Annotated in this window: 61 protein-coding genes and 1 pseudogene (1 of these 62 running past the window's edge); 37 read left to right on the top strand and 25 right to left on the bottom strand. The window is 63.7% G+C overall.

Going from position 1 to position 53,816, the window contains the following annotated elements; translation table 11 throughout:
- From ACSQ22_RS24600 to ACSQ22_RS24565, 8 genes are all read left to right on the top strand, one after another.
- Positions 1-44 carry the end of a four-helix bundle copper-binding protein gene (locus tag ACSQ22_RS24600; RefSeq protein WP_055401394.1) on the top strand. The gene continues 298 nt to the left of window position 1, outside the view, so only the last 44 of its 342 coding nucleotides appear in the window; the start codon falls outside the window, past its left edge; its stop codon occupies positions 42-44.
- A gap of 20 nt (positions 45-64) precedes the next feature.
- On the top strand, positions 65-481 hold the full coding sequence (locus ACSQ22_RS24595; RefSeq protein WP_238385734.1) for a DUF305 domain-containing protein: 417 nt from the start codon (positions 65-67) through the stop codon (positions 479-481).
- Between the two features lie 264 nt (positions 482-745).
- Positions 746-937: a DUF2933 domain-containing protein gene (locus ACSQ22_RS24590; RefSeq protein ID WP_055402945.1), complete on the top strand. Its 192-nt coding sequence runs from the start codon at positions 746-748 to the stop codon at positions 935-937.
- Positions 938-971: 34 nt separating this feature from the next.
- On the top strand, positions 972-3,341 hold the full coding sequence (locus ACSQ22_RS24585; RefSeq protein WP_436131802.1) for a heavy metal translocating P-type ATPase: 2,370 nt from the start codon (positions 972-974) through the stop codon (positions 3,339-3,341).
- A 69-nt stretch (positions 3,342-3,410) separates the two neighbouring features.
- A complete protein-coding gene (locus ACSQ22_RS24580; RefSeq protein WP_121508529.1) occupies positions 3,411-3,866 on the top strand; it encodes a hypothetical protein in 456 nt (151 codons plus the stop codon).
- A gap of 75 nt (positions 3,867-3,941) precedes the next feature.
- Positions 3,942-5,267 (top strand): TolC family protein, encoded by a 1,326-nt coding sequence (locus ACSQ22_RS24575; RefSeq protein WP_099730236.1) that lies wholly within the window; start codon positions 3,942-3,944, stop codon positions 5,265-5,267.
- 12 nt (positions 5,268-5,279) lie between these two features.
- Complete coding sequence (locus ACSQ22_RS24570) at positions 5,280-6,797, top strand: efflux RND transporter periplasmic adaptor subunit (RefSeq protein ID WP_291467618.1); 1,518 nt, start codon at positions 5,280-5,282, stop codon at positions 6,795-6,797.
- On the top strand, positions 6,794-9,943 hold the full coding sequence (locus tag ACSQ22_RS24565) for an efflux RND transporter permease subunit (RefSeq protein WP_291467619.1): 3,150 nt from the start codon (positions 6,794-6,796) through the stop codon (positions 9,941-9,943). The genes ACSQ22_RS24570 and ACSQ22_RS24565 overlap by 4 nt, the downstream gene beginning before the upstream one ends.
- A gap of 176 nt (positions 9,944-10,119) precedes the next feature.
- Here the strand turns inward: ACSQ22_RS24565 and merR are convergent, their stop codons facing one another.
- Entirely contained in the window at positions 10,120-10,554 is a 435-nt protein-coding gene (gene merR, locus ACSQ22_RS24560) for an Hg(II)-responsive transcriptional regulator (RefSeq protein WP_063459338.1), read from the bottom strand.
- Positions 10,555-10,625: 71 nt separating this feature from the next.
- On the opposite strand from merR, the gene merT reads away from it, so the two are divergent.
- From merT to ACSQ22_RS24530, 6 genes and pseudogenes are all read left to right on the top strand, one after another.
- The gene (gene merT, locus ACSQ22_RS24555) at positions 10,626-10,976 is read left to right on the top strand and encodes a mercuric ion transporter MerT (protein ID WP_063459339.1); all 351 of its coding nucleotides are present in this window, start codon (positions 10,626-10,628) and stop codon (positions 10,974-10,976) included.
- Positions 10,977-10,991: 15 nt separating this feature from the next.
- Positions 10,992-11,267 carry a mercury resistance system periplasmic binding protein MerP gene (merP, locus tag ACSQ22_RS24550; protein WP_063459340.1) on the top strand — a complete coding sequence of 92 codons (276 nt, stop codon included), beginning with the start codon at positions 10,992-10,994 and terminating at the stop codon, positions 11,265-11,267.
- Between the two features lie 71 nt (positions 11,268-11,338).
- Positions 11,339-13,024, top strand: a complete 1,686-nt coding sequence (gene merA, locus ACSQ22_RS24545; protein WP_063459341.1) for a mercury(II) reductase — start codon at positions 11,339-11,341, stop codon at positions 13,022-13,024.
- Positions 13,025-13,043: 19 nt separating this feature from the next.
- A pseudogene (gene merD / locus ACSQ22_RS24540) lies at positions 13,044-13,398 on the top strand (mercury resistance co-regulator MerD).
- On the top strand, positions 13,395-13,631 hold the full coding sequence (merE, locus tag ACSQ22_RS24535; RefSeq protein WP_063459342.1) for a broad-spectrum mercury transporter MerE: 237 nt from the start codon (positions 13,395-13,397) through the stop codon (positions 13,629-13,631). Before merD ends, merE begins: the two are co-directional and overlap by 4 nt.
- Positions 13,628-14,032, top strand: coding sequence for an EAL domain-containing protein (locus tag ACSQ22_RS24530; protein ID WP_116750473.1), 405 nt, complete (start codon positions 13,628-13,630; stop codon positions 14,030-14,032). The genes merE and ACSQ22_RS24530 overlap by 4 nt, the downstream gene beginning before the upstream one ends.
- Positions 14,033-14,270: 238 nt before the next feature.
- Here ACSQ22_RS24530 and ACSQ22_RS24525 read toward each other — a convergent pair whose 3' ends face one another.
- The 7 genes from ACSQ22_RS24525 to ACSQ22_RS24495 form a co-directional block, all read right to left on the bottom strand.
- Entirely contained in the window at positions 14,271-14,777 is a 507-nt protein-coding gene (locus tag ACSQ22_RS24525) for a hypothetical protein (protein ID WP_082836290.1), read from the bottom strand.
- Between the two features lie 18 nt (positions 14,778-14,795).
- Complete coding sequence (locus tag ACSQ22_RS24520; RefSeq protein WP_082836291.1) at positions 14,796-15,119, bottom strand: heavy-metal-associated domain-containing protein; 324 nt, start codon at positions 15,117-15,119, stop codon at positions 14,796-14,798.
- Positions 15,120-15,351: 232 nt separating this feature from the next.
- Entirely contained in the window at positions 15,352-15,804 is a 453-nt protein-coding gene (locus ACSQ22_RS24515) for a PaaI family thioesterase (protein ID WP_056419573.1), read from the bottom strand.
- A gap of 165 nt (positions 15,805-15,969) precedes the next feature.
- Positions 15,970-16,554, bottom strand: coding sequence for an HAD domain-containing protein (locus tag ACSQ22_RS24510; RefSeq protein WP_436131807.1), 585 nt, complete (start codon positions 16,552-16,554; stop codon positions 15,970-15,972).
- Positions 16,555-16,647: 93 nt separating this feature from the next.
- Positions 16,648-16,896 (bottom strand): MbcA/ParS/Xre antitoxin family protein, encoded by a 249-nt coding sequence (locus ACSQ22_RS24505; RefSeq protein WP_436131801.1) that lies wholly within the window; start codon positions 16,894-16,896, stop codon positions 16,648-16,650.
- A 19-nt stretch (positions 16,897-16,915) separates the two neighbouring features.
- Positions 16,916-17,077, bottom strand: a complete 162-nt coding sequence (locus ACSQ22_RS24500) for a hypothetical protein (protein WP_233193742.1) — start codon at positions 17,075-17,077, stop codon at positions 16,916-16,918.
- A gap of 188 nt (positions 17,078-17,265) precedes the next feature.
- Positions 17,266-17,703: a helix-turn-helix domain-containing protein gene (locus ACSQ22_RS24495; protein WP_436131800.1), complete on the bottom strand. Its 438-nt coding sequence runs from the start codon at positions 17,701-17,703 to the stop codon at positions 17,266-17,268.
- Positions 17,704-17,880: 177 nt separating this feature from the next.
- Between ACSQ22_RS24495 and ACSQ22_RS24490 the strand changes: the two genes are divergently transcribed.
- Entirely contained in the window at positions 17,881-18,321 is a 441-nt protein-coding gene (locus ACSQ22_RS24490) for a hypothetical protein (RefSeq protein ID WP_082836293.1), read from the top strand.
- On the opposite strand, the gene ACSQ22_RS24485 is transcribed toward ACSQ22_RS24490, so the two are convergent.
- Entirely contained in the window at positions 18,318-18,620 is a 303-nt protein-coding gene (locus tag ACSQ22_RS24485; RefSeq protein ID WP_082836294.1) for a helix-turn-helix domain-containing protein, read from the bottom strand. The two genes, ACSQ22_RS24490 and ACSQ22_RS24485, sit on opposite strands and share 4 nt — an antisense overlap.
- 113 nt (positions 18,621-18,733) lie before the next feature.
- Here ACSQ22_RS24485 and ACSQ22_RS24480 point away from each other — a divergent pair, with 113 nt between their 5' ends.
- Complete coding sequence (locus ACSQ22_RS24480) at positions 18,734-19,186, top strand: HAD domain-containing protein (RefSeq protein ID WP_436131799.1); 453 nt, start codon at positions 18,734-18,736, stop codon at positions 19,184-19,186.
- A gap of 119 nt (positions 19,187-19,305) precedes the next feature.
- On the top strand, positions 19,306-19,671 hold the full coding sequence (locus tag ACSQ22_RS24475) for a rhodanese-like domain-containing protein (protein ID WP_436131798.1): 366 nt from the start codon (positions 19,306-19,308) through the stop codon (positions 19,669-19,671).
- A gap of 201 nt (positions 19,672-19,872) precedes the next feature.
- On the opposite strand, the gene ACSQ22_RS24470 is transcribed toward ACSQ22_RS24475, so the two are convergent.
- From ACSQ22_RS24470 to ACSQ22_RS24445, 6 genes are all read right to left on the bottom strand, one after another.
- On the bottom strand, positions 19,873-20,502 hold the full coding sequence (locus ACSQ22_RS24470; RefSeq protein ID WP_436131797.1) for a hypothetical protein: 630 nt from the start codon (positions 20,500-20,502) through the stop codon (positions 19,873-19,875).
- Between the two features lie 196 nt (positions 20,503-20,698).
- A complete protein-coding gene (locus ACSQ22_RS24465; RefSeq protein ID WP_436131796.1) occupies positions 20,699-21,886 on the bottom strand; it encodes a hypothetical protein in 1,188 nt (395 codons plus the stop codon).
- Positions 21,887-21,998: 112 nt separating this feature from the next.
- Positions 21,999-22,604: an isochorismatase family protein gene (locus ACSQ22_RS24460; RefSeq protein ID WP_055396123.1), complete on the bottom strand. Its 606-nt coding sequence runs from the start codon at positions 22,602-22,604 to the stop codon at positions 21,999-22,001.
- Positions 22,605-22,692: 88 nt separating this feature from the next.
- Positions 22,693-23,607: a ribose-phosphate diphosphokinase gene (locus tag ACSQ22_RS24455; RefSeq protein WP_436131795.1), complete on the bottom strand. Its 915-nt coding sequence runs from the start codon at positions 23,605-23,607 to the stop codon at positions 22,693-22,695.
- A 2-nt stretch (positions 23,608-23,609) separates the two neighbouring features.
- Positions 23,610-25,226, bottom strand: coding sequence for a thymidine phosphorylase family protein (locus ACSQ22_RS24450; protein ID WP_436131794.1), 1,617 nt, complete (start codon positions 25,224-25,226; stop codon positions 23,610-23,612).
- A 145-nt stretch (positions 25,227-25,371) separates the two neighbouring features.
- Complete coding sequence (locus tag ACSQ22_RS24445) at positions 25,372-26,508, bottom strand: PQQ-dependent sugar dehydrogenase (protein WP_436131806.1); 1,137 nt, start codon at positions 26,506-26,508, stop codon at positions 25,372-25,374.
- A gap of 221 nt (positions 26,509-26,729) precedes the next feature.
- On the opposite strand from ACSQ22_RS24445, the gene ACSQ22_RS24440 reads away from it, so the two are divergent.
- The gene (locus tag ACSQ22_RS24440) at positions 26,730-27,305 is read left to right on the top strand and encodes a C40 family peptidase (RefSeq protein WP_436131793.1); all 576 of its coding nucleotides are present in this window, start codon (positions 26,730-26,732) and stop codon (positions 27,303-27,305) included.
- A gap of 20 nt (positions 27,306-27,325) precedes the next feature.
- Here the strand turns inward: ACSQ22_RS24440 and ACSQ22_RS24435 are convergent, their stop codons facing one another.
- Positions 27,326-27,712, bottom strand: a complete 387-nt coding sequence (locus ACSQ22_RS24435) for a hypothetical protein (protein WP_436131792.1) — start codon at positions 27,710-27,712, stop codon at positions 27,326-27,328.
- A gap of 282 nt (positions 27,713-27,994) precedes the next feature.
- Between ACSQ22_RS24435 and ACSQ22_RS24430 the strand changes: the two genes are divergently transcribed.
- Positions 27,995-28,246 (top strand): GlsB/YeaQ/YmgE family stress response membrane protein, encoded by a 252-nt coding sequence (locus ACSQ22_RS24430; RefSeq protein ID WP_055395928.1) that lies wholly within the window; start codon positions 27,995-27,997, stop codon positions 28,244-28,246.
- A 75-nt stretch (positions 28,247-28,321) separates the two neighbouring features.
- Positions 28,322-28,825 carry a hypothetical protein gene (locus tag ACSQ22_RS24425; RefSeq protein ID WP_055395927.1) on the top strand — a complete coding sequence of 168 codons (504 nt, stop codon included), beginning with the start codon at positions 28,322-28,324 and terminating at the stop codon, positions 28,823-28,825.
- A 59-nt stretch (positions 28,826-28,884) separates the two neighbouring features.
- On the opposite strand, the gene ACSQ22_RS24420 is transcribed toward ACSQ22_RS24425, so the two are convergent.
- Both ACSQ22_RS24420 and ACSQ22_RS24415 read right to left on the bottom strand, forming a co-directional pair.
- Complete coding sequence (locus tag ACSQ22_RS24420; RefSeq protein WP_121420136.1) at positions 28,885-29,925, bottom strand: Bug family tripartite tricarboxylate transporter substrate binding protein; 1,041 nt, start codon at positions 29,923-29,925, stop codon at positions 28,885-28,887.
- A gap of 81 nt (positions 29,926-30,006) precedes the next feature.
- Positions 30,007-30,483 (bottom strand): DUF3237 domain-containing protein, encoded by a 477-nt coding sequence (locus ACSQ22_RS24415; protein ID WP_121420135.1) that lies wholly within the window; start codon positions 30,481-30,483, stop codon positions 30,007-30,009.
- A 206-nt stretch (positions 30,484-30,689) separates the two neighbouring features.
- On the opposite strand from ACSQ22_RS24415, the gene ACSQ22_RS24410 reads away from it, so the two are divergent.
- The 10 genes from ACSQ22_RS24410 to alkB all read left to right on the top strand — a co-directional run bounded on the left by ACSQ22_RS24410 (position 30,690) and on the right by alkB (position 41,273).
- Complete coding sequence (locus tag ACSQ22_RS24410) at positions 30,690-31,583, top strand: helix-turn-helix transcriptional regulator (RefSeq protein WP_199731209.1); 894 nt, start codon at positions 30,690-30,692, stop codon at positions 31,581-31,583.
- 344 nt (positions 31,584-31,927) lie between these two features.
- Positions 31,928-32,185 carry a PepSY domain-containing protein gene (locus tag ACSQ22_RS24405; protein ID WP_055395919.1) on the top strand — a complete coding sequence of 86 codons (258 nt, stop codon included), beginning with the start codon at positions 31,928-31,930 and terminating at the stop codon, positions 32,183-32,185.
- Positions 32,186-32,235: 50 nt separating this feature from the next.
- Entirely contained in the window at positions 32,236-32,781 is a 546-nt protein-coding gene (locus ACSQ22_RS24400; protein WP_436131791.1) for a cytochrome b/b6 domain-containing protein, read from the top strand.
- A 14-nt stretch (positions 32,782-32,795) separates the two neighbouring features.
- Positions 32,796-33,485, top strand: a complete 690-nt coding sequence (locus ACSQ22_RS24395; RefSeq protein ID WP_436131790.1) for a response regulator — start codon at positions 32,796-32,798, stop codon at positions 33,483-33,485.
- Positions 33,486-33,489: 4 nt separating this feature from the next.
- Positions 33,490-34,818, top strand: a complete 1,329-nt coding sequence (locus ACSQ22_RS24390) for a sensor histidine kinase (protein WP_436131789.1) — start codon at positions 33,490-33,492, stop codon at positions 34,816-34,818.
- Between the two features lie 55 nt (positions 34,819-34,873).
- Positions 34,874-35,596: a hypothetical protein gene (locus ACSQ22_RS24385; protein ID WP_436131788.1), complete on the top strand. Its 723-nt coding sequence runs from the start codon at positions 34,874-34,876 to the stop codon at positions 35,594-35,596.
- A 42-nt stretch (positions 35,597-35,638) separates the two neighbouring features.
- Complete coding sequence (locus tag ACSQ22_RS24380; protein ID WP_436131787.1) at positions 35,639-38,464, top strand: DEAD/DEAH box helicase; 2,826 nt, start codon at positions 35,639-35,641, stop codon at positions 38,462-38,464.
- A 246-nt stretch (positions 38,465-38,710) separates the two neighbouring features.
- Positions 38,711-39,844 (top strand): bifunctional DNA-binding transcriptional regulator/O6-methylguanine-DNA methyltransferase Ada, encoded by a 1,134-nt coding sequence (gene ada, locus ACSQ22_RS24375; protein ID WP_436131805.1) that lies wholly within the window; start codon positions 38,711-38,713, stop codon positions 39,842-39,844.
- Entirely contained in the window at positions 39,841-40,596 is a 756-nt protein-coding gene (locus ACSQ22_RS24370) for a 2OG-Fe(II) oxygenase (protein ID WP_436131786.1), read from the top strand. The genes ada and ACSQ22_RS24370 overlap by 4 nt, the downstream gene beginning before the upstream one ends.
- Positions 40,597-40,619: 23 nt before the next feature.
- Positions 40,620-41,273 (top strand): DNA oxidative demethylase AlkB, encoded by a 654-nt coding sequence (alkB, locus tag ACSQ22_RS24365; protein WP_436131785.1) that lies wholly within the window; start codon positions 40,620-40,622, stop codon positions 41,271-41,273.
- A gap of 9 nt (positions 41,274-41,282) precedes the next feature.
- Here alkB and ACSQ22_RS24360 read toward each other — a convergent pair whose 3' ends face one another.
- On the bottom strand, positions 41,283-43,079 hold the full coding sequence (locus tag ACSQ22_RS24360) for a DUF3592 domain-containing protein (RefSeq protein WP_436131784.1): 1,797 nt from the start codon (positions 43,077-43,079) through the stop codon (positions 41,283-41,285).
- Positions 43,080-43,372: 293 nt separating this feature from the next.
- Here ACSQ22_RS24360 and ACSQ22_RS24355 point away from each other — a divergent pair, with 293 nt between their 5' ends.
- Positions 43,373-43,858: an EVE domain-containing protein gene (locus ACSQ22_RS24355; protein WP_436131783.1), complete on the top strand. Its 486-nt coding sequence runs from the start codon at positions 43,373-43,375 to the stop codon at positions 43,856-43,858.
- Positions 43,859-43,913: 55 nt separating this feature from the next.
- On the opposite strand, the gene ACSQ22_RS24350 is transcribed toward ACSQ22_RS24355, so the two are convergent.
- From ACSQ22_RS24350 to ACSQ22_RS24340, 3 genes are all read right to left on the bottom strand, one after another.
- On the bottom strand, positions 43,914-44,525 hold the full coding sequence (locus ACSQ22_RS24350; protein WP_436131782.1) for an exosortase H-associated membrane protein: 612 nt from the start codon (positions 44,523-44,525) through the stop codon (positions 43,914-43,916).
- Positions 44,515-45,036, bottom strand: coding sequence for an exosortase H (gene xrtH / locus ACSQ22_RS24345; protein ID WP_055394620.1), 522 nt, complete (start codon positions 45,034-45,036; stop codon positions 44,515-44,517). The genes ACSQ22_RS24350 and xrtH overlap by 11 nt, the downstream gene beginning before the upstream one ends.
- 172 nt (positions 45,037-45,208) lie before the next feature.
- Positions 45,209-46,162, bottom strand: a complete 954-nt coding sequence (locus tag ACSQ22_RS24340; protein WP_436131781.1) for a class I SAM-dependent methyltransferase — start codon at positions 46,160-46,162, stop codon at positions 45,209-45,211.
- Positions 46,163-46,461: 299 nt separating this feature from the next.
- Between ACSQ22_RS24340 and ACSQ22_RS24335 the strand changes: the two genes are divergently transcribed.
- A complete protein-coding gene (locus ACSQ22_RS24335; protein WP_055394624.1) occupies positions 46,462-46,713 on the top strand; it encodes a GlsB/YeaQ/YmgE family stress response membrane protein in 252 nt (83 codons plus the stop codon).
- 76 nt (positions 46,714-46,789) lie between these two features.
- Here the strand turns inward: ACSQ22_RS24335 and ACSQ22_RS24330 are convergent, their stop codons facing one another.
- Positions 46,790-47,386 carry an NUDIX domain-containing protein gene (locus ACSQ22_RS24330; protein WP_436131804.1) on the bottom strand — a complete coding sequence of 199 codons (597 nt, stop codon included), beginning with the start codon at positions 47,384-47,386 and terminating at the stop codon, positions 46,790-46,792.
- Between the two features lie 20 nt (positions 47,387-47,406).
- Positions 47,407-47,577: a hypothetical protein gene (locus ACSQ22_RS24325; protein WP_436131780.1), complete on the bottom strand. Its 171-nt coding sequence runs from the start codon at positions 47,575-47,577 to the stop codon at positions 47,407-47,409.
- A gap of 365 nt (positions 47,578-47,942) precedes the next feature.
- On the opposite strand from ACSQ22_RS24325, the gene ACSQ22_RS24320 reads away from it, so the two are divergent.
- Both ACSQ22_RS24320 and ACSQ22_RS24315 read left to right on the top strand, forming a co-directional pair.
- Positions 47,943-48,704: a DeoR/GlpR family DNA-binding transcription regulator gene (locus tag ACSQ22_RS24320; RefSeq protein WP_436131779.1), complete on the top strand. Its 762-nt coding sequence runs from the start codon at positions 47,943-47,945 to the stop codon at positions 48,702-48,704.
- A gap of 271 nt (positions 48,705-48,975) precedes the next feature.
- Positions 48,976-51,237 carry a hypothetical protein gene (locus ACSQ22_RS24315; RefSeq protein ID WP_436131778.1) on the top strand — a complete coding sequence of 754 codons (2,262 nt, stop codon included), beginning with the start codon at positions 48,976-48,978 and terminating at the stop codon, positions 51,235-51,237.
- A 137-nt stretch (positions 51,238-51,374) separates the two neighbouring features.
- On the opposite strand, the gene ACSQ22_RS24310 is transcribed toward ACSQ22_RS24315, so the two are convergent.
- On the bottom strand, positions 51,375-52,322 hold the full coding sequence (locus ACSQ22_RS24310) for a LysR substrate-binding domain-containing protein (RefSeq protein WP_436131777.1): 948 nt from the start codon (positions 52,320-52,322) through the stop codon (positions 51,375-51,377).
- Positions 52,323-52,466: 144 nt separating this feature from the next.
- On the opposite strand from ACSQ22_RS24310, the gene ACSQ22_RS24305 reads away from it, so the two are divergent.
- The 3 genes from ACSQ22_RS24305 to ACSQ22_RS24295 are packed head-to-tail and all read left to right on the top strand — an operon-like array spanning position 52,467 to position 53,720.
- The gene (locus tag ACSQ22_RS24305; RefSeq protein ID WP_436131776.1) at positions 52,467-52,886 is read left to right on the top strand and encodes a RidA family protein; all 420 of its coding nucleotides are present in this window, start codon (positions 52,467-52,469) and stop codon (positions 52,884-52,886) included.
- A 51-nt stretch (positions 52,887-52,937) separates the two neighbouring features.
- The gene (locus ACSQ22_RS24300; protein WP_436131775.1) at positions 52,938-53,096 is read left to right on the top strand and encodes a hypothetical protein; all 159 of its coding nucleotides are present in this window, start codon (positions 52,938-52,940) and stop codon (positions 53,094-53,096) included.
- A gap of 21 nt (positions 53,097-53,117) precedes the next feature.
- Positions 53,118-53,720: a DUF1731 domain-containing protein gene (locus ACSQ22_RS24295; RefSeq protein WP_436131774.1), complete on the top strand. Its 603-nt coding sequence runs from the start codon at positions 53,118-53,120 to the stop codon at positions 53,718-53,720.
- Positions 53,721-53,816 lie beyond the last annotated feature (96 nt).

Genomic DNA, 53,816 nt, shown 5'->3' with positions numbered 1-53,816 from the left:
ACAAATGCGCTCAAGAATGTGCCGCCATGGCCCACGCAGATTGACGCTGTTCAAGGAGCCCACCATGAGAGTTCTGCACCCACCCTCGAAAACCGTCTCGGCAACCGCCTTTCTTGCATGCGCGTTGGTGGTTCCCTTGTCGTTGCACGCCCAGGCTGCCCCACACGCTGGCATGAAAGGCGCTGCCATGGATCAGACGATGCCTGCAGGCAAGATGGACATGAAGTCCATGATGAAAGAGAACAACGACAAGATGGCGTCCGTGAAGATGTCAGGCAATCCCGATGTGGATTTCGCGCAAATGATGCGCATCCACCATCAAGGTGCCATCGACATGGCGCAGAGCCAATTGCGCGATGGAAAAGATCCCCAACTACTCAGCATGGCCCGGGACAATATTACCGCGCAAAAAAAGGAAATCGCTGTGCTGGATGCGTTTCTCGTTCGCAATGGCAATCAACGCACAGCACCCACGAAATAGTTCTCTGTACTCAGCGATCGCTGCCCTGACCCTTGGACCGCTGTCGGGGAATCAGGGCAGCGTTACTCAGACGCCGTTTGCAGTGCGCATGGGGGCTGAGCAGGCACATGATCCACGTCAAGAGGACTTGTCATCAGTTTGACATTGCCACCGTGTTAAGCCTTATTGTTTCCATACGGCTCGTCACTGTCTCGACGACCTCATATGGAGAAAACCATGAACCACGATCACAGTACAGGACAATCGGATAAGGCCAGCGCTTCAATGGGCAGAAAGAGACTGATTGGCGCAGTCGTCATGCTCGCTTTCATTGGCATGTTTTTTCTTCTCAAAGAGCACTGGTCGCATGTCGCGGGCTACTGGCCGTATCTGCTCTTGCTGGCTTGCCCCCTGATGCACCTTTTCCACGGACACGGGGGGCACGGCTCCCACAACGTCGATTCGAGCAAGAAGTAATCTTGCACGGCCAAAACACCCAGGGAGGCTATCCATGTCGAATGCGCAACCGCACGAACACGTCCATCATGACCACCAGCATCATGAAGGGCATCACACGCATGTGTCGTTGCCCACGACGGGACTAAAGGATCCTGTCTGCGGTATGGATGTGACGGAACAATCGCATCACTCGACAGAGCACGAAGGGCGTCCTTACTACTTTTGCAGCGCCAAATGCAAAGCACGCTTCATGGAAGCGTCGCAAAAGTTTCTCTCGACTCCCATCAGCGAGCGCGCGCCTCAGCCTGAGCCCGAAGCGGCGCAACCGGGCACAACCTATACCTGCCCCATGCACCCTGAGGTGCAACAGGACCATCCTGGAAATTGCCCCAAGTGCGGCATGACACTGGAGCCCATGCTGCCCACGCTGGATGAGGGAGAAAACGCCGAGCTCGTGGATTTCCGGCATCGCTTCTGGTGGACGCTGCCTCTCACTGTGGTGGTTACCGTCCTGGCCATGCTTGGGCACCGGTTGCAGTGGTTCGAGATGGTCACACAGAGCTGGATTGAACTGGTGCTGACGGTACCCATCGTCCTGTGGGCGGGCTGGCCCTTCTTCTTGCGCGGTGCGCAGTCGGTCGTGAACCGCAGTCCCAACATGTGGACGCTGATTGGTCTGGGAACGGGCGCAGCATTTGTCTATAGCGTGGTCGCGACCGTTGCGCCGGGGGTGTTTCCCGCCTCGTTCCAGGCCATGGGGCGCGTGGCGGTGTATTTCGAAGCTGCAGCGGTCATCATCTCGCTCACGCTGCTCGGCCAGATGCTGGAGCTCAAGGCACGCTCGCAGACCTCGGCCGCCATCAAATCGTTGCTGGGCCTGGCGCCCAAGACAGCGCGGCGCATCGACGCCACCGGCCAGGAGAGCGATGTCCCGTTGTCCCACGTCCATGTGGGTGATCTGCTGCGCGTGCGGCCCGGCGAGAAGGTCCCCGTGGACGGTGTGGTGGTCGAGGGCAGCAGTGCCGTGGACGAAGCCATGCTCACTGGGGAGCCGGTGCCCATCGTCAAAGGGCCTGGTGATGCCGTCATCGGTGCCACGCTCAATACCAACGGGGCACTGGTGATCCGGTCCGAGCGGGTGGGCTCCGCCACCATGCTGTCGCAGATCGTTCAAATGGTTGCGCAGGCACAGCGCTCACGGGCCCCCATGCAGCGCATGGCCGACCAGGTGGCGGGCTACTTCGTGATGGCTGTGGTGGGTATCGCGTTGCTCACACTCTTCGCGTGGGGCCTGTTCGGTCCGGAGCCACGCTGGGTCTACGGCCTGGTCAATGCAGTTGCGGTGCTGATCATCGCGTGCCCTTGTGCGTTGGGCCTGGCAACGCCCATGTCCATCATGGTGGCCACAGGCCGGGGGGCGACCAGCGGCGTGCTTTTCAGGGACGCGGCAGCCATCGAGAACCTGCGCAAGGTGGACACGCTGATCGTGGACAAAACAGGCACGCTCACCGAAGGCAAGCCCTCCTTCGAACGTGTAGTGGCCATGCCCGGTCTGTCCGAGGATGAGGTTCTGCGCCTGGCGGCCAGTCTGGACCAAGGCAGCGAGCATCCGCTGGCCGATGCCATTGTCCAGGCAGCTCGCGCCAAGGGGCTCGCCCTGGACAAGCCCGAGGACTTTGAGTCCGGCTCGGGCATCGGGGTGCGCGGACAGGTCGCTGGACGCCAGCTCGCCCTGGGCAACACGGTCCTCATGGAGCAGGTTGGGGTTTCAGCGAACCCGCTGCTTGCGCAGGCAGAGGCCTTGCGCGCCACAGGCGCCAGCGTGATGTACCTGGCGGCCGATGGCCAGCTTCAAGGCCTGCTGGCGGTCTCGGATGCCATCAAGGCCAGCACGCCGGAAGCGCTGGCGACCTTGCATGCGGCGGGACTGCGCATTGTCATGGCCACGGGCGACGGCATGACCACCGCCAAGGCGGTGGGGGCCAAACTGGGGATTGATGAGGTCCATGGCGAAGTCAAGCCTGCGGACAAGCTGGCCCTGGTGTCGCGGCTGCAGGCCGAAGGCCGTGTTGTCGCCATGGCGGGGGACGGGATCAACGACGCGCCCGCCCTTGCCAAGGCGGATGTGGGGATCGCGATGGGCACCGGCACCGACGTGGCGATGAACAGCGCACAGGTCACCCTGGTCAAGGGCGATCTGCGAGGGATTTCCACTGCGCGGGAATTGTCGGAGGCGACGGTGGGCAATATGAAGCAGAACCTGATGTTTGCCTTCCTCTACAACGCGCTGGGCATCCCGATCGCCGCAGGGCTGCTGTATCCCTTCACCGGATGGCTGCTATCGCCAATGATCGCGGCCTTGGCGATGAGCCTGAGTTCGGCGTCCGTGATCGCAAACGCCCTGCGGCTTCGCAAGGGCTGAATCGACTTGGCTCGCTCAGATTTGATCTAGGTTAAGTTCGCGGCCACCGCTGGGAATACCATTCGTACCATGATCTTCGCCAGAAGCACGATATCGCGCCAAGCCCGCTGGATAACCAGCGCTCTGGTGGCGGCGTTGCTTCTGATGCAGTTCGCGTTGGCGGCCTATGCCTGTCCCAAGCTGGACTCCGCAGCCCATGCGGCATCGATGCAAAAAGCGGGCATGGCCATGGAAGACTCAGTCGGCATGCCCTCCATGCCCGATTGCCACGCTATGGCGGGAACCATGGATGAGCAAGATCCTCAGCTGTGTCGAGCCCATTGTGATGGCGACAGCTTGTCCTCCCCCTCGCTACAAGGTCTCGATCTGCAGGCGCTCGCGGCTCACGCCATCTGGGTTGCTTATGTGCTGCCCGTGATCCTGGACTCAGAACGCCATATTGACCCTCGGGCTGTCTACGCAGAGCTGGACAGTCGAGCGGGCTCTCCCCCCATCTATCTGACCCATCAGGTCTTTCGGAATTGAACGTGCACGGCGTGTGCGCTGCCTTGCAGCGTGCGCGCAGGTCTGACTTCGTGCCCCTTCATTTCGAGGACCATCATGCCCAACATCTCCTTCGGCGCTCCCTGCGAGCGCCTGCCTGCGCAACTGCGCATTCATCCTCTCTCGCCGCGCATCCGTGTGCGCAACCTCAACCATCTGCGCCTTTGCGCTCTCGGATTCCTACTGGCCGGCATCGGCCTTGCAGGCAACCAGGCCCACGCCCTGGGGTTTGCCGAAGCCTTGGATCTGGCGGAGCAGCACAGCCCTCGTATCACGGCCCAGCGGCTGCAGATTGACGCAGCCAGCAGTACCCAGAAGTCGGCGGGAACTCTGCCGGATCCCAAGCTCTCGGTCGGGATCGAGAACTTTCCCGTCAGCGGCATGGACCGCTTCAGCCTCACGCGCGAATCCATGACCATGCAGCGCCTGGCGCTGATGCAGGAGGTGCCCAACCGCGCCAAACGAGATGCCCAGATTGCCGGCGCCGAGGCCAAGGTGGAACGCGAACGCGCCGCCCTGGGCGTCCAGCGCCTGCAGATCCGCCAGGAGCTGAGCCAAGCGTGGATCATGGCCCAGGCTATCGAGCAACGTGATCAGGTACTCACCGGTCTACTGAGTGAGAACCAGCGCCTGCAGGACAGCCTGACTGCCCGCATCGCGGGGGGGACGGCCCAAGCGGGCGATCTCCTGATGGCCAGGCAGGAGGCGCTTGCGCTGTCGGACCGCAGGGACGATCTGCAGCGGGACCGGTCCAAGGCCAGGGCGATGTTGCGGCGCTGGGTTGGCGCTCGCGCCGACGAGGCGCTTCAGGGAACTCCTGGGCCGCTGAGCCGCCCCCTGGACCAGTTGCGCGCAGAGGTACACCGCCATGCCGAACTGGCGCAGTACCCCGCCATGCAGGCCATGGCCTTGGCGGAAACGCGCGAAGCCCAGGCAGAAACCAAGGGTGATTGGTCCTGGGAAGTCGCCTACAGCCGCCGCGACCGACGCTGGGGCGACATGGTGTCCTTCCAGGTGACCTTTGATCTTCCCTGGCAACAGGAGCGGCGCCAGGGACCCCAGATCAAGGCCAAGCAGCTGGAGCTGCAGCGCCTGGAAGCCGAGCAGGAAGACGTGACCCGCAGGCACCTGCAGGAGCTGGAGGACAGCGCCTCAGAGCTGGCGGCACTGAACAGTCAGATCGAACGGCTGCAATCGGCTGGCATGGGCTTGGCACAGGGGCGTGCCGAACTCGCGCTGGCCAACTACCAGTCCGCCAAAGGCGACTTGAGCGCCGTGCTGGCGGCTCGGGCCCAAGTGCGGGAGACGCACTGGCGGCTCATTGATCTGCAGGCACAGCGGGACACCGTGATTGCCCGCTTGAACAGCCTGATCGCCGACTGAAGGGAGAACCACATGACCAATAACGTTTTCAAGAAGACCGCTGTGGCCGTAGCACTGGTGGCTGCAGGCATCGCCCTCGGCTGGACCGTCTCCCAATGGCGCACCGCGAACAACCACGCACTGGGAGCCAGTCCCGCATCGACAGAAGCAGCAAAAGCCGACCGCAAGGTGCTGTACTGGTACGACCCGATGTCGCCGACGCAGAAGTTCGATAAGCCAGGCAAGTCCCCCTACATGGACATGGCCTTGGTACCCAAGTATGCGGATGAGGACACTCCGGAAAGCTCCGGCCTGAGCGTCTCCGCCCAGGCCGTGCAAGCCCTCGGCCTGCGCACCGCCCTGGTAGAGCAGCGAGACATTGGGTCCGATGTGGACGTGCTGGGCACGGTCCAGCTCAATGACCGGGATGTGAGCATCGTCCAGGCCCGCTCGGGCGGCTTCGTGGAACGCGTCTATGCCCGGGCCCCGGGCGACGTGGTGGCCGCAGGCGCGCCATTGGCCGATCTACTGCTGCCAGAGTGGGTGGCTGCGCAGCGCGAGTTTCTCGCGGTCCGGGCGCTCAAGGACGAGTCGCTGACGACAGCAGCGCGCCAGCGGCTGTCGCTGCTGGGCATGCCTGCCTCGCTCGTGGCCCAGGTGGAGCGCACGGGCGAACCTCAGGGCCGCTACACGGTGACCTTCCCGCAGGCCGGCATGGTGGCTGAACTGATGGTGCGCCAGGGCATGACGGTCTCTTCGGGGGGCAGTCTGGTGCGCGTAAACGGCCTGGCCAGCGTCTGGATCGAAGCGGCCGTTCCTGAAGCGCAAAGCGGTCCCTTGCAACTGGGGCAGGACGCCCAGGTCCGATTGGCCGCGTTTCCGGGCGAAACCCTCAACGCCCGGGTCGTGAGCATCCTCCCAGAGGCCAACCGGGACACCCGCACGGTGCGCGTGCGCCTGGAGCTTCCCAACCCCACCCAGCGCCTGAAGGCGGGCATGTCCGGGCAGATCGTCCTGGCCGGACGCACACAACCAGCGCTGCTGGTGCCCAGCGAAGCGGTGATCCGCACCGGCAAGAGGGCGTTGGTCTACGTGGTGGACGGTCCTGGCAAGTACCACCCCGTCCAGGTGCAACTCGGCGGGGAAATCGATGACCGCCTCGTCATTCAAGGCGGCCTCACCGCAGGACAACAGGTGGTCGCCTCGGCACAGTTCCTGATCGACTCGGAAGCCAGCCTGCGAGGCATCATGCCCGCACTGCCTCCAGGCAGCAGCGCGCAACCCATCGCTGAACAGGGTTCCTCGGCCTCTGCGGCTCCGGCGTCCAAGAGCTTTACGGTGCGAGGGGTGGTCGATGAGGTCACGCCCACCGAGCTGACCCTTACCCACGAGGCCGTGCCTGAACTGAAGTGGCCCGGCATGACCATGCCATTCAAGTTGGCAAACCCAGAACTGGCAAAAGCACTGAAACCCGAGCAGCAGGTGAAGTTCACCTTCCAGCAGCAAGGCAAGGACTTCGTGATCACTGCCGTGGAAAGGATCAAGCCATGATCGCGCGTCTGATCCGCTGGTCGGTGGCGAACCGACTCCTGGTTCTGCTGGCGACCGTGATGCTTACGGCCTGGGGCGTGTGGGGTGTGCGCAGCACCCCCGTGGACGCTCTTCCCGATTTGTCGGATGTCCAGGTCATCATTCGCACTTCCTATCCCGGCCAAGCACCGCAGATAGTGGAGAACCAGGTCACATACCCGCTGTCCACCACCATGCTGTCCGTCCCGGGCGCCAAGACGGTGCGAGGTTTCTCGTTCTTTGGCGACTCATTCGTCTACATCCTGTTCGAGGATGGCACGGACCTGTACTGGGCGCGCTCGCGGGTGCTGGAGTACATGAACCAGGTGCAGGGACGACTACCCGCTACGGCCAAGTCGTCGTTGGGCCCAGATGCCACCGGGGTGGGCTGGATCTTCCAGTACGCCCTGGTAGATCGCACCGGCAAAAACGACCTGGCCCAGCTTCGCGCCTTGCAGGACTGGTTCCTGAAGTTCGAACTCAAGAGCTTACCCAACGTGGCCGAGGTGGCATCGGTCGGTGGCATGGTCAAGCAGTACCAGGTCGTGCTCGACCCCATCAAGCTTGCGTCCCAAGGCCTCACTCAGGGGCAGGTGCGCGAGGCCATCATGAATGCCAACCAGGAAACGGGGGGATCGGTGCTGGAACTGTCCGGCGCCGAGTACATGGTGCGCGCCAGCGGCTATCTCAAGACGCTGGACGACTTCCGCGCCATCCCGTTGGTGTCGCGCGCAGGGGTGCCTGTGCGCCTGGGGGATGTCGCCACCGTTCAGATCGGGCCGGAAATGCGGCGCGGCATCGCTGAACTCGACGGCGAGGGGGAAGTGGCTGGAGGCGTGGTCGTGCTGCGATCTGGCAAGAACGCCCAGGAAACGATCCAGGCCGTAAAGGCCAAACTCAGCGAGCTGCAAAGCAGCCTGCCCCAGGGCGTGGAGATCGTCACCACCTACGACCGCAGCGCACTCATCGAGCGGGCGATCCAGAACCTCAGCACCAAACTCGTAGAGGAGTTCATTGTGGTGGCGGTGGTCTGTGTCTTGTTCCTCTGGCACCTGCGTTCTGCGCTGGTCGCCATCATTTCTCTGCCGCTGGGGATCATGGCGGCGTTTCTGGTGATGCGCTACCAGGGCATCAACGCCAACATCATGTCCCTGGGCGGGATTGCAATCGCCGTGGGCGCCATGGTCGATGCAGCTGTGGTGATGATCGAGAACGCCCACAAGAAGCTGGAGGCCTGGCAGCACAAGCATCCCGACCGCCAACTGGTGGGGGAAGAACGCTGGAAAGTGATCACCGAAGCTGCCGAGGAGGTGGGCCCCGCGCTGTTCTTCTCGCTGCTTATCATCACGTTGTCCTTTGTGCCCGTTTTTACGCTGGAAGCACAGGAAGGCCGCTTGTTTGGACCGCTGGCGTTCACGAAGACCTACGCGATGGCCGCAGCTGCGGCACTCTCGGTCACGCTGATCCCGGTCCTCATGGGCTACTGGATCCGGGGGCGTATCCCTGACGAGCAGAAAAACCCCATCACCCGCGCGCTGATTGCCGTGTACCGACCTTGCCTTGAGTGGGTCTTGCATCGTCCCAAATCCACCCTGGTCATCGCCGTGCTGGCGCTGACGACCACGATCTGGCCCCTGTCGCGGTTGGGGGGCGAGTTCCTGCCCAGGCTGGATGAAGGCGATCTGCTGTACATGCCGTCAGCCCTGCCGGGCCTGTCGGCACAGCGAGCCACGGAGCTTCTGCAATTGAGCAACCGGATGATCAAGACGGTGCCCGAGGTCGAGCGCGTCTTCGGCAAGGCGGGCCGCGCAGAGACCGCCACCGATCCGGCCCCGCTGGAAATGTTCGAGACCACGGTGAAGCTCAAGCCCAGAGACCAATGGCGTCCAGGAATGACGCCCGAGGGCCTGATCGAAGAGTTGGACAAGGCCGTCAAGATCCCCGGCCTGTCCAACATCTGGATTCCACCCATTCGCAACCGAATCGACATGCTGGCAACCGGCATCAAGAGCCCCATCGGTGTCAAGGTGACGGGCAACGACCTGCAGGTGATCGATGGGATCGCGGCACAGGTCGAGCAGGTCGCCAAAGGCATTCCGGGAGTGGCCTCGTCACTGGCCGAGCGCCTGACAGGGGGCCGCTACGTCGATGTCCGCATCGATCGCACGGCCGCGGGGCGCTACGGGCTGAATGTGTCCGATATCCAGGCCGTGGTCTCCGGGGCCATCGGTGGAGAAAACGTCTCGGAAACGGTCGAGGGCCTGGCGCGCTTCCCCATCAACCTGCGCTACCCGCGTGAGTGGAGAGACTCGCCCGAACGGCTGGCCCAGTTGCCCATCTCCACCCCCATGGGGCAGCAAATCACGCTGGCAACGGTGGCCAGCATCTCCATCACCGATGGGCCGCCCATGCTCAAGAGTGAGAACGCCCGTCCATCGGGCTGGGTGTATGTTGATGTGCGGGGACGAGATCTGGCATCGGTGGCCAATGACCTGCGCGACGCGGTGAGCCGACAGATCAAGCTGCAGCCAGGAGTCAGCATCACGTACTCTGGCCAGTTCGAGTACCTAGAGCGGGCCAATGCTCGCCTCAAGGTGGTGGTACCAGCCACCTTGCTGATCATTTTCGTGCTGTTGTACTTGACCTTCTCGCGCATGGGCGAGGCGGGACTGATCATGGCGACACTGCCATTTGCGCTCACTGGGGGCATCTGGTTCCTGTACCTGATGAACTACAACCTGTCCATCGCCACCGGTGTGGGCTTCATCGCTCTGGCGGGGGTCGCGGCAGAGTTCGGGGTGGTCATGCTCATCTACCTCAAGCAGGCACTCGCAGAGAGATGTCCAGACGGCAGGCAGCCCACGCTGGAAGAGCTGCTGGATGCGATCCGGGAAGGTGCTGTGCTGCGCGTGCGCCCCAAGGCCATGACCGTGGCTGTCATCCTAGCGGGCCTGGTGCCCATCGTGTGGAGCAGCGGGACAGGCTCGGAGGTCATGAGCCGCATCGCGGCCCCCATGCTGGGCGGTATGGTGACAGCGCCGCTGCTGTCCTTGTTTGTGATTCCTGCGGCCTATGTGCTGATGAGAAAGCCGAGAAAACGCGATCAGCCTGACACTGAGGCTTCGTGAGGCAGGCTTAGGGCGGCCCCCTTAGGGGCGTCGAGTTTGCTGATCGAGAGGCTGCGTGGCTGTCATTTTCAAAAGACAACAGCACGAAATATCAAAAGTCGGCCGCACGGTCTTTTCTGACGTTGAAGCACCTCAGAAAACGGAAAATAAAGCACGCTAAGGCGTAGCTCCCTCGGCTACACCGCGTTGGCACTGCGCGGTTCTTTCTCCCCTTGCAGCGCAGCAATCAGCGGACATGAAACGTTCCCTTGCCGCGCATGACAGGCGCACACCAGTTCAGACAGCACGCTTTCCATGCGAGCCAAGTCGGCCATCTTCTCGCGCACATCCTGAAGTTTGTGCTCGGCCAGGCTGCTGGCTTCCTCGCAGTGGGTGCCGTCATCCAGCCGTAGCAGCTCGGCGACCTCGTCCAAGCTGAAGCCCAGCCGCTGGGCTGATTTCACGAAGCGCACCCGCGTTACATCCGCCTCGCCATAGCGGCGGATGCTGCCATAGGGCTTGTCCGGCTCCAGCAACAAGCCCTTGCGCTGATAGAAGCGGATGGTCTCCACGTTGACCCCGGCCGCCTTGGCGAAAAGGCCGATGGTCAGATCCTTCAAATTGTTCTCCATATTGCTTGACTCCGTACATTGGTACGGAAGTAAGCTTAAGCTATCCAATTCAGATTCGAAAGGACAAGCGTATGCCTGAACCTCAAAACGGGCGCGGCGCCCTCTTCACTGGAGGGCTGGCCGCCATCCTCGCCTCGGCTTGCTGCCTCGGGCCGCTGGTTCTGATCGCCTTGGGGTTCAGCGGCGCTTGGATCGGCAACTTGACGGTGTTGGAACCCTATCGCCCCATCTTTATCGGCGTGGCGCTGGTGGCGCTTTTCTTCGCCTGGCGGCGCATCTACCGCCCGGCGCAAGCCTGCAAACTGGGTGAGGTCTGCGCGATTCCCCAAGTGCGCGCTACTTACAAGCTCATTTTCTGGGTCGTGGCCGCGCTGGTTCTGGTCGCGCTCGGATTTCCCTACGTCATGCCATTTTTCTATTAATCACAGGAGTTCACTATGAAAAAACTGTTTGCCTCCCTCGCCCTCGTTGCCGTTGTTGCCCCCGTGTGGGCCGCCACCCAGACCGTCACGCTGTCCGTACCGGGCATGACTTGCTCCGCTTGCCCGATCACCGTCAAGAAGGCGATTTCCAAGGTCGAAGGCGTCAGCAAAGTTGATGTGACCTTCGAGACGCGCGAAGCCGTCGTCACCTTCGATGATGCCAAGACCAGCGTGCAGAAGCTGACCAAGGCCACCGGGGACGCGGGCTATCCGTCCAGCGTCAAGCAGTGAGTCACTGAAAACGGCACCGCAGCACATTTGACGTCATTGCCTGGCGCCACAAACGATAAAGGATCTGTTGCATGACCCATCTAAAAATCACCGGCATGACCTGCGACTCGTGCGCGGCGCACGTCAAGGAAGCGCTGGAAAAAGTGCCCGGCGTGCAGTCGGCGCTGGTGTCCTATCCGAAGGGCACAGCGCAACTCGCCACCGAGGCGGGCACGTCACCGGATGCGCTGACTGCCGCCGTGGTCGGACTGGGCTACAAAGCAACGCTCGCCGATGCGCCACCGACGGACAACTGCACCGGGCTGCTCGACAAGGTGAGCGGCTGGATGGGGGCCGCTGATGAGCGCAGTGACGGTGAACACCAGTTGCAGATCGCGGTGATCGGCAGCGGTGGAGCCGCGATGGCCGCGGCGCTGAAGGCCGTCGAGCAAGGCGCGCACGTCACGCTGATCGAGCGCGGCACCATCGGCGGCACCTGCGTCAATATCGGTTGTGTGCCGTCCAAGATCATGATCCGCGCCGCTCACATCGCCCATTTACGCCGGGAAAGCCCATTCGACGGCGGTATCACCGCGACTGTGCCTGCGATTGATCGCAGCAAACTACTGGCCCAGCAGCAGGCCCTCGTCGATGAACTCCGCCATGCCAAGTACGAAGGCATCCTGGACAGCAATTCAGCCATCACCGTTCTGCATGGTGAAGCTCGTTTCAAGGACGACCAGAGCGTTGTCGTCCGTTTGAACGAGGGTGGTGAGCGCGTCGTGATGTTCGACCGCTGCCTGGTCGCCACGGGTGCCAGTCCGGCCGTGCCGCCGATTCCGGGCCTGAAAGAGTCACCGTACTGGACGTCGACCGAGGCGCTGGTCAGCGAGACCGTTCCCGAACGCCTGGCCGTGATCGGCTCGTCGGTGGTGGCGCTGGAACTGGCGCAAGCCTTTGCCCGGCTGGGCAGCCAGGTCACGATCCTGGCGCGCAGAACGCTGTTCTTCCGCGAAGACCCGGCCATCGGCGAGGCCGTTACCGACGCTTTCCGTGCCGAAGGGATCACGGTGTTGGAACACACGCAAGCCAGCCAGGTCGCGCATGTGAACCGCGAATTCGTGCTGACCACGGGGCACGGTGAAATACGCGCCGACAAGCTGCTGGTCGCTACCGGACGGACACCGAACACGCGCAGCCTGGCACTGGACGCGGCGGGGGTCACCGTCAATGCGCAAGGGGCCATCGTCATCGACAAGGGCATGCGCACCAGCACGCCGCACATTTATGCGGCTGGCGACTGCGCTGACCAGCCGCAGTTCGTCTATGTGGCGGCAGCGGCCGGCACCCGTGCCGCGATCAACATGACGGGCGGAGATGCGGCCCTCGACTTGACCGCGATGCCGGCCGTGGTGTTCACCGATCCGCAAGTGGCGACCGTGGGCTACAGCGAAGCGGAAGCGCATCACGACGGGATCGAGACCGACAGTCGCACCCTGACCTTGGACAACGTGCCGCGTGCGCTTGCCAATTTCGACACACGCGGCTTTATCAAGCTGGTCATTGAGGAAGGTAGCGGAAGGCTCATCGGTGTGCAGGCGGTGGCCCCGGAAGCAGGCGAACTGATCCAGACGGCTGTTCTCGCAATTCGCAACCGCATGACGGTGCAGGAACTGGCCGACCAGTTGTTCCCCTACCTGACGATGGTCGAGGGCTTGAAGCTCGCGGCGCAGACGTTCAGCAAGGACGTGAAGCAGCTTTCCTGCTGCGCCGGATGAGGGAAAAAGGAGGTGTTCAATGAACGCCTACACAGTGTCCCGGCTGGCCCTTGATGCCGGGGTGAGCGTGCATATCGTGCGCGACTACCTGCTGCGCGGACTGCTGCGGCCGGTGGCGTGCACCCCAGGCGTTCGATGACGCCGCCTTGCAACGCCTGTGCTTCGTGCGGGCCGCCTTCGAGGCGGGCATTAGCCTGGACGCACTGACGCGGCTGTATCGGGCGCTGGATGCTGCGGACGCCAACGAAGCGGCCACGCAGCTTGCCGTGCTGCGCCAGTTCGTCGAACGTCGGCGCGAAGCGCTGGCCGATCTGGAAGTGCAGTTGGCCACCCTGCCGACCGAGCCGGCCCAGCACGCGGAGAGTCTGCCATGAACAGCCCCGAGCGCTTGCCGACCGAGACACACAAGCCGTTCACCGGCTACCTGTGGGGCACGCTGGCCGTGCTCACCTGTCCCTGCCATTTGCCGATTCTCGCCATTGTGCTCGCGGGAACAACGGCCGGCGCGTTCATCGGGGAGTATTGGGGTATTGCAGCCCTCACGCTGACCGGTTTGTTTGTCCTGTCTGTGACGCGGCTGCTGCGGGCCTTCAGGGGGCGATCATGAGCGCTTCCCAACCCATTGAATGGACGGTGGCGCAACTGGCGCTGGCGCTGGCGGTTGCGGTTGCGGTTGCGGTTGCGGGCGGTCAGCTTGATCTGCACTACCAGCCGATTGTCGATTTGCGTAGTGACCAGATTGTCGGCGCGGAAGCCCTGTTGCGCTGGCGTCACCCGATGCTCGGACTGTTGCCGCCGGGCCAGTTCCTGCCCGTGACCGAATCGTCTGGCCTGATGCATGAAATCGGTGCTTGGGTGCTGGGCGCAGCCTGCCGTCAGATGCGCGACTGGCAGGCGCTGGCATGGCAACCGTTCCGGCTGGCCGTCAATGTTTCGGCGAGCCAGGTGGGGTCTGACTTCGACGGGTGGGTACCAGGTCAGCGGCGCCCCCCCTGTCGCTATCGCTGAAAACTGAAGATCCGATAAGAGCACCGTCGCCGCCATCAATGGCACCCAATTGAGCTATCGATCAAGCATGGATGCAAAGGAACCGAACACATTCCCACTTCTGAAATGCGTAGTGCTTGCGGGCGGCAGTAACGGGCTCAGGGGGAACGCGCCTTGCGCTGGTCGATTCAGGAAGGTGGTTTACAGAATCTCAATGAGATTTTGTGGCGAGCGCCCCTCAGGACGCTCGCGGGGGAGGCTACCTGGATGGCATGGCCGCCTGGCGGTCCACCATCATTTGCATCATTTGTTCCATCATGGCCATGCGGCGCTCCATTTGAGCGTGCATGCCCATCATGCCGCCTCCCATGCCCGAGTTTCCAGATGCTGCAGGTGCGGCAGGTTTGGCCTGCGCCCCTTGCTGCATCATCCCCATACCCATGCCACCAGAATTACCTGCACCCATCATGGTCATACCGGACTGCATGAGCTTCATGTGTTCATCCATCAGCGCAGAACGTTCGGCGGGAGTCTTGGCCGCCTGCATTTTTTTGTGCATTTCCTGCATCGCCGTCATCTGACGATCAAAGGCGTCCGGTGTCGGCGGGGTGGTAGCTGCCGGGGCAGACTGGGTGGTTACGCCACCGCTCTGCGCATCACCGGGGTGGTGGCCTGCGTGTTCGTCCGCAGGTTTTGGAGATTGCGCGACGGCACAGCCCGCCACGAAAAGGGTTGTCAACAGCCCAGCGACGATATTCAGACGCATGATGGTCTCCTTGTTGGTTCAACTGCAGCATGACGACGTACGGTTCGCAGCACCTTGATTCACATCAACAGAGGTTGTGGACCGAGACGAACAGCAGCAGCCACCGGTTGTTCGGCGCGATGAAGTCGCCACCACGGCGTCTGCTTTGTATCCGGCACGCTCAATTGCAGAGCGAACAAGCTCTACAGTGTCGTCTTCGGCTTGCCCAGGAACGCGGACCTGCCGCGCGGCCACATCGATTTCTACTTCGACGCCTGCTGGCAGTTGGGCCTGAGCTATTGCTCGACGAATACGCTGAGCACAACCGCCGCACGTCATATCAAGAACATTGAAATGGACCATGTGAGCCTCCTTTGGTTGATTCACGTTTTGACTATGAACCTTGCCACGGTGGGAAGGTCAAGGTCTCACGGAATTCAATCGCATAGAAGACCGGAAAGCAGCAAACGAACCCAGTGCTGGTGGTGTCTCTACGAGCTAGAACGCTCGCGCCTTGGGTGAACGATCGTCGAAAATCTCCATCTCAGCCGAGGGGAAGGACACCTTTGGCGCCTTGCGCATTCCCGCCGCGTGCCTAGCGCGCAGGCGCCACCATAGCGGTGGCAATTGCCAAATGCTGGGCTGGCCCTGTACCTGCCTGAGAGAGAAAGCCCTCGGCGAACGAGAAGTTTTTAGCAGATCGAACCACATGCGCTTGGAATGCAAGCGACTCGTTGACAAGTGCAAGGGACAAAAATTTGACCGACAACTCCAGAGTGACGACGACCTTGGAATCGTAGTGACCCAAACCGGCAAGCACGAAGGCTGCATCAAAACCTGCGGCGATAACACCGCCATTGATTGCGGAGGTTCCTCCACCTCCCTGAAGGCCAGATTCGATTTTGGTGAAATTGATGATCGCCAAGCCTGGCTCTTTGAACGCCCCCCTAAACCCAAACCAAGCAATTTCTTTCCTGGCGTTGAATTGAGCCAATTGCTCTTCGCGCTGAGTGGAGACTAGGCGAAACGGGATGGTCGGACTATGCATGGGAAAGCAATGGTGCGTTTACCGTCCAAATGTACATTGAGGGCTCGTCCAAATGTACATTCAGGATGCGTCCAACCTTGCATCCAAGACACTTGCGGCAGGGGATTTCTCGAATGAAGGTTCGATAGTTAGACCGTTTTTAAGTCCACCGTGCCCCGCGAGCTGCTATGGGGTTCTGGCCGACAAGGCGACATGACAGCTGCGCAGTTTCTCCCTCAGTTCGTGTTGTACCTCGGGGTTTGACAAGCCCGTAGTTCCCTCGCATGCGATCAGGTTTTGCCGACAGGAGTCAGGCCAATCTTCCAGATCGTCATCGAGCGCTATCCACTGTTGGGGTCTTCTGCGCTGAGCGTCTTCTTGAACTTGCACGCCCCGGGGTGTGGTGCGGAACATGGACAGGTTCCAGGGATCCACGCCATGGACACGCTTGTGGTACGTCCCGCCAATGAACCGGGCACTCAATGTGGCAGGAAGGCGTTTAAGAGTTGCGCTGTATCCGGGGCGAATGCACCAAGTGCTACTCAGTACCAGGGCGACTGCCGGGTGGGGTTGGAGCACTGACTCCAGGATTGGAACCCATTCGAACAGCGAATGTCCTGCAGCCTCATACGGGCTCATGTAGATACCCTTGCGGGGATGCCAGAGCACTTTTTCATGGTGAACAACACCATCGAGATCGAGGTACAGGACGACGTCCGCGCTACGTGGAGTGGACGCAGGGAGATATGGGGAATTTTGGCCAGAGGACATAGCCATATGTTGGGATTGTGCTTGGTGGCGATTTAGCCAAGGACGACGGCAGGGCCAGGGCGGATTCAGAAGTCGCCAACCACGTGCGTATTCCTACGAGAACGCACCAGACTGGACACGCATGAGCAAGCTCCGCACCACCTCAAGGCCGCCGGTCTCTTTGAGTACATCGAGAGGCCTTCGATCGCCCAATGCCGGGACCACCCCCACGAGCCAGTGATAAAGCCAGTCCTTTGCGTCGAAACCAGTTGGGTCGCCACACTCGTCAACCATGCGCTGCACAAGCATAGTGAGAATAGCGATGTGGTCTTCAAGGGCGATGAGGGCAGAATCTGCGGCCATGATTTACCAATCAGTCCCGCTAACAATGGCGTAGCGGCGTCGCCTGACGCGTCGGATTTTTGGCGGCATCGCCCAGGCGCGCCCATTCCCTTGCGGTGACGACAGGAGGAGCGTGCTTCACCGTGATTGCGATGACGGGCTTCGCCTTGCGGGCAGCCTGACCCGTGCGGCGCAATTCCATGGCGAGAGGATCTCTCAAGAGCTGTCGCGAGCTTCGGAGAGAGATTTCATCAACGTACCTCTCAGAAAAACGCCGCCCCCGGGGGCATGCTTTCGCAGAGGTCGCACCGGGGGCTTGTTTTGCGCTGATGATAGCAACGATGTTCAAACTCATCGCGGGGTTTTATCGGGAGGAGAACCAGCGCTGACTCACCAAAGGCCCCGCTTACTCACTTTTACCAGTGCGCTGGTAAGGGCTATCAGCGTTTCTGCATCTGTCAACGCCTCCGCCCCCATCAACGTGGACGGCAACGGAATTCCAGCGATCTCTTGAGTACGGTTGAGCACCTGCTCCACCAAACTGGTTCGGGGAACAAACATATAGTGCACTTCACAGTCCAAGCCATTAGCCAAACGTGCAAGCGTATTCAGCGTGATAGTGCCGTTGGCCTCGGCATGCTCCAGTTTGCGGACTCCTTGTGCTGTCATGCCCAAACGCTCACCCAGAGCTTTGGAACTCATGCCCAGTGCCAGTCGGACCGTCTTTGCCCAACCACATCTGGGCGTGGCATTCCGCTGCAGCTTCGCAAAATCGCAAAACTGCCGGTCAAGTTCGGCCAAGCGGGTGAGATCCAGGCGGTTTTTCAAGGGGGCAAACGCATGAGGCAACAGACTGGTTGCCTCTTTAAGCAGATCTGGGCAACCGGTTTATTTCCATTGGGAGAGAGGCACACTTGGAAAACAAAAATGGCATTCCATTCAGCTATCTTCGCACGCCACGGTCTCGAACGGGACCAATTGGTCTCATATTAACTTGAATGAAGAATGATGCTGCGTTTGGAAAAAGCGACCCTAGGAAAATTTGGAGCACAGGACATGATGCGCCTGATCACGTCACGGGGTTGGGAAGCCATCCTGCCGGATGCGCTGGATGACAACCACCTTTTGTTGATGTCAGACCAGCTCCGAGACCTTCTGTCTGGCTCGGATTGGAGCGGGGATCACGATCCCGCTAGTGCAGCCTTACCGCTCGCCCTGTTGCTTCTGACCAAGGCGGGAGCGAAACGTTCAGGAGACAGCTTGGAAGTGGGGCTGGAAACTCTGCAGGAAGCACTGTGCTTACTCAGCACTGCCGTGGATCGGGAGATCGTCAATCGGATGCTGCAACGCCAAGATGCCACGCCCATTGGCGCCGGGCTTGTACAGGGACTTCAAATGCTTGTCCAGCAAGCCAAGGAACAGGTCGACTCGGAATGCCACGCCTAGTCTGAAATGACGCCCTTGAAGTCCGCTTTGACGGTCTTGAGGAGTTCATTGACCAAAGTTGTGTCCAGGTCCGGGCAGTACGCGGCAGCAATCAAGGTCAGAGGATGGATCTGCATCTGCTCGGCCAACACCTCAATGGTGCGGATGCTGGGAACTTGATGACCCTGCTCGATACGGCTGATGTGTCGGCGGCTCGTCGCCAGCAGCATGTCCTCCTGAACCAAGCCTTGTGCGGTGCGCAATTGCCGCAGCGCCCGACCAAAGTCGGCTTGGGGAGGGACACTCTTTCGGGAAGACATCCTCCCGATTTCCGCCTAATGAGACTAAAAAGACCACGACCAACTAGTCTCACTTGTTCGCTAACTCGGTAGAAATTTCATCCTTGTTGGAAATCTGTTTCTGAAGTAGCGCTGTGTCCATACTCTTTCTGGATTTTGATGGGGTCTTGCACCCGGAGCATTGCCACGCGTCCAAGCATTTTTGCTGCTTGCCGATCCTGGAAGATGCGCTACGGCATGTACCCGCGTGCCAAGTTGTGATCACCAGCACTTGGCGCCTGGAAAAATCCTTTGAGGATCTACTGCAGAGGTTCTCTCTGGACATTACCGCCTTGATCGATGGCGTCACTCCCAGATATTGCGAACTGGTGAACGTCCCGAATACGCTGGTGGGGTACGACCGGGAGGCGGAGTGTCATGCCTGGCTTTGGGCCAACAAACTCCCACATTGCAACTGGGTGGCCGTGGATGACCGATCGTGGCTCTATCGACCGTTTTGCAAGTCGCTGTTTTTGGTCGATGGCCGAACGGGGCTAACGCAGGCTACCGGTTCGCAACTTGCAGCGTGTCTTCAAAGCCTTTTTTGAAAAAAATCAGGAGGGTAGACAACATGAGCTTTGTAAACAAAGGGCTAGGGTTTACCCGGAACTCCTAACCGGGTGTTCTGCACCGAAAGTGAGATTACCCCAATATCGACTGGGCTGCCGTGTACGAGCGCTACCAGCGCGCGGTCCACGCCGCCAGCGAGGGCTTGGAGGCATCGGTACAAGACGCGCAGCAGGCACGCCATCGCATCGATGTGCGCCGCGCTGGTGTTTACAACGCCGCCACCACCATCCTGCCCAATGCCCCCTGGCGCGACCCGGTGGCCATCGACGCCTGGGCCGGTGAGCTGCCGACCGACGAAGAGGTGGTGGTGTACTGCGTCTATGGCCACGAGGTCAGCCGTTCCACCGCGTTGCGCCTGCGTGCCGCAGGCATCAAGGCGCGTTTTCTGCAAGGTGGCATCGACGGCTGGATCGCGTCGGGCCAACCGGTGCAGGCCAAAGCCTTCACATTGCCCACGGGTTAAGCCGGGACTAACTGGACACCCGTCCACAGCTTCGTTGTATCTCTAAAAATGATAGCTATCAGCGCCTGGTGGATATGCGCTAGAGGCAAAAAACACCCCTATTTCTAATCACAGCCCCGTGTGCTGCAATGATCGGCGTTTGAGCCCATTCCATGCGCCATACCTTGGCTCACTCAGAGGCGGCCCAAACCTCTACCCATCTCACGATGCCGGTTCAGCAACCGCCCGGGTGCGCAGCCTGCGCTCATAGGACTCCCGCTCGCTGAAAGCCACAATGCGCCGCCCGCGGTAGTGCGCGTATTCGTCCACAAAGGCCTGCACGCTTGCGTACGGCCCGGCGATGTGGCCTGGGCGTTTGGAATCGGCAAAAAAATAATGCTGCCCGCCCCGTTCGAACGACACCAGCCAGTGTCGGCGCAGCGTGTTGCCGCGCACAGAGACGGGGTCGAACTCGATCATCAGGTAGCGCGGCTGCACGCCGGGTTGCAGGGTTCGCAGCGTCTCCAGCGCAAAACGGGCCACGTCCACACACACGCCGCGGGGGGCTGCAAAAAAGGCGTCAGGCGCCAGGATGGGCATGCGCCCGCTAGCCTGGCGCTGGGTTTCAGACAGCTGCATCGCGCGGTCTGTGTCGTACCGGAACCGCGCGCCAATCCAGGCGTTGATGTCTTCTGGGCTCTGCCAGCGCTGCAGCGCTTCGTCGTATGTCGGCGCGTCGATGAATGGGCCACGCAGGGCAAACGCCGCCTCGGGGGCGTCGGAGTTGGGATCCGCGGCCTGTGGGACTGCACTGCAGCCACTGAGCGCCGCCAACGTCGTGAACGTCGCCAATAGCCATGCACACGACGTAAAGAACGGCCGCCTCGCCCCTTCAGGCGCCGCGCGGCGCAAGTTGACCCAAAAAACAGGGGAAGACGAAGAATAAGAACGTCGGTACATGAAAAAACCACCTTGTTGGGCTGCCCAAGCATAGGCTTTGGGCGCTCGGGTGTCTTCAATTAGATGACCGCCGCTGACCAGTGCTACCTCACGCCGCTGCCCCACCCCAACGCGCAGGGTCTGGCGCCCAGCCCTCGTTATCGACAATGTCCAGCAAGGCGCCCACACTGCTCCCCAGGTCCACGGACAACACCTCGACCGCCGCTTGTGCCCCGGCATCGCGGCGCTGCGCTGTGGTCACAAAAGCGGTAAACGCGGCCCAGTCGCGCGCCATGTGGTCCACCAGAATGCGCGCCAGCTCATACGACAGCAGGTTGCCGTCGTCGGTGCGCTGAAACGACGTGCCCGCCCAGAACTCCTGCATGCGCTCGGGCGTCCAGAAGCGTTGGTGCAGATGGTGCAGTTGCGCGGGGGTGTGCTGTGCTGGTGGCGCGCCCTTCAGGCGGCGCTCGGTGTTGACAGCCAGGCCCTCGTCCAGCCAGGTGGGCAGGTGCAGGTGGGCCAGCGCGCTGTGCGTCATCTCGTGGGCAATCACCGGCTCGATGGCTGCAAGGTCGGCCGCCACGACCACAAAATGCGGGCAGCCGAAGTGGATGAACATGCCGCCGCTGCGCGCATACTCGCCGTCCGATCCATAGAACTGCGCGACGTAGTGGTAGTAGGTGTCCTCGTCATCCAGCACGAGCAAGATGCTTTTTTCGGCCACGGGGAAATGCGCCATGCCAGCCAGCAGCCGGTCGATGCGCTGAAGTGTGGTGGTCACATAGCGCGCGGTGGCACGCGCCACTGACGGTTCCAGCGGCGACAGGATGAAGCAATCCGCCCCTTCGTGCAGATGCATGTGCGTGCCCAGCGCATCGCGCAGGTGCAGCAGCCAGGCGCGTCGGCCCTGGTTCAGCGCGTCGGCCACGGCCGCCGGTGCACGATCGCCCGCGCCGTGGGCCCAGGCGTCCAGCGCGGGCCAATCCAGCTGCGGCAGATTCTGTGTGTTTTGCAGATGCCCCCGTACGTCAAAACTCGCAACGCCTGGCGCCTCAAGGTGCTCAGGGGCTGGCTCGGCCTCCCCTGCACCAGATTCACCGGGCGCCGGCACTGCGGCGGACTGCAGGTGGATCTTCACCAGCCAGGCGCCCAGGAACGGCAGCACCCACACACCGCCCGTCAGCATCGTTTTGCGAAAACCTTGCAGTCCGGTGCGCACAATCTGGCGGGTGGCCTGGACATTCAGGACCAGCAACACCACGAGCAGAACGAGACCAATCAAGACGGGGGACATGGGCGAATGGGAGCAATCAGCGCCCTCGGTGGTGCCTAACGAATACTACTATTTCGATAGCTGTTAGCGCTTGATAGATAAGCACCAGAGGGCAAAAAGACTCAAAAACTGGCTACTTGATCAAGCCCAGCACATCCTTGAACGCCGGGTGCTCGCAGGTGCCCAGCCATTCAAACGCCACCATCTCGGTGGTCACCAGCTCGGCGCCCGCGCCGGCCAGGCGGTCGAAGGCGGCGTCGCGGTTGCGTTCGGTGCGCGAGCCGCAAGCGTCGGTCACCACCCACACCTCAAACTCATCCTCCAGCAAATCGAGCGCTGTCTGCAGCAGGCAGACATGGGCTTCGCACCCGGCAATGACGATGGTGCCGCGCTCGGGCTCCTGTTGAGCGGGTTTTTGAAGGTGCTTGGGCAGGCTGCGCGCGTTGCCGCCCTGCTGCGGCTTGGCCGGGGGGCGCAGCCATTCGCCCAGGCCTTCTTCGGCGGCGCTGAAGTGCATCTTGGCCAAGGTCTTCTGGCACAGGGCGCGCAGCGCGGGGTCGTTGGCACCCAGTCGCGAGGGGTTTTGCTCGGTGCCCCACACGGGCACATCCAGCATGCGGGCGATCTCGGCCAGGCGGCGTGCGTTGGCCAGCACGGCGGGGCCTTCAAAGATGGCGGGCATCAGGCGCTCCTGGTAATCGACCAGGACGAGTTGGGATTCGGTGGCGTCAAGCAGCATGGTGGGACCGTTTCTGTATTCGTTGAATCGCTGTGCGGGCGCAGCGTCGGAGGCAATGGCGCATTGTCGCAGCCCGAGCCCGGGGTTTTCAGGTGCGAAGGACGGACTGCAGCGCGGTGGCCAGCGGCCCGGCCATGGGCACGGCGTTGCTCGGGTGCGGGATGCAGTCCGTGCTCCACACCTCCCCCACCCCGGCTTCATGCAGCACCTGCAGCGCATCGCCCGCAAACAGCGCGTGGGTGACGGCCACATCCACCGATGCTGCAGCTGCCTGCAGCAGCAGCCGCGCGGCCAGCGCCAGCGTGCGGCCGGTGCTGGCCATGTCGTCCAGCAGCACCACGGCCCGGCCCTGTGCGTTTAGTGGGGGCAGTTCGATGGCGACATCGCGGTCGCCATGGCGGACCTTGGTGCAGACGGCATGGTCAAAGCCGTGGCGGGCGGCGGCCTGGGCGATCCACTGGGCGGATTCGCCGTCCGGGCCTACCAGGAGTGCATTGGGGCGCCGATCAGCGATCAGGTCGGCCAGCGGCTCGGCGCCGCTGAGTACCACGGCCTGCGGCATAGGGATGGCCTGCTCCAGCCGCTCGATGCGGTGCAGGTGCGGGTCCACCGTGATCACGGCATCGAACAACCCTGCCAGGAACCCGCCCACCACCTGCTGGCTCACGGCCTCGCCAGGGTGGAAGGCGATGTCCTGCCGCATATAGGCCAGGTACGGCGCTACCAGCGTGAGCTGCTGCGCGCCCAGGCTGCGGGCCGTGCGCGCGGCCAGCAGCAGTTCCACCAGCTTTTCATTGGGCTGGTGCAGGCTGCGCAGCAGCACCACCCGCCGGGGCAGGCGGCCCGCCGCGTTGACGGGCAAACGCAGCTTGAGTTCACCATCGGGGAAGCGGTGGCGCTCGACGGCCTGGGCAGTCATGCCAGCTGCCTGCGCCAGGCGCAGCGCAGGGGCCTCTTCGTCGGCAAAGTACAGCAGACACGCTTGGTGGGGGGCAACAGTCACTGTCAGAACTCCACAAAAACCTTGGGCACCTCGTCGGCGGTCCCCAGGCGGTAGCCGCTGTCCCCCTCGCACGCGTGGCGCGCAAACTCCAGGTCGGCCGGGTAGCTGGCATGCACGCGGTACAGCACGTCCCCGGCAGCCACGGTGTCGCCCAGCTTGTGCATCAGGTCCACCCCCGCGCCGGGCACCTTGGGCGCACCGGCCAGTCGGGCCACGCGGGCGATCTGGTAGTTGTCGATGCCCGCGACCACGCCGCTGGCGGGGGCCACCACGTCCAGTGTCAGTACACCCAGTGCCGGGTGGTTGTGGTCAAACCCTGTGCTGCCCTGGGCGGCGATGATGGCGTTCATGCGCGCCAGCGCCCGGCCGGAGTCAAGAATGTCGCGCGCAATCGCGTAGCCGTCGCCGCCGCGCACATCAGGGTCGCACTCGATCAGGCGCCCAGCCAGGCGCAGCGCCTTCTGCCGCAGGTCGTCGGGTGCGCGCGGATCGTTCTGCAGCACGCGCATCACGTCGCGCGCCTCCAGCACCGGGCCCACGCCGTTGCCCACGGGCTGGCGGCCATCGGTGATGACCACGTCCAGCGACAGGCCCATGCGCCGCGCCACATATTCAAACAGGCGGCGCAGACGCTGGGCGTCTGGCATGGAGCGCACCTTGGCCGTGGGGCCGATGGGAATGTCGAGCACGAGGTGCGTGGCACCGGCCGCCACCTTTTTGGACAGGATGGACGCCACCATCTGCCCGGCAGAGTCGATGGACAGCGGCCGCTCCACCGAGATCAGCACATCGTCGGCGGGCGACAGGTTGGCCGTGCCGCCCCAGGCAAGGCAGCCCCGGTAGTCGCGCACGATGTCGGCCAGCTGCTCCAGCGGCAGCTCGACCTTTGCCAGCACCTCCATGGTGTCGGCCGTACCGGCAGGCGAGGTGATGGCGCGCGAAGACGTCTTGGGGCACAACATGCCGTGCGCCGCCACGATGGGCACGACCAGCATGGTCGTGCGGTTGCCGGGGATGCCGCCAATGCAGTGCTTGTCCACCACCAGCGGTTCGTGCCAGTCCAGCCGCCGGCCGCTGGCCACCATAGCATCGGTGAGGAAGAACACCTCCTCCCGGTCAAGCTCGCTGCGGTGGCAGGCCACTACAAAGGCGGTGAGCTCGATCTTGGAGTACCGGTGGTCGGCGATGTCGCGCACGATGGCGCCAAAGTCCTCGCGGGTTAGGCGCTCGCTGGCGATCTTGCGGAACAGCGCGCCCATCGATTCGGGAGGCTCGGCCTGGGCGACCGACACGGTGTGGCCGTTGTCCACGCCCAGCTGGGCGAAGGCGTCTTCCGACAGGCCCAGCTCGTTGCAACCCACGATGGCAGGGTCGTCCACCACGTTGACCGTGGCCAGGATACGGCGGCCATTGGCGCGCACCTCGATCTTGGACAGGGCCTGGAAGCCCTCGGCCCGGTACACGGCGCAGTCGCGGTGCAGGTAAGCCACGTTTTCGCGCCAGGTGTCGATGGCCACGCGGCGCAGGGCCAGCTGAGACCGGGGCGGCGCGTCGGCCGAAGCGGATGGCTCTGCGGGATCAGAGGCAGGAGAGGAAGAAGAGGACGGCTCGGAATGCATCGCGTCAGCCTAACTCCAAAGTGACCACCAAGACCCTGGGAACACCCCGCGCGACGGCGTCTGGAGCGTAGATCTTTCAGCCGCCATGACCTAGGTCAAGACTGCCATGCCTCCTGCGGCGGTTTCACACCCGTTCTCACGCTTGTCAGTTCGGCTGCAGCCGCAGCAACCGCCCTTGTGGGCTGTCAGTCACCATATAGAGCAAGCCATCCGGCCCCTGGCGGACATCACGGATACGTTCGCCATTGCCTTGCAGCAGTTTTTCCTCACGCTGTACCTTGCCGCCCGCCACCTCCAGGCGGTGCAGGGTGCCAAATTTGAGCGAACCGATGAACAGGCTCCCCTGCCACGCTGCGCCATAGCGCGCGCTGGTCAGAAAAGCCATGCCCGACGGCGCAATCGACGGCACCCAGTAGTGCAGCGGCTGCTCCATGCCCGCCTTGGCTGTGCCTTCGCCCAGTTTGCCGCCGCCGTAGTTTTCGCCATAGGTAATCACCGGCCAACCGTAGTTGCGGCCCGGCTGGGGTTGGTTGATTTCGTCGCCACCCTGAGGGCCGTGCTCGTGCATCCACAGCTTGCCGTCTGGCCCCAGCGTTGCACCCTGGGGGTTGCGGTGGCCGTAGCTCCAGATCTCGGGCAAGGCGCCAGGTTGTTTGGCGAACGGGTTGTCGGGCGGCACGGCCCCTTCGGGGGTGATGCGGATGATCTTGCCGTGGTGGTTGTCGAGCTTTTGGGCATCGTCCTTGCGGTGGTAGCGGTCACCCAGGGTCAGGAACAGGTTGCCGTCCGCCGCCTGCACGATGCGGCATCCAAAATGCAGGCTGCTGTCGACCTTGGGCCGCTGGCTGAAGATCACCTTGACGTCCTGCAGGCTGCGAGCATCCTCGGACAGCGTGGCCCGGGCCAGCGCCGTGCTGTTGCCGCGTGCGCCCGCCGCTGCGGGCTCGGAAAAACAAAAGAAGATGCGGCGGTTGCGGGCAAAGGCAGTGTCCGTCACCACATCCAGCAGGCCGCCCTGCCCGCCTGCTGCCACAGCAGGCACCCCGGCCAGTGGGGGGCTGACCTGCCCGCTGGCACTGACAACCCGCATGCGCCCCGGCCGCTCAGTGATCAGAAACTGCCCCTGCGGCAAAAAGGCCACCGCCCAAGGGTGATCCAGGCCCTGGGCCACGGGCACCAGCGCCACCGCCGGTGTTGTGTTCTGGGCGTCAGCACTGACTGAAACCCCTGCCACTACCAAAAAGATAGCTGCTTGCGCTTTTACAGCAAGCGCTGGAGGCATTTTTGACTTGAATTTCATAAGGCTGCGCTCCTGAAAAAGCGATGGAAACCCCCCGTCCCCGGGCGACGCCCGAGGTGCATCGTCGGAGTGTGCCTGCAGGGGCTTCCAGGGCCTTGTGATCCCTGGGGAAACCCGGGGTTTTGATTTACTTCAACGAAATCAACGGCTTGCAAAGGTGATTATTTTCGATAAGCAAGCGTTGCGTGTTACCCTTCGCCCCCATGTCCCGATGGCTTTGCATACTTCTCCTGGCCTGCGCCACCACCGCCCAGGCTGCGCCGCAAGCGGCAAACCCTGACGATATGGACCGTTTCATCACGGACAAAGGCCTGCTGACGCGGCTGGAAGACGTGAGCCACAAGGTGGCGGACCGGGCCCACACCGTGGCCGACCAGGCATCTTCCCTGGTGGTCAACGCCATGGGGTTTCTGGGCGTGCCCTATAAGCGTGGTGGCAGCAGTGCCGAAACAGGCTTTGACTGCAGCGGTTTCGTGCGTGCCATGTACGAACAGACCGTGGGCCTTTTGCTGCCGCGCCGTGCAGATCAGCAAGCTGCCGCCACCCAGGTCATCGACAAAAAAGAGCTCCAGCCGGGTGATCTGGTGTTCTTCAACACCATGCGCCGCAATTTCAGCCACGTGGGCATCTACGTGGGGGACAACAAGTTCATCCATGCTCCCCGAAGCGGCGCCCAGATCCGTGTGGAAGACATGGGCGTGGCCTACTGGGCCCGCCGCTTCAATGGCGCGCGCCGCGTGGCGGGTACGGCCGACGGCGAGTCCGCGCAAGCCAAATAACCGCCTACCTGCGGCACCGGTTACTTTTTGATTTCGTACACCGTTTCGGTGCTGCGGATCGGGCCTCCCACCACATTCACCGGCCCCAGCGAAGGGTCGCGCAACATGGCTTTGGCCGTGGCCATGTCGGCCTGATAGCGTGCCCGGGCCTGGGACTCACAGCTTCTGCGCTCCGCCGCAGCCATGGTGCGGCATTCCTCCAGGCTGACCTTGAGGCCACCGCCTGCCTCGCGGATGGCGGTCTGGTAGCGTTGCTGAGGGGTCGTGTCCGGCACCGCACCGCGCGCCAGCGAAGCCTCATCGCCATTTTGTGCCGCCGCAGCGGTGGGCAGCGCCACGGCGCCCCCCAGGGCCAGCGCGGCCATCAACACCAGGGAGAAAGAACGGGTTTTGGGGATTTGGGTCATCAGTCTTCCTTAAAGTGCAGACGCTTGAATGTAGGGCCCAGCGCACGCAGGCTTGGCAAGCACCCGCCGCACCAGGATGTCAGACAGCACCCACAACCCGCTACCGACCGGATGCAGCGTCATCCCACGGCGCCGACACGCGGAGTGAACGCACGGCGAGAACAGGCGACGGTGCACCACCAGAGACGGGACGCCCACAGGGCGCGTTGTCCGACACCCCCACTTTCCCGCCATCTTTAGAGTCAGCGCATCGCCGTCGTAACAACACAAGGGGAAACAAATATGGTGTCATTGATCGGAACGCTGGTGGTCGGTCTGGTGGTGGGTCTTCTGGCCCGGGCCTTCAAGCCGGGGGATGACAAGCTGGGGTGGATCATGACCGCACTGCTCGGGGTGGCGGGTTCATTTCTGGCCAGCTATCTGGGCCTAGCCATGGGCTGGTACCAGCAAGGCGAGGCCGCAGGCTGGATCGCTTCGGTGGTGGGCGCCATGCTGCTGCTGGCGGTATACAGCCTTGTGAAGGGCAAAAACTGATGAAATGATGGATTCACTGCTACTGTTGGCAGCCGCTCCTTCTTTCACCGACATTTCATTCAATACCACCCAACCATGCCCACTTCCCTGCAGATGGCAGCTGGCAATCCCGCCTTGGCTGCCGCCGTGCAACGCAGCCGCAAATTGCTCCATCGGCGTGCCCTGGTGGCTGCCGCCGCCAGTGCCGTGCCCGTGCCCGGGCTCGATTGGGCGGTGGATGCCGCACTGCTCTCACGCCTGCTACCGCAGATCAATGCCGAGTTCGGCCTGTCGGCGGCGCAGATTGACCAACTCGACCCGAACAAGCGCGAGCAGGTGCAAAAAGCGGTGAGCCTTGTGGGGTCGGTGCTGATCGGCAAGCTGATCACGCGCGAGCTGGTCATCCGCGCCACGCAGACCGTGGGTCTTCGCCTGACGACCAAACAGGCCGCCAAGTATGTTCCCCTCGCGGGACAGGCTGTGGCTGCCACCATTGGCTATGCCACGCTGCGCTACCTTGGCGAGCAGCACTTGAAGGACTGCGTTCGCGTGGTGCAGGAGGCGCAGCTGCAGTTGCCCGCACCCAAGGCATCTCGGTAATCCTGCTGAGAACCTGCGAGGGCTAGCCGCAGATGGCGTGACCCTAGCGTCTGGGCGCATCAATCGGCCTTGAAACCCGTGGCGGCCACCGCTTTGCCCCAGGTCACCGTGTCGGCGGCAATGGTGCGAGCAAAATCCTGCTGGCTGGTGCCCGTCACGCGGAAACCGGCCTCTTCCATCTTCGCCTTGCCTTCAGGCGACTGCACGGCCCGCACGATGTCGGCATTGAGCTTGGCAATGATCTCGGGGGGCGTCTTGGCGGGTGCCACGATGCCAAACCACGATGAGAACTCCAGATTGGCGTAGCCCTGCTCCTTGATGGTGGGCACATCGGGCAGCGTGGGCGTGCGCGTGGCCCCGGTGGTGCCCAGCGCGGCGAGCTTTCCAGCCTTCACGTTGGGCGCGGCCAGCCCCACGCTGGCAAACACGCCCTGCACGTCGCCACTGAACAGGCCGCCCAGCGCATCCGACGTGTTCTTGTAGTGCACGGGCTCTGGCTTGAGCTTGACCGCGTCCCCAAACATGAAGGCGCCAAAATGCCCCGGAGTGCCGGCGCCAAAGGTGGCCAGGAACAGGCCCTTCTGCTGCTTGGTCCAGTCCACAAACTCCTTCACGTTGCGTGCCGGCACCTTTTGGGGGTTGACCAGCAGCACAAAGTCGGACGTGACCACCTGGCTCACAGCGGCGAAGTCCTTGGCCGGGTCGTAGGGCAGCTTGTTGTAGCTGCTCGGGGCGATGCTGAGCTGGCCCGTCTCGCCCAGCATGATCGTGTAGCCGTCCGGCGCGGCGCGGGCTGCTTCGCCCGCTGCAATGAGGCCACCAGCGCCGGGTTTGTTGTCCACGATCACGCCCAGGTTGCCCCAGCCTTCCGACAACTTTTGCGCCAGCAGGCGCGCCACGATATCGGGCCCCGTGCCCGCCGGAAAGCCCACGATGATGCGCACCGGCTTGTTCGGATACGCGCCGCCACTGGCTTGCGCCTGCGCGCCCGACCAGGGCAGCAGGCTGGCGGCCAGAGTGACCGCTGCGGCAAGCAGTGTGCGGCGTGTGCCGCTTTTTCGTGCATCGGCGGCGGGGGCGGAATGGAAAGAAGGCGTCATGGTTGTCTCCAGGAGTTCTGTCAGTGTGGTCAAGGGAAAAAAGAATGCAGCGCTGGGTGGTCAGAAGGAGGAACCGGGCTCCTAAAGCAGCTCGAAAAAACGCATGACCACAGCGTCGGGATAGCGGGCACCCGTGCCCACAAACATGCGCTCGCCCATCCAGGAGAGCGCGGGGGCAGCGGTCTCGAAGCTCGGGCTGCAGCGGAAGTAGATTTGCTCCGGGTCCACCGGCTCGCCGCGCACCAGGCGGGCAATCAGCTCCGGCGGCCCGGAGCGCACGGCCCGGTTCTGTACATAGATGAAGTCGCCTGCGTCGGTCTCCAGCACGTAGCGCGCATCCAGCTCTGACAGCCGGTCATTCACGATGAGCTGAAAATCCGCACCGCCTGGCAGCACCCGGGCGCTCCAGCCATCGCCCGTGGCGGTACCGCCGGTGATGGGAATCAGGCGGCGCAGGCCATGCACGGTCTGCCCCACCTGCTGGGGTGCCCCCACTTCCACACGCAGATCGGCAAAGAACTTCAGCCGAGGTTCGGCCAGGGTCGGTAGGTCAGGCATAAGAGGGCTTGGGCTGCAGAATGAGTCATGACTTACGCAAACAGGGTTCAGGCAAGCGGTTCACCCCAGAGCGAGGCGGCCGCTGCATCCCGGTTTGCGTAAACCCTATTGGTTATGAACCTAGCGTAAATCCCGTGGCGCAAACCCCCTGTCATCCCAGAGGATGACAACGCAATGACACGGCGTAACCCCCACCCCTGCCCGCCATGAGGCAATGGACCCCTTCCCCACCGTCTGCCACCGGCAGGCAGGCCACCACGGGCCCGGCGGGCCATGCGCTGGCGGGCATGGTGCACCGGCTGGGCGAACCCGGTTTTGCGTCGGGCTTGCTGCAGGACCTGGCCCCCGTGCTGCCGGCTGCCTCGTGGTCGGTGTACCGCACAGGGCATCGCTGCAAGCCCACGCTGTTCATGTCGGCCAGCCTGGGCGTGCCAGACACCACGCAGGACTGCTGGTGGGCCTACCTCTCAGGCCCCTACCGCCATGACCGCACCTGGGGCCGCTCCTTTGACGAAGCGGCGCCCGCAGAATCCCCTACCCGCCTGTGCCACCTGACGGCCCGGGAGGTCGATGGAGAGCACCGCGCCCGGGTGTACGAGGCCCATGGCGTGGCCGAGCGCGTGTCGGTAGTCGAATACGAAAGCGATGGATCGGTATTTGCCGTCAACTTCTACCGCCACCAGCACCAAAAACCCTTCCGCGATGCCCACATCGGCGGCTTCGAGGCGGTGGCGCCCGTGCTGCTGGCGCTGGCACGCAAACACATTGCACTGTCGCACAGCGACACCCTGGCACCCGCCGCCTGGCCACGGTCTGGAAGCGCCGGCTTGGCATTGCCGCAGGCCGAACACCCTGCCCGGCACGGCCCCCTGCCCGCCAGCTTGCCCGCGCTGCGTGAGCGCCTGCTGCGTGTGCACGCCGACTTCACGGACCGCGAGCTGGACGTGTGTGCCCGCCTGCTGCAGGGCATGACACACGAGGGCATCGCCAGCGACCTGGGGCTGGGCGTGCCCACCGTCAAAACCTACCGCAACCGCGCCTTTGCGCGCCTGGGCATCCACTTTCGCAACGAGCTGTTTGCGCGGGTGCTGAGCGGTTAGCACGAAGGCCACTGCCCAGGTAAGGGGCGACGCTGGGGACAAGTCCTTCGCGAACGGAACAGCTCGGTTGCGCTACAGCCAGCGGTGTATGCAGGCGCAGAGCCGTCCCCCAAGCCAATTGGCTGCCGAAGGCTGTCCTTGCGTTGTCTGCGGCGGCCCCACTCACCGCAGCACCTTCCACCATCCCCCTTGTTAACAAAAGTTTTCCTGGAGGTGCAGCGCATCTGTGGCCTGTGTCCGGCGCGCCGCAGTGCGGCTTCATCCCCACTTAATCTTGGCCGCGTCCAATGCAGTTTGTGGGCAGTCAGTCCACATGTTCAAACCCACTGACACCAATATTCACCATGAAACTGCACATCACCGCCCTTGTTCTCGCCCTTGGTTCTACCGCTGTATTTGCGGGCCCCACTTGCAATGTTCCAGAAGAAAAATGGATGAAAGAAGCCGACTTCAAGGCGGGGCTCGAAAAGCAGGGCTACCAGATCCGGACCTTCAAGGTCAGCAAGGGCAAGTGCTACGAAATCTATGGCCTGGACAAGGCGGGCAAGAAGGTGGAGATCTATTTCGACCCCGCCACTGGCGCTGAAATCGAGCGTAAGTAAGCCTCAGCGAAGCGTCCCGTCCTGCCCCTCGCCTGCACCCCGAGTCGCCCATGAAGCCCGACCCTCTCCACCACCCCCCTGCCGCCACCAAGGTGTGGGACCCGTTTGTCCGCATTTTTCATTGGAGCCTGGTGAGCTGCGTGGTCCTGAACCAGTTTGTTCTGGAGCCCGGAAAAACAGCACACGAGTGGGTGGGCTACACCGCCAGCGCCCTGGTGCTAGCGAGGCTGGTCTGGGGCTTCGTAGGCAGCCGCCACGCGCGGTTCAGTGACTTTTTCCCCACCCCGCGCAGACTGGCAAAGCACCTGGGCGCACTTCGCAATGGCGAGCATCCGGTCTACGTGGGCCACAACCCCCTCGGGGCGCTAATGATGCTGGCCTTGATGGCCATCGTTCTGGCCCTGGGCGTAACGGGGTGGATGCAAACCACCGACACATTCTTCGGCGAAGAATGGCTGATGGAGTTGCACGAGGTGCTGGCCAACGGACTGCTGCTGGCGGCAGGGTTGCACGCTGCGGCGGCCATCGTGATGGGGCGGCTGGAGCGGGTGCGCCTCGTGCGGGCCATGGTCACCGGTACCAAGCAGCACTTTTGACGGACCAGGCTCGCATGCGACTGTTGCTGCTGGAAGACGATCACACTCTGGGCGAAGGCTTGCGGGATTTTCTGCAGCACGACGGCTATCTGGTGGACTGGTGCACCACCCTGGCGCAAGCGCGGGGTTTGATCACAGAGCCCTACGACGCCTGGCTGCTGGACTGGAACCTGCCCGACGGCTCCGCCCTCGACTGGCTGCACAGCCTGCGCGCCAAGGGTGCCAAAACACCGGCCCTGGTGCTCACCGCGCGTGACATGCTCAGTGACCGCATCCATGGCCTGGACAGCGGTGCTGACGATTTTCTGGTCAAGCCCTTTGCCCCCGAAGAGTTGTGTGCCCGGCTGCGTGCCCTGTTCCGCCGCATGGCCGGCGGCGCGCCCTGCAAGGCATTTGGCGCGGTGGAGGTGCTGCTGGCCGACAAGGAAGTGCGGCTGCACGGCCAGCGGGTGGAATTGACCGCCCGTGAATGGGCGGTGCTGGAGGCGCTGGTGTTGCGCGCGGGACGCACGGTTTCGGCGCCGGATCTGGAAGCCCTGGTGCTGGGGCTGGACAGCGACCTGGCCAGCAACGCGCTGCAAGTGCACGTTTTCAATCTGCGCAGCAAATTGGGCAAGGACGTGATCCAGACGGTGCGGGGCATGGGCTATCGCATTCCTGCACCCGTTGCCCCGCCGACGGCCCTAACGGCCTCTACGGGCTAACGACATGCGTATGCGCACGGGCGAGACAAAGCCACCGTCCATCCGGGGGCGGCTCGTCCAATCGCTGCTGTGGATCTCCATCGCGTTCGGCCTGTTGACCTCCGTGGTCGTCTGGTACGTGATCGCCCACGAAATGGGCGAACTCATGGACCAGGAACTGCGAGAGGCTGCTGAGATTTTTCACAGCGTCATGGCCATCCAGCCCGATCTGGCCACCAGCGGCCAAGGCGCCACCAAACAATTTTCGTATGAGGAACACTTGGTCTGGCAGGTGGTGGACGCTCCGTCGGGCCGCGTGAAAAGCCGCTCGCACAAGGCCCCCGAGCTGGCCTTGCAAACCGCCCCCACCGAGGCGATCGCCTGGACGCAAGACGGGCAATGGCGCGCCTTCACGTCGGTATTCAGCCAGCGCCCCGGGCAATTCCTGGTGGTGGCGCAAAGCCGCACGGAGCGCGACGAGGTGCACGGAGAAGTGGTCTGGTACACGCTGATGGCGGCGCTGTCGATGGGCCTGCTGTCGGCCCTGCTGATGAACTGGCGCATCCGCCAGGAGCTTCGCCCGCTGGGCGCCCTGGGCCAAAGCGTTCAGCACTATGACCCCCTTCGGCCCGACACCGCGCCCAAGGCCGCACCGAGGCAGGAGCTGCATCCCATCGAGCAGGCCATTGGCGACCTGGGGCACAGGCTGGCACAGCGGATCATCAGCGAACGCGCGTTCACCTCGCACGCGGCCCATGCCCTGCGCACGCCGGTGGCGGGTATCGACGTGCAACTGGCCCTGGCGATCAAAGAGGCGCCCGAATCGATAAGGCCGCGCTTGGTGCGCGCGCGAGACGCTGCGGGCAGGCTCGGTCGGGTCATGCAGGCGCTGCTGATGATGTTTCGCAGCGGCATGGAGCCACAGCGCCAAAACGTTGACCTGCGCCAGCTCATCGATGCGCTGGCGTTTCACGACATGGCCATCTCCATCCAACAAACCACCCCAGTGGACGCCGACCCCGATCTGCTGGCCGCCGCCCTGCTGAACCTGCTGGACAACTCGCACCGTTTCAACGCCCACCAGGTCACCATCACGGCGCTGCAGGAGGGCGCCGACACCGTGTTGCGCGTGCAGGACGATGGCGATGGCTGCCAGCCCCACACCAAAGTCCGTTTACAGCAATCGCTGCAGCAGCAGGCCTATGGCGAAGGCAGCGCCATGCGCGGCCTGGGGCTGGTGCTGGCCGACCTGGTGGCGCGCGCGCACGGGGGCCACACGGTGCTGCCAGACTGTGCTCCGGGCTTTGGCATTGAGCTGCGATGGCCTGCCGCCCTGCCCCGTTCTACGGACTGACGATGCGCCTGACCCGCCCCGCAATAATTCGAATCCCACTACAAAGAGAGACCCCATGAGACGCCCCCCCAAAGCCACAAAACCCTCGCAAATCGCGCCCCTTTGCATCGCACTGTCCAGCCTGGCAAGCGCCTTGCACGCCCACGCCGAAGCGCCCATGCACACCGACGATGCGGGCACGCTGACCCAAGGCGCCATGAAGCTCGAAGGTGTCTTCGGCCGCGATGACAAGACCCGAGGTGCCGAGCTGCTTTTTGGCGCTGGCGTCGCGCCACAGCTGGAAATGGAGGTCTCGCTGGCACGCGCCAAAGACACGGCCATGGGTGCATCCACCACCTTCCACGGGCATGGCTGGGGTGTGAAGTGGGTGCCCATCCAGAACGAAACAGGCTGGTCGGTGGGGGCGCGGTTCGACATGGGCCACACCCGCGTTCGCGACCACGCCACCCCACAGCGTTTCACCGAGCGCGAAACCGCCCTCACAGCGCTGGCCAGCTACCGGTTGGCCAATGCGCAGGTGCTGCACCTCAATGCCGGCCAAAAAACCGTCAGGGCACAAGGCGCCCGCCACCGTGCGGCCACCTGGGCCGTGGGCTATGAGATTCCGCTTACTGAACAACTGCAGCTCACGTCTGAGGTGTACGGCGAACAAAGGTCGCGCCCGGACAAGGCCGTGGGCCTGCGCTACGCCATCACCGACGGGCTCAAAGCATCCGCCGCCGTGGGCCGTGGCAACGGCCGCACGTTCAGCCAGGTGGGCATGGCCTGGGAGTTCTAGGCGCAGTCCGGGACGCCGCCGGCACGGCACAATCGGCGGCCTATGCCTGCATCCGGTGCCCGCCCCACAGAACCCATCCCGTCCCGCGCTGACCGGGCGGCGTTGGTACAGGCCTGGGTGCTGGCCCTGCGCACCCAGGCCGGGCCAGCCCAGCTGCAGGCGCTAGCGCCCCTGAGTGATGCGGAAGCCGCACGCGTAATGGCTCTGCTGCGCAACGACGCGCCCCACAAGTCTGTTCAACCCGACCGCCCTGCCTCCGAAAGCGCCAACAACCCTGGCATAACCAGCGGCCACTTCCGCCCGCGCATCACCCTCATGACCCTGGGCCGGGGCGACGGCCTGCTGGGTATGGCGCCCCAGGGCAAGCTGGGGCCGCGCGGCGACAGCGTGACGCTGGTGCAGATTGACTGGACCTACCGCACTGATGATGGCGCCCACTGGCAGACGCCTGCCCCCACCTCCATCCTCAACGCGCGCCCGGGCCCCGTGCAAGACCTGTTCGACACCGGCGGCCCGGTTGTGCGCATGCAGCGCAACCTGGGCGCCGAGGCCGACGCCATGGACCGCGTGTGGGATCTGGGCCTGATCCCCGTGGACGCGAACAAGCTGCAATGGCGCCACCGCGCCGCAGCCGCCACGCTGGGCCCCGTGTGGACGCTGGCGCAGGAGGCACACTTTGGCGACTTCTGGGCCGAGCAGATCCCCCAACTGCGCGCCGAGGGCTGGAGCGTGGTGGTGCAGCCCGGCTTTGCGCACGAAAGCGTGCCCGTGTTGCGCTGGAAGCTGCTGATCGCCCCCGACACGGGCGAGGTGCTGGGCAAGGAAGTGGACGGCCCGCTGGCCGCACGCGAACGCCCCGTGCAAAAGCTGCAACTGCCCGAGCGCGAAGGCGCCTGGCTGCTCAGCCTCGGTATCGAGATCGACGGCGAAACGCTGGACCTGGCGCCCATGCTGGCCGACCTGCTGCGCCGCGATGCCCGATGGCTCAACGCCCGGCAGATGGCCGCTATTGACGACATCGCCATCATTTCGCTGCGCGCACCCGGCGGCAAACGCATCGACGCGCCCGCCGGGCCGCTCAAGGCCATCGTGGGCGCCATGGTCGATCTGCTGACCGACCCGACCCGTAACCAGCGCAAGGATGGCGATCCGCTGCACCTGGGAGCGTGGGAGGCCCGCCGCATCGAAGCCCTGCGCGCCGGGCTGGTGCTGGCCCACCGCGTGGGTACGGTCAATGGCTGGAACAACGACTGGCAGCTGCAGGGCGACGTGGGCCTGGCCCAGCTCGCCAAGCGCCTGCGCACCATCGGCACCCCGCAGCCGGTGGCCGCGCCTCAGGGACTTCAGGTGCAACTGCGCCCCTATCAACTGGAGGGCCTGGCCTGGCTGCAGTACCTGCGCGCGCAGGGCTTGGGCGGCATATTGGCCGACGACATGGGCCTGGGCAAAACCGCACAGGCGCTGGCCCATGTGCTGGCCGAAAAGGAGGCTGGGCGCCTGACCCGCCCTGCCCTGGTGGTGCTGCCCACCTCACTGCTCTTCAACTGGCAAGCCGAGGCCGCCCGCATGGCCCCCAACCTCCGCGTGCTGGCGCTGCACGGCGCGAGCCGTGGCCAGCGCTACCTGCAGATGGCCGACCACGACCTGGTGCTGACCACCTACCCACTGCTCTGGCGCGACGTGGAAGCGCTGGCCGCACAGCCATTCCACCTGCTGATCCTGGACGAAGCGCAGATGGTGAAGAACGCCGGCAGCCGCAGCGCCCGCGCCCTGCGCAAGCTGCAGGCCCCGCACCTGCTGTGCCTGACGGGCACGCCGCTGGAGAACCACCTGGGCGAGCTGTGGGCACAGTTTGACTTCCTGATGCCCGGGTTTCTGGGCGATGTGCGCAGCTTCAACGCCCGCTGGCGCAAGCCCATCGAAGAAAACGGCGAAACCCTGCGCGCGCAGCAGCTGTCCCAGCGCGTGCGCCCCTTCATCCTGCGCCGCCGCAAGCAGGACGTGGCGACCGAACTGCCACCGCGCACCGAAGTCATCCAGCGCGTGCAGCTGCAAGGCAAACAGCGCGAGCTGTACGAGGCGGTGCGTACCACGGCCGACAAACAGGTGCGCCGTGCGCTGGAGCGCCAGAGCTTTGACGGCGCGCAGATCACCATCCTCGATGCACTGCTGAAACTGCGCCAGGTCTGCTGCGACCCGCGCCTTGTCAAAGGAACCACGAAAGCGCCCCACACCATGGAGCGCGCCAAGCTAGAACTACTGGCCGACATGCTGCCCGCCCTGGTCGATGAAGGCCGCCGCGTGCTGGTGTTCTCGCAGTTCACCGAAATGCTCACGCTGGCGGCCGAGCTGCTCGACACCCTGGCCCTGCCCTACCTCACACTTACGGGCCAGACGCCACCCCGACAGCGCGGCGCGGTGGTGCGGCAGTTCCAGGCGCAGGACGACACCAGCGCCCCCATCCTGCTCGTCAGCCTCAAGGCCGGCGGCCTGGGCCTGAACCTCACCGCCGCCGACACCGTGATCCACCTCGACCCCTGGTGGAACCCCGCCGTCGAAGAGCAGGCCACCGCGCGCGCCCATCGCATCGGGCAGGACCAGCCCGTGTTTGTCTACAAGCTGGTGGTGGAAGGCAGCATCGAAGAACGCATGCTGGAGCTGCAGGCCCGCAAGGCCGCACTGGCCCAGGGCGTGTTGGGCCACGATGCTGAAGGCGCGGTCAAGTTCAGCGAGGCCGACCTGCACGCACTGCTGGCGCCTTTGAGTGAGCCAGTCAACAACCCGCTGGGCATTCCGGGAGAAGACGCACTGCGCTGGGGCGGCACGGGCAAACGGCGGCCCCGGCCGCTGCAGCCACCGGAAGTTTGAGTGTTTTTTGCCCCTGGCGCTTATCTACAAATCGCTAAAAGCTATCAATATAGTAGCAATCTGAGCATGAGACCCTTGGCCCCCGAATAGCGCAGAATTCAAAAGCAAGCTTCGGAGTGCGCCCCACACCACCCATCCCTAGAGTGCATGGCATCGCAATCCCTTTGTGAGCCATCCACCATGAACCTGAACGCCATTCACAGCAGCGCCAACGACCTGGCCCGCCCTTTCACCAACGTTGTTGCTATGCCGAACCGCTCCACACCGCCTGCAAAAGCCGCACAGGCCGCAGCCACCCAGGCCGACCCGCGCTGGGCGGCGGTGGCGGCGCGCAGCGCGGCGGCGGATGGCAGCTTCTGGTATTCGGTGCAGACCACGGGCGTGTATTGCCGCCCCAGCTGCGCGGCGCGTGCACCCCGGCCAGAGAATGTGCGGTTTCACGACAGCTGCGCGGATGCAGAAGCCGCAGGCTTTCGCCCCTGCCAGCGCTGCAAGCCCCGGCAGCCCACGGCGTTGTCGCACCACGCCGCGCTGGTCACAGAGGCCTGCCGCATCATCGAAGGCGCTGCCGCCGGTGAGGCGCCCACGCTGGATGCGTTGGCCGCCCAGATGGGCCTGAGCCCGTCACACCTGCACCGCATCTTCAAGCAGTCCACGGGCCTCACGCCCAAGGCGTATGCCGCCGCCCAGCGTGCGCAGCGCCTGCGCAGTGCGCTCGACAACGCACACACGGCCTCGGTGACGGACGCGATCTACAGCGCGGGTTACCAGTCCAGCAGCCGCTTTTACGAACAATCGGCCCAGGTACTGGGCATGACGCCCAGCCGCTACCGTGCGGGGGGCGCGGCGCAAGACATTCGCTTTGCCATCGGCCAGTGTTCGCTGGGCGCCATTCTGGTCGCCCAGAGCGACCGGGGCATCTGCGCCATCTTGCTGGGCGACGATGCCGACACCCTGGTGCGCGACCTGCAGGACCGCTTTGCGCAGGCACACCTGATCGGCGGGGATACCGCGTTTGAAGCGCTGGTGGCGCAGGTGGTGGCCTTTGTCGAGGCCCCGGGCCTGGGGCTGAACCTGCCTCTGGACGTGCGCGGCACGGCGTTTCAGCAACGCGTGTGGCAGGCCCTGCAGGCCATCCCCGCCGGGCAGACTGCAAGCTACGCCGAGGTGGCCCAGCGCATAGGCGCCCCCACTGCCGTGCGCGCCGTGGCGCAGGCCTGCGCGGCCAATGCGCTGGCGGTGGCCATACCCTGCCACCGGGTGGTGAAAAGTGATGGCGCGTTGTCGGGCTACCGGTGGGGCGTGGAACGCAAACGTGCGCTGCTGACGCGTGAAGCAGCGCCAGAGCCCGCACAACCGCTGGCGGAGAAGGTGGCATGAGCGCTGGCCCGCTGTCTCACCAACCCGGTCTGAAGAACGACGATTGGGCGCAGCGTGCAGTTGCCATCGACTGGCCAACAACCACGGAGGCCCTGCACCAGCAAGGCAATGCGGTACTGCCGCAACTGCTCAGTGCCACCGAATGCGCCGCGCTGGCCCGCCTGTATGGCAACGCGGATGAGAGCACCTTCCGCAGCCGCGTGGTGATGCAGCGCCACGGCTTTGGCCAGGGCGAATACCGGTACTTCAGCTACCCGCTGCCCGGTGTGGTGGCCGGGCTGCGCGAGGCACTGTACCCGCACCTGGCGTCCATCGCCAACCAGTGGAACACCGCCATGGGCATCGATGTACGCTACCCCACGCGGCATGCCGACTTCATTGCCCGCTGCCATGCCGCAGGCCAGGTGCGCCCCACCCCGCTGCTGCTGCAATACGGCGCTGGCGACTACAACTGTCTGCACCAGGACCTGTATGGCGAGCATGTGTTTCCGCTGCAGGTCGCGGTGCTGCTGTCAGAGCCCGGGCGCGACTTCACGGGCGGCGAATTCGTGCTGACCGAGCAGCGCCCGCGCATGCAGTCGCGGGCCGAGGTCGTGCCGCTGCGCCAAGGCGATGCCGTGGTGTTTGCCGTGCACCACCGCCCGGTGCAAGGCGCGCGCGGACCCTACCGGGTGCAGATGCGCCATGGCGTGAGCCGCTTGCGTAGCGGGCAGCGGCACACGCTGGGCATCATTTTTCATGATGCTGAATGATCGCCCCAAGAATTGACCGCGTGATGACCTTCAGCCTTTTCGATGACCTGCCCCAGCCTGCCCAGCCGCCCGAGGTGCTGGAGCCCGGCGCCATGGTGCTGCGCGGCTTTGCGCTGGAGAAGGCGGCAGACCTGCTGCAAGCGGTGCAGCAGGTGACGGCACAAGCCCCCTTCCGGCACCTCATCACCCCCGGGGGACTGCGCATGTCGGTGGCCATGACCAACTGCGGAAGACTCGGCTGGGTGAGCGACCGCAGCGGCTACCGCTACGACCCCCTCGACCCCGACAGCGGCCAGCCCTGGCCCGCCATGCCGCCTCTATTGCGCCAGCTGGCATTTGACGCGGCGCAAGCAGCGGGCTTCCCCGGCTTTGCGCCGGACGCCTGCCTCATCAATCGCTATGCCCCCGGCACGCGGTTGTCCTTGCACCAGGACCGGGACGAGGGCAACTACGCGCACCCCATCGTGTCCGTGTCGCTCGGCATCCCGGCCGTGTTTCTGTGGGGCGGCGCACAGCGCTCCGACAAGGCGCGGCGCATTGCGCTGATGCATGGAGATGTCGTGGTGTGGGGCGGCCCGGCGCGGCTGCGGTTTCATGGGGTGTTGCCGCTACCTGAGGCCCATCATCCGATGACGGGCAGCTACCGCATCAACCTCACGTTTCGCAAGGCGCACTGACCCCCCCCTTTACCGGGCATAGCCCGTGGCTTTGGCCAAGGTGCTCAACATCTGCTCCGCCACAGGGCGGCCCTGGAGGCTGTCTGCAATGCTCACGCTCTTGCCGTTGCGCAGATTCACCTGCACCCGAAAGAACGTAGTGCGCTGGTGACCACTTTGCAGCGTGTAACTTTCCTGGATGGAGAGGCGGGCAATGTCGTGCGCAGGCACCTGCCGCCAGGCCAGCATCAGGCCCAACAGACGGCGCTCGGTGCGCAGGCCCTGGCGGTCCAGCTGCACGGTCAGGCTGTTGGACACTGCATAGAAGCCCCACACCAGCATGGCACCGCCCACACCACCAAACGCCAGCGGAAACAACACAGGCGCGCCGATGTAGCCCGCCATCACGCCCAGGCCCAGGAAGCCCCCGCCCATCACCAGCCACAGCAGGTTCTGCCGCCACAGACGGCCGTAGGGCTGGTACAGCCGCACGCCACCTTCCACGGGCTCGATGTCGCTCACCGCGTCCAGCTCGGCCTCGCGCAGGGTTTGCATCTGCGGGTGCTTGGCGGCGTCGTGTGCGAGCCAGGTGGACTCTGCACCCGTGGCATACACGGGCACCTCAAACCGGCGCGAGAACTTCAGCGCCGGATCGGTGCTTTCCAGCAGCACCGCCCAGTGGTGCTCGTTGGTGCCCACGGCTTGTTCAGACTCGGGCAGGCCCTTGGGCACGCTCAGGCGGAACGCCACGCGGCTGCCCCGTTCCTGGGGTTGCACCTGTGCGGCACCCTCGCCCTCCCACACCTTCTGCTCACGCGATTCACTGCTGTTGTCGCCGCCTCCCGTGCGCGTCTGGTAGTGGTAGGCACAGCGCAGCGTCACGGCAAATCGCAGATCAGGCCGGTACGGCACACCGGGCAGGTCCACGGTGGCGCCCACATGCCCGCCGATGGCTCCAGGAAACGGGTCCATCACCAGCCGCACCTCGCCATGGCGTCGCGCATCCAGCGTGGCGCGCACGGCCCACACCAGCAGGCCCAGCCCCACGGCAACCATCAGCACCAGCACGCACAGCACGATGTGGTTCTCGTTGCGCCAGGCGCGGGGAATGGCAGACAACGCCGCGGGGTAGGCAATGGCACCCCACACCACGGCAAAGCCCCAGGCGAACCACACCTCCCAGCGCTTGCTGGAGCGGATGCGGTTGTCGGCCCATGCCCTGTTGGCAAGCCATGGCTCACCGCCCAGGGTCTGCAAGCGCTCCGCCTTGTGTGCATCGCTGCGCCGAAGGCTCCACCCCCAGATCAACATGCCCACCCCGGCGCCACCAAACAGCACCACAAAAATCATCTGAAAACCCAGCAAACCCAGGCGCAGGCTGCGGTCGGCCACCGAATCCTGCGGGCGCGACGGGTTCACCCACACCGGCACAGGTATTCCGCTGCGCTGCGCACTTTCCAAGCGCCAGGCCAGGTTCTCATGGAAGCTGCCAATGTTGTCGGCCAAGGTGTTGATGGCAGGCCGGTGGCCGTCATACGCCACGCCCGCCACTTCATAACGGTAGTGGACCGACACGCTGTAGGTGCTGCCTGATTTGCTGCCCCGGTGCGTGTTCAGCTGTGCCGAGACCACCCGTGCGGGCACTTCATGCCAGAACTGCATGCGCGACCAGTCGTACAGAGTGGGCAGCACACCCAGCAGCAGCATGCCAATGCCCACGGCGGAAAACGGCAGCGCAAACAGCATGAGAAACCAAGAGCTGCTTTTGTTGCTTGCCGCTGCCTGATGGTTGGCGCCTTTGGTGCGCCGCCGTGCCTGGTTGGCCATACACCCTCCCTCTGCGTGCCCCCCCTGCCGAGGGCTTTTGTTCTTCCGGAACCCGGGCGGCGCTGATTCTGCGGCTTGCTGCGGCGGCGGGCCAGTACGTTTTGCAACTCCTAGGGGCCCATGTGGTTTTGCAAGGCCCGTTCTGCTGCAGTTCTGACGCAGAAATCCAAACCAAAATGGCACCCAGCGCTTATCCATCAAGCGCAAGTAGCTATAAAAATAGAAGCAACTTGGTAAAACGTGCGCGGCCTGTCCTGTATGCGCACCACCACACCTTTGCCAGAATGGCGGCCATGACTGCCTCTGCCACACCCCGCCCCGCGCGCTACTGGCTCATGAAATCCGAGCCCGAGGAATGCTCCATCGACGACGCCCTGGCCGCGCCCAATGCCACCGTGCCCTGGACGGGCGTGCGCAACTACCAGGCCCGCAACTTCATGCGCGACGACATGCAGGTGGGCGATGGCGTTTTGTTCTACCACTCCAGTTGCCCCGAACCAGGCATTGCAGGCCTTGCGCGCGTGGCGAGCGGCACACGAACCGACCCGACGCAGTTTGACCCCGCCTCGCCGTACTACGACCCCAAATCCCCTGCCGACAAACCCCGCTGGCTGCTGCTGGATGTGCAGGCGCAGCGCAAGATACGGGTGGTAGGTTTGGCGCAGCTGCGGGAGCACCCGGATCTGGCGCAGATGCGAGTGCTGCAGCGCGGCAACCGCCTGTCCATCACCCCCGTGGAGCCCGTCGAGTGGGCTGCAATCATGGAGATGCTGGGCTGAGCCGCAGGCTTGCACTGCTTTGCCCCCGCCCTGCCCGCCCTGGGGCCTCCCCGCTTTACTGTGGCCGTTGAACGGCCACGGAGGCACGCGCCTGGGCGTGGAGCTTGGCCAGGAACTCCCGGTCCAGCAACAGCCACAGCATCACCGGGGCCAGTGCGGTAAAGATGAACAGGTTGAAGTGGTACAGAAATGCCACCACGTCGGCCACCCACCCGGGCAGTCCCGTCTGCACAAACACCTCAGGCCCCGCCCGGTTGAAGACATCGTTGCACCACTGCAGGGCCACGTTGAGTGCCTGGATCGGCAGCATGGCCAAGGAGCCTATGAGCAGCTTGCGCCCCCAGTGACGGGGAAACGATGCCAGCACCAGCGCCCAGAAGATCACGATGCCGTAGCCCAGCAAGCGGTAGTCCACCAAAGGCGCCAGCTTGCCCGACTTGAACTGGCCGTTTTGCACGGAGACCACCTTGAGCGTGGTGTTCAACAACGCCGTGGTCTCTTTCTGGGTGTAGCTCAGTGCCCAGTGAAACAGGGTGGAAGCCGCCTCGCCCGCCATGAAGAACACGGGCTTGGACAGTTGTGGCGACAGGTAGTACCACAGCGGCATCAGGCACAGCAGGCTGGCGATGGCAACCAGCAGGAAACGTCCGACAGAACTAAGCTGCATTGGCGAGGGGGGGGTGAGGGGGTGAGGGAGGTTGCTGGCGGGCGATCCAGCGAATCCAGAGCATCCAGACCACCAGCACATCCAGCATGATGAGCGCCTGCCAGAGGTACAGGTGGGCAAACTCGAACACGGTCATATTCCACTTGCCCAGGTAGTACAGGCTGATGATGCGCAGCAGGTTGACGACCTGCACCGCCGCAATGCCGATGGCGATGCCGGCGAGCTTGTGTTTCCAGCTGGAAGGAAACGCGATCATGCCGGCGATAAGGATGATGGCCGCCTCCACGCCGTTGCAGCCCGCCTCGATGGACACCGCAAAACCCGTGGCCTTGCTCATCAGGATGCGGCCATGGTGCGCCACATCCGAGTCCAGCGGGGTCATCAGCGCTGCGCTGGCGGTGGCGAGCAGGCTGGTCCAGGGCTCGATGGCGACCCGTTGCACCTCATCGAGCATGTCGATGCGAAAGAGGACCGCCAAGACGGCGATGAAAATCAAGAAAAATCGGACCATACGTCGATGAGAAGAACCTGGTGAAGCGCGCACCAACACGCCAGGAATGCGCCAGGCGGCGAGGCCGTGAGAACGTGGGCCTGTGGTTCACACAGGCGCCGCAAAGAATATCAGAAGCTACCCATAACCCACAAAGCCCAAATGGCACTCGCAAGCGGCCCTGAGAACCTGTTCAAAGGTTCGGGGCGGCGTACACCAGCACCTTGAGGGCGCGCTCGGGGTCCACATCCGCAAACACAGCCGGGTTGGCCACCCGTTCGACAAAGTGCAGTTCAGGCGCCAGCTCCTGCATCTGCTCTTGCAGGAAGCCCACGCCCAGCTCGGGCGCGTTCAGACACAGCAGTGCATGCCCGCCGGGTGCCAGCAGGTCGGGCAGGCGGCGCATCAGCCGTGCGTAGTCCTTGGTGGCCACGAAGCTGCCCTTTTGGTAGCTGGGCGGGTCCACGATGACCAGGCCATACGGCCCGCTGCGGGTGATCTTGCCCCAGTTGCTGAAGATGTCGTGCGGCAAAAACGCCGCGCCCGTGGTGATGCCGTTGAGCTGGTGGTTTTGCTGCCCGATGCCGATGGCGCCGTGGCTCATGTCTACGTTGACCACGTGCCTGGCGCCCGCCTGCAGCGCCACCACCGAGAAAGCGCAGGTATAGGCAAACAGGTTGAGCACCTTCAGGCCGTAGCGGTCGGTGCTGCGGGCGGCCGCGTGGTCGCGCACCCAGCGGCGGCCCTCGGCCATGTCCAGGAACAGGCCGTGGTTTTGCCCGCGCAGCACATGCACGCGATAGCGCGCGCCAGCCTCCGTCACGATGTGCGGGTCGGGCACGGCGCCGGCCATCAGCCGTGTTTCGCTACGGCCCTCCATGCGCAGAGCCTCGCCCCGGTGCTGAAAGACCCAGCTGAGCGGCTCGCCAGCCGGTGCGATCTGCGCCCAGCGCGCCTGCAACGCGGCGCCGATGGCGGCCAGGTCTTCGTCCGTGGCGGGGGCGAAACTGGTCAGTACGAACACCGGCGGGTAGGCGTCCAGCGACCACTGCTCAGAACCCGGATGCAGCCCGCCCCGCCCGTGAAAGACGCGTTGGGCCTCAACGGGCAGCGGCATGGCGGCGATGGCGTCGAGCAAAGCTTGCATGGAGGGACGGGGGCGGGTTGGAAAAAACGAGAGTATGAGAAAAAATGGCCGCTGGCGCTTGAAATATAAGCGCTGTTAGCTACTGAAATAATAGCACCTTCCATGATCGTTCCTGCAAGGACCAAGGCGCCGTGCCGATCCGCGCCACCATCGCCTCGCCAGGAGCATGCAGGCCACTCTCAAGGTGCGCCGTTGCCCTGCAACAACCTGGATCCTGCGTGGAAAACCGTGGTCAGAAATGCAATTACAGTCGCTGCCGGCCCATCGGTGCGGCTTGACCATCATCACAAAGGAATTCCATGTTTTCCATTCTCGGAACCATCGTTGTCGGCTTCATCGTCGGATTGCTCGCGCGCGCCTTGAAGCCGGGCAATGACAAATTGGGCTTGATCATGACCACCGTTCTCGGCATTGCCGGGTCGCTGTTGGCGCGCTATGTGGGCGTGGCCATGGGCTGGTACGGGCCCAACGCGTCCGTCGGCTGGATCGCATCGATCATCGGCGCCATCGTGCTGCTGGTGATCTACGGGCTGGTGAAGAAGAAGGCCTGATGCGCGGCGGCGCATTGCCCGGCGGCACACCGCGATAGGCATCGCAGGCCTTAACGCCTGCGCCGCCCGCATGTCCTCATCCCGCCGCCTCCTGCAGCATCAACGCCACATGCTGCAGCAGCATCACCGTCTTGCCGTCTTCGATCACGCCGCTGCCAATGCCCGCTAGGGCTTCGGCCAGTGGCATCTCGATCACTTCGATGTCCTCGCCCTCGTGGGCGAGGCCACCTCCGGTGCGGATGCGGTCCTGCGGTTCGTATTCGGCGATAAAGAAGTGAAGCTTTTCGGTGACCGAGCCGGGGCTCATGTAGGCCTCGAACACCTTGCGTGGCTGGCGCACGCGGTAGCCGGTTTCTTCCTCGGCTTCGCGGCGGATGCAGGTTTCGGGGTCATCCCCGTCGAGCAGGCCGGCGCAGGTTTCGATCAACATGCCGTCGGCACTGCCGTTGAGGAACGCCGGCAGCCGGAACTGGCGTGTGAGCACCACCGTACGACGTCGCGGGTCATAGAGCAGCAAGGCCGCGCCGTTGCCTCGGTCATAGGCCTCGCGGCTCAGCGTCTGCCACTGGCCGTCGCGGCGGCGCAGGTCAACGGTCACCTTGCGCAGCGTGTACCAATGGTCGGACAGCACGTCCACCGACTGCAGCTTGACCTGCTCGGTACTGGCTGGCACCGGTGCGGGCACGGGGCGGCTCACAGGCTTGGCTCCGTTGCGGGAATGGCGTTGGCAGCGCAGGCGTGCTGCCGCAGCGGCCATTCATTCACGGGGTGCACCACGGGGTCGCCGTCGGTGCCCGAGAGGTAGGGGCCAGCAATAAGCACCCGGAGCGGAGGGTTGGGGTCGGTGGAGATGGGGATGGACATGGTCTTGCAATTTTCGATTCGTGCAATATCATGCACAAACATGCAAATTCACGCAACCTTGTTTTAGAACCTGTTCAAAATCTTTTCGGGGATCGCATTGGAGTGCAATCGGGACGAGTGGATGCCTCGGATGCGCCGCATGGGCTCATGCCCATGCAAGCAGCCGGGGCGCCCAATCGCCCGATTTCACTCCAACCCTGCGGGCAAGTGCCTTGCCGGGCGGTCTGCGGCGTTGCGGCGCTTGCCAATAGCCGAGCTATTGGCGGCCCACCGCGCCTTGCATCCCATCCCGGCAAGGTACTTGTGCGACCCCGAAAAGATCTTGAACAGGTTCTTAGATCCACTCCTGCCTTGTTCTCACGCCCATGCTCACCATCCAACGCAAACAACTCATCCTGGAGCGCCTGCGGCAAGACGGCCAGATCGTGGCCAAGGCACTCAGCGAGGAACTCGGGATCTCGGAAGACACCGTGCGTCGCGACCTGCGCGAGCTTGCGGCCGAGGGCCAGCTGCAGCGCGTGCACGGTGGCGCCCTGCCCGCATCAAAGGCCGTGGGCAACTTGCAGGTGCGCGAGCACCTCGCCACCGACGACAAGCGCGCGCTGGGCCGTGCCGGCGCGGCCCTGGTGCAGCCTGGCCAGGTGGTGATCCTCGACGGCGGCACCACCTCGCTGCAGGTGGTGCAACACCTTCCGCGGGACCTGCGCGCCACCGTGGTCACCCACAGCCCCAGCGTGGCTGTGGCGCTGGCGGACCACCTGCAGGTAGAGGTGCTGATGCTGGGCGGCCGCCTGTTCCGCCATTCGATGGTGAACGTGGGCGCCAGCGTGACCGAAGCCGCCATGAGGCTGCGCGCAGACCTGTACCTGATGGGCGTGACGGGTGTGCATGCCGACGCCGGGTTGACTACCGGGGATTTTGAAGAGGCCGCCGTCAAGCGCACGTTGCACACGCGCGCTGCAGAAACCGTGGTGCTGGCCTCCATCGACAAACTCGGAGCCGCCTCCCCCTTCGGCATTGCGGCGCTCAAGGAGCTGGCCACACTGGTAGTGCCAGCCGCCACGCCCGCCAAGCTTGTCGCCAGCCTGCGAGTGGCGGGGGCCAAGGTCGTCAGCGCCCGGCCGTGATGGCCGTCTGCTTCCCCGTCAGGAGCAGCCAACAGCATGGCCATGCCGAACTCGAAGGATTCCCCAAATTCGTGGCCAACGGTCGGATGCGCAGCTTCAGGTTGGTGATCAGCCGAATGCCTGAAAAACCTCGTGTGTTCATGCCACGCACACGACCCATGCAAGCTTTGGACTGTTCGACGCGACCCTCTGTCGCTAGCCTTCGGTTCTTCCCAACACCGGCTGACAGGCGCGGAGCAGCGCCCACCAAGCCGACTACCAGGAGAACCTCATGGACATCAAAGTCAATCAACCGCTCGGTCCGGATCAGACGCAGCAGCAGCCTCGCAAGGTCCCGATGCGCTTTCGCACGCGCACAGCGCTTGCGGGTGGACGTAGGCCAGGGGTGGCTTTTTTCGGTAGCGCCGAGCACTGGTCGGTCGTGGATGGGCTCAGGCTCACGCTGGCGGATGGCAGCTCACACGATGCCGCTCATCTCGAATTCACACTGGAAAACGGCTGCCGACTGAGTTTCGGCCAGATCGTCGCGCTGGCTGGCGATTTTTATGCCCTTGCGCACAAGCCCATCTCCGATCAGGCGGACAAGCCCGCTGCGTTTCGCGAAACGTTCGCTACGCTCGACAAGGCAAACCCCCAGGAGGTCAAAAAGATTTTGGGAATCATGGAGGAAGAGTTTCAGGCCATCGCCAACGCGATCGCTAAGGGCGAAGACCCCCACGAAGCTTACGCACGCAACAGCGACCACTGGGACCTGCAATACAACGTCGCCACCGGAGGGGCGGACAAAAAAATCTATCCCTATGACACCAGTTTGTGGGGCCGCTACATGTGGATTGCCAGCTTCAACTGGGACCACTTCGGTGCCCACGCCCACGATGTCTGCCGCGCAGGTCTTCAAGTAGCAATGGAGACCGCCGCTTCAGCCAGTGCCCAGCAGGGACTGCATCGCAGCAACGGACTGTTGAAGGCGTATGCGTACCTGGCATTCGCCAGCCACTATCTGACCGACGGTTTCGCCAGCGGACATCTGCGCACGCCGCGGCGTCACCTGCACGACTTCCAGAGCTCTCAGACCCATTCGATCGACTTTGCGCCGGATGCATGCGCCAAGGCGATGCATGACGAGGACGGTTTCAACGGTTTGTGGGTAAGCAATGCGGCTGGCGACCACTGGATCGCCTACGGCGATGGGCGCTACTTTGACGCCGTGAATGCGGCCAACCGCAATGTGATGCGCGCGGCCCTTCGCGCGGCTATCGCCGATGTATATCGCGCGTTCACCGATGGCAAGGCCGTGGCCGCTCCCACTTACCTGCGACTTCTTCCCAAGCTCCCGCTCGACCCTCAGGCTACCGACAATTTTTCACCACTGTTTGTCGCAAAACCGGGTGAAGCCTTGGCTCGGGTACGTGTCCCAACTGCAAACCCCAATTCGCGCGAATGGATGCGCGCGGGAATACTAGGCGTCGCGCCTTGGTGGGTACTGGCGGCAGAACTCAATGGTGCGCTGCGCCCCCCAAAAATTGGCGTACCACCGGGCAAAGGCCAGGCCACAGGCCCAAACACCGGTTCTGGCAGCGCCACAAACTGGATAGTGCAAGCCCGTCTGCTGGAGCGTCAGGGCAAACCGCTGACCACGCAGTCTTCACCTGCCATCGCCGAGTTCAAGGGTGAACGGTGGGTGTGCGTCAAACAAGGAAACCAGTTTTTGATCGGGCGCCACCGCACGCAGTGGACCGACTTTCAACTGCTGGAGGTGTCCGGCGACCCGGTGCAGACATCCACCCCTGCGGCACTGGTTGTTCATGGCGACGTGCTGCATTGCTTCTATGCCGACTTCGAGGGCTGTCTACAGTGGCTGCAATGGAACGGCGACCGTTGGATGAAACATGGCACCGTGCAAGTCAACGGCGGTGCCGCCAAAACCGATCGCGCCCCTTGTGCGGTTTCACTGCCCAACGCACGCCACCTCGTGCTGTTCTTCAAGGGATATCGGTCCAGTGACCTCTACTACGCATGGCGCTTTGAAAAGGAAACCAAGTGGTTGGGAAACACACCGGTTCAGACGGGCCAGGGCTACGCAGCAATGACAGCTGAACAGCCTTGCGCTGCCTGCACGCGCGAGGGTGCTTTCGTGTACTTCCGCGCCCATGGCGGACGCAGTGTGTACTCCATCTGGGTCAGCGACAACGACCCCGCTAGAAACTTCTACTTCTACGGCAACGAGCCCATCCGCCTGATCAACAAAAGCGTCGCGTGGACGTCAGCAGCCGTAGCGGCTGCCGCACAGCCCACTGACAGCCAGGTGTTGCTGGTCGTGCCGCACGATGACAACGCACTTCGCAGCATCACCCAACAGAGCCTTGGCGACACAACACAACGCCAGTACCTTCCTGGTGATGTGGATGCAGCTGACGGCGAGCAGCTTTTAAGCAACATCACCCCTGCCCTGGCCCTGATTGATGGACGCTACTGGATGTTGAGCGTGGAGCCAGAGGGGCATCAAGTGATGTTGAGCTTCGGGCAACCTTAGCCCTGATGCAGTGCGGCACCCAGCGGCCATGAAAGCCGAGCGCCTTCTCCATGGCCACCGTGGTGCCAAGGCAAGGCAGCGTCAAAAGTGTCCTCTTGCAAAATGCGCAGCAGCTTGACCTGCATGGGCGGTGGTGTTCAGTCCGCCGCCCCGCTGGGCCGCTTGGCCGGTGGGCGCACCGGCGGCGCATGCTTTGCCATCAGCGCTGCTACCCAGTCGATGAACACCCGCGCCTTGGCGTTGACGTGGCGATTGGGTGGGTAGGCCACGTACAGCGGCATGGGGTCGAGCGCCCAGTCTTCCAGCAGGGGCACCAGTTCGCCGCTGCCCAGGTGCGGGCGGGCCATGTAGTGCGGCAGCCAAAGAACGCCCATGCCGGCCAGCCCGGCCGCGAGGTAGGCGTTGCCGTCGTCCACAGCCAATACATAGCGGCCCTGCACCTGAATGTCCTCGGCGCCACGCCGCATGGCGTACGGAAACGTCTTGCCCGTGCTTGACCACAAAAAGCCCACCACGCGGTGGTGCGAATCCTCCAGCTCGTGCGGGTGTACAGGGCTGCCTGCACGACTCAGGTAGCTGGGCGCCGCGTACACACCCAGCTGCAGGTCGCCCACACGCCGCGCAATCAACGACTGGTCCTGAATCTCGCCCCCGCGCACCACGCAATCGACGTTGTCGCCGATCAGATCCACCATGCGGTCGCTGACGCCCATGTCGAGCTGAATATCGGGGTATTGGGCATGAAACTCCGGCAGGGCCGGCACCAGGATCAGCCGGGCCAGCGGGCTGGGCACATCCACCCGCAAGCGGCCCCGCGGCGCGGCGGATGCGCTCGACAGGCTGGTCTCGGCATCGTCCATGTCGGCCAGGAGGCGCACGGCGCGCTCGTAATACACGGCCCCATCGGCCGTGACCTGCACCCGCCGTGTCGTGCGGTGCAGCAGCTTCACGCGCAGCCGCGCCTCCAGTTGCTGCACCAGCTGCGTCACCGTGGTCTTGCTCACGTGCATCGTGTCGGCCGCCTTGGTGAAGCTGCCCGATTCGACCACCCGCACAAACGCCTGCATTGCATCGAACCGGTCCATGGCGCTCCTGCCTCGTCAAAGATTGTTTGGAGTTTACAAACAGTGATGGACAGGCTTGCTCGTTTATCTGCCGGGGGCACGCCGATAAATTCCTTTCAACAACAACCCAAGGCCCCCGTGGCCTACCCAAAGGAAAACACTCCCATGGCATCGACGCACACATCCCCTCGCGACGTGGTCTTTCCACCCGGGCGCCAGGCGCTCTACGAAAAGAACCGCTACTCGCCCGCCATCCGCTCCAACGGTTTCCTGTTCGTCTCCGGCCAGGTGGGCAGCCGCCCGGATGGCTCGCCCGAGCCCGACTACCAAGCCCAGGTGCGGCTGGCGTTCGACAACCTCAACGCGATCCTGCAGGCCGCTGGCTGCACGTTTGACGACGTGATCGATGTGACGGTGTTCATGGTGGACCCAGAAAAGCATTTCGAGGCAGCCTGGGGAGTGATCGGCGAATACTGGGGCAACGCGCCGCACCCCACGCTCACGGGCATTGGGGTGACCTGGCTCTATGGCTTTCAGTTCGAGATCAAGGTGATTGCGAAGCTGCCGGAGGAGGTGAGACGCTGAAATGTGGCGGCACGCGCGTTGCTCCATAACCACCATCGACGCTGTCGTCACTTGGCAGGCGCCCGCGTGCTGGGCATGCCGTGGACCCAGGCGCGCAGACGCCAGCTGCTGGCCAGCCGGGTGGACACCACCGTGGCAGACGTCAGCCTGATGCGGCGCCTGCAAAAAGCCCCGCGCGTGCTGGTCAGCGCATCGGCAGTCGGCTTCTAAGGAGCATCGCCCAATGCGTCAATGGAGCCGCTGGACGAAACCGCCTCACCCCGCCCGGGCGAGTTTCAGTCTGACCTGTGCGCTGCCATCGAACATGAGGCTCGGCGCGCCGAAGCCCTGGGCGTGCGAGTGGTGCGCATGCGGTTTGGCGTAGTGCTGGGGCGCGGTGGTGGCGCGCATCCGATGCAAGCGCTGAGCGCGCACCTGTACCTGGGCGCTGTGCTGGGCCATGGTCGTCAGCGTGCACCGTGGATTCACTTGGCTGACGCGGTGGGGTTGGTGCGGTTTGCGATGGCGCATCAAACCCTGCAAGGCCCCGTCAATGCCGTGGCGCCTGAGGCGGTGACGCAGGCGTCGTATGCGCGGGCGCTGGCTGCAGCGTTTGGTCGGCGTGTCTGGCTGCGCAGGCCGGGGTTGCCGTTGCGGGCCCTGCTGGGAGCACTGTCTACTCTGCTGCTGGACGGGCAGAACGCGGTGCCGAGTACAGCGCTGGGTCAGGGATACCGTTTTGTGCACCCGCGGCTGAGTGGTGCGCTGGCAGACCTTGCGATAGCTGATGCTAGCGGGACCGGATTTGGCTCACACAGAATATTAATAAAAATAGGTCTTGGCGCTTATTGGTAAAGCGCTAGCAGCTATAAATACAGTAGCAATTACGAGTCGCTATGTCAGCTGTGCAGCGGTTGCAGTCATCTCGACTTGGCCGTCGAACGCGTACTA

The organism is Acidovorax sp. LjRoot38 (assembly GCF_964252975.1).
GTDB lineage: Bacteria > Pseudomonadota > Gammaproteobacteria > Burkholderiales > Burkholderiaceae_C > Acidovorax > Acidovorax facilis.
This window is presented reverse-complemented; position numbering and strand designations above follow the sequence as displayed.

Bases quoted from the DNA above. Each gene is read 5' to 3' on its own strand.
- ACSQ22_RS24595 (WP_238385734.1), top strand. From the start codon at position 65: ATGAGAGTTCTGCACCCACCCTCGAAAACCGTCTCGGCAACCGCCTTT.
- ACSQ22_RS24590 (WP_055402945.1), top strand. From the start codon at position 746: ATGGGCAGAAAGAGACTGATTGGCGCAGTCGTCATGCTCGCTTTCATT.
- ACSQ22_RS24585 (WP_436131802.1), top strand. From the start codon at position 972: ATGTCGAATGCGCAACCGCACGAACACGTCCATCATGACCACCAGCAT.
- ACSQ22_RS24580 (WP_121508529.1), top strand. From the start codon at position 3,411: ATGATCTTCGCCAGAAGCACGATATCGCGCCAAGCCCGCTGGATAACC.
- ACSQ22_RS24575 (WP_099730236.1), top strand. From the start codon at position 3,942: ATGCCCAACATCTCCTTCGGCGCTCCCTGCGAGCGCCTGCCTGCGCAA.
- ACSQ22_RS24570 (WP_291467618.1), top strand. From the start codon at position 5,280: ATGACCAATAACGTTTTCAAGAAGACCGCTGTGGCCGTAGCACTGGTG.
- ACSQ22_RS24565 (WP_291467619.1), top strand. From the start codon at position 6,794: ATGATCGCGCGTCTGATCCGCTGGTCGGTGGCGAACCGACTCCTGGTT.
- merR (WP_063459338.1), bottom strand. From the start codon at position 10,554: ATGGAGAACAATTTGAAGGATCTGACCATCGGCCTTTTCGCCAAGGCG.
- merT (WP_063459339.1), top strand. From the start codon at position 10,626: ATGCCTGAACCTCAAAACGGGCGCGGCGCCCTCTTCACTGGAGGGCTG.
- merP (WP_063459340.1), top strand. From the start codon at position 10,992: ATGAAAAAACTGTTTGCCTCCCTCGCCCTCGTTGCCGTTGTTGCCCCC.
- merA (WP_063459341.1), top strand. From the start codon at position 11,339: ATGACCCATCTAAAAATCACCGGCATGACCTGCGACTCGTGCGCGGCG.
- merE (WP_063459342.1), top strand. From the start codon at position 13,395: ATGAACAGCCCCGAGCGCTTGCCGACCGAGACACACAAGCCGTTCACC.
- ACSQ22_RS24530 (WP_116750473.1), top strand. From the start codon at position 13,628: ATGAGCGCTTCCCAACCCATTGAATGGACGGTGGCGCAACTGGCGCTG.
- ACSQ22_RS24525 (WP_082836290.1), bottom strand. From the start codon at position 14,777: ATGCGTCTGAATATCGTCGCTGGGCTGTTGACAACCCTTTTCGTGGCG.
- ACSQ22_RS24520 (WP_082836291.1), bottom strand. From the start codon at position 15,119: ATGGTCCATTTCAATGTTCTTGATATGACGTGCGGCGGTTGTGCTCAG.
- ACSQ22_RS24515 (WP_056419573.1), bottom strand. From the start codon at position 15,804: ATGCATAGTCCGACCATCCCGTTTCGCCTAGTCTCCACTCAGCGCGAA.
- ACSQ22_RS24510 (WP_436131807.1), bottom strand. From the start codon at position 16,554: ATGTCCTCTGGCCAAAATTCCCCATATCTCCCTGCGTCCACTCCACGT.
- ACSQ22_RS24505 (WP_436131801.1), bottom strand. From the start codon at position 16,896: ATGGCCGCAGATTCTGCCCTCATCGCCCTTGAAGACCACATCGCTATT.
- ACSQ22_RS24500 (WP_233193742.1), bottom strand. From the start codon at position 17,077: ATGGAATTGCGCCGCACGGGTCAGGCTGCCCGCAAGGCGAAGCCCGTC.
- ACSQ22_RS24490 (WP_082836293.1), top strand. From the start codon at position 17,881: ATGATGCTGCGTTTGGAAAAAGCGACCCTAGGAAAATTTGGAGCACAG.
- ACSQ22_RS24485 (WP_082836294.1), bottom strand. From the start codon at position 18,620: ATGTCTTCCCGAAAGAGTGTCCCTCCCCAAGCCGACTTTGGTCGGGCG.
- ACSQ22_RS24465 (WP_436131796.1), bottom strand. From the start codon at position 21,886: ATGTCCCCCGTCTTGATTGGTCTCGTTCTGCTCGTGGTGTTGCTGGTC.
- ACSQ22_RS24460 (WP_055396123.1), bottom strand. From the start codon at position 22,604: ATGCTGCTTGACGCCACCGAATCCCAACTCGTCCTGGTCGATTACCAG.
- ACSQ22_RS24450 (WP_436131794.1), bottom strand. From the start codon at position 25,226: ATGCATTCCGAGCCGTCCTCTTCTTCCTCTCCTGCCTCTGATCCCGCA.
- ACSQ22_RS24445 (WP_436131806.1), bottom strand. From the start codon at position 26,508: ATGCCTCCAGCGCTTGCTGTAAAAGCGCAAGCAGCTATCTTTTTGGTA.
- ACSQ22_RS24440 (WP_436131793.1), top strand. From the start codon at position 26,730: ATGTCCCGATGGCTTTGCATACTTCTCCTGGCCTGCGCCACCACCGCC.
- ACSQ22_RS24435 (WP_436131792.1), bottom strand. From the start codon at position 27,712: ATGACCCAAATCCCCAAAACCCGTTCTTTCTCCCTGGTGTTGATGGCC.
- ACSQ22_RS24430 (WP_055395928.1), top strand. From the start codon at position 27,995: ATGGTGTCATTGATCGGAACGCTGGTGGTCGGTCTGGTGGTGGGTCTT.
- ACSQ22_RS24425 (WP_055395927.1), top strand. From the start codon at position 28,322: ATGCCCACTTCCCTGCAGATGGCAGCTGGCAATCCCGCCTTGGCTGCC.
- ACSQ22_RS24420 (WP_121420136.1), bottom strand. From the start codon at position 29,925: ATGACGCCTTCTTTCCATTCCGCCCCCGCCGCCGATGCACGAAAAAGC.
- ACSQ22_RS24415 (WP_121420135.1), bottom strand. From the start codon at position 30,483: ATGCCTGACCTACCGACCCTGGCCGAACCTCGGCTGAAGTTCTTTGCC.
- ACSQ22_RS24410 (WP_199731209.1), top strand. From the start codon at position 30,690: ATGAGGCAATGGACCCCTTCCCCACCGTCTGCCACCGGCAGGCAGGCC.
- ACSQ22_RS24405 (WP_055395919.1), top strand. From the start codon at position 31,928: ATGAAACTGCACATCACCGCCCTTGTTCTCGCCCTTGGTTCTACCGCT.
- ACSQ22_RS24400 (WP_436131791.1), top strand. From the start codon at position 32,236: ATGAAGCCCGACCCTCTCCACCACCCCCCTGCCGCCACCAAGGTGTGG.
- ACSQ22_RS24395 (WP_436131790.1), top strand. From the start codon at position 32,796: ATGCGACTGTTGCTGCTGGAAGACGATCACACTCTGGGCGAAGGCTTG.
- ACSQ22_RS24390 (WP_436131789.1), top strand. From the start codon at position 33,490: ATGCGTATGCGCACGGGCGAGACAAAGCCACCGTCCATCCGGGGGCGG.
- ACSQ22_RS24385 (WP_436131788.1), top strand. From the start codon at position 34,874: ATGAGACGCCCCCCCAAAGCCACAAAACCCTCGCAAATCGCGCCCCTT.
- ACSQ22_RS24380 (WP_436131787.1), top strand. From the start codon at position 35,639: ATGCCTGCATCCGGTGCCCGCCCCACAGAACCCATCCCGTCCCGCGCT.
- ada (WP_436131805.1), top strand. From the start codon at position 38,711: ATGCCGAACCGCTCCACACCGCCTGCAAAAGCCGCACAGGCCGCAGCC.
- ACSQ22_RS24370 (WP_436131786.1), top strand. From the start codon at position 39,841: ATGAGCGCTGGCCCGCTGTCTCACCAACCCGGTCTGAAGAACGACGAT.
- alkB (WP_436131785.1), top strand. From the start codon at position 40,620: ATGACCTTCAGCCTTTTCGATGACCTGCCCCAGCCTGCCCAGCCGCCC.
- ACSQ22_RS24360 (WP_436131784.1), bottom strand. From the start codon at position 43,079: ATGGCCAACCAGGCACGGCGGCGCACCAAAGGCGCCAACCATCAGGCA.
- ACSQ22_RS24355 (WP_436131783.1), top strand. From the start codon at position 43,373: ATGACTGCCTCTGCCACACCCCGCCCCGCGCGCTACTGGCTCATGAAA.
- ACSQ22_RS24350 (WP_436131782.1), bottom strand. From the start codon at position 44,525: ATGCAGCTTAGTTCTGTCGGACGTTTCCTGCTGGTTGCCATCGCCAGC.
- xrtH (WP_055394620.1), bottom strand. From the start codon at position 45,036: ATGGTCCGATTTTTCTTGATTTTCATCGCCGTCTTGGCGGTCCTCTTT.
- ACSQ22_RS24340 (WP_436131781.1), bottom strand. From the start codon at position 46,162: ATGCAAGCTTTGCTCGACGCCATCGCCGCCATGCCGCTGCCCGTTGAG.
- ACSQ22_RS24335 (WP_055394624.1), top strand. From the start codon at position 46,462: ATGTTTTCCATTCTCGGAACCATCGTTGTCGGCTTCATCGTCGGATTG.
- ACSQ22_RS24325 (WP_436131780.1), bottom strand. From the start codon at position 47,577: ATGTCCATCCCCATCTCCACCGACCCCAACCCTCCGCTCCGGGTGCTT.
- ACSQ22_RS24320 (WP_436131779.1), top strand. From the start codon at position 47,943: ATGCTCACCATCCAACGCAAACAACTCATCCTGGAGCGCCTGCGGCAA.
- ACSQ22_RS24315 (WP_436131778.1), top strand. From the start codon at position 48,976: ATGGACATCAAAGTCAATCAACCGCTCGGTCCGGATCAGACGCAGCAG.
- ACSQ22_RS24310 (WP_436131777.1), bottom strand. From the start codon at position 52,322: ATGGACCGGTTCGATGCAATGCAGGCGTTTGTGCGGGTGGTCGAATCG.
- ACSQ22_RS24305 (WP_436131776.1), top strand. From the start codon at position 52,467: ATGGCATCGACGCACACATCCCCTCGCGACGTGGTCTTTCCACCCGGG.
- ACSQ22_RS24295 (WP_436131774.1), top strand. From the start codon at position 53,118: ATGGAGCCGCTGGACGAAACCGCCTCACCCCGCCCGGGCGAGTTTCAG.